The following is a 57,671-nucleotide window of genomic DNA, read 5'->3' on the forward strand; positions in this document are numbered from 1 at the left end:
ACTACCTGTCCACCTACCTCAAGATCGGCACCATCGCCGCGTTGGCACTGGGCATTGTGTTTGTCCATCCCGAGCTGCAGATGCCTGCCTTTACCCCATTCATCTTCGGTGGTGGCCCGGTCATTCCAGGTGCAGCCTTCCCCTTCCTGTTCATCACCATCGCCTGCGGCGCACTGTCTGGCTTTCACGCCATCATTGGTTCGGGCACCACACCCAAGATGATCGCCAACGAGAAGGACATTCTCTTTGTCGGTTACGGTGCCATGCTGACCGAAGGTTTCGTCGCCATCATGGCGTTGATCGCCGCCTGCGTTCTGGTGCCGGCTGACTACTTCGCGATCAACGCAGCACCCGCAGCGTTTGCCAAACTGGGTATCGCCACGGTCAACCTGCCCGAACTCGCAGCCCAGGTGGGTGAAGAGGTGCAAGGACGCCCGGGCGGCGCCGTTTCTCTGGCGGTTGGCATGGCCTACATTTTCTCGGCGGTGCCGTTCATGAAAGGCATGATGGCCTACTGGTACCACTTCGCCATCATGTTCGAAGCGGTCTTCATCCTGACCGCTGTGGATGCCGGTACCCGCGTTGGCCGTTATCTGCTGCAAGAAATGATGGGCAAGGTCTATGCACCGTTTTCCGACAACTCCTGGACGCCGGGCATCATTGTGACCAGCGCTCTGTTTACAGGCTCATGGGGCTACCTGGTCTACACCGGCGATATTTCGACGATCTGGCCGCTGTTCGGCATGGCCAACCAGCTGCTCGCCGCCACTGCGCTGATCATTGGGACAACCATGCTGATCCGTCTGGGCAAGGCCAAATATGCCTGGGTGACCGCCGTTCCGGGGCTGCTGGTGTTCCCGATCGTGATGTGGGCCGGTTACCTCAACATCACTGGCAACTACATGCCCAAACAGCTGTACCTGCTGACCACCATGTCGGGCATCCTGATGGTCTTGATCTCCATCGTTTTTGTCGCCGCTTTCGCGCGCTGGTATGAACTGCTGCAGATCGACAAACAGGTGACCGACAAGTTCGGCGACCAAGTCCTCGCCCTCGTCAGCGACTAGACCAACTAGACGTCTAGACTCGCAGAAACTGCGAGTCTGACCAGGCCAGCGCCCCCGGGGTCGCTGGCTTTTTTTTTGGTGCGGCAAGGCCATCTGCTGGCGCCACCCGCCTCCTGATGCAATAGTCGCCTTGGCACGTCGACGCCACCCTCTTGGGTTCAGTGCGCGCCAGCGACAGTCCTGGCACCTGTGGCCAGGTTGCCGATGGCGGCCTTCAATACGCTATACAAAAAGTAGCTGATAGCGCATATGCAACATGGGCTAATCACCTATTTACTAAGCAACACACCAGATACAAACGCTTGACAATAGCAGCTTACTATGGGACCTTGTTCAGCACTCCGCCGCCCAGCCACACCACCCATCCATGCTGTTACCACCCATCTCCCCGGCCCGCTCGGTCTTGCCGCTGCTGCTCTGCGCCCTGTTGTCGGCCTGTGCTGCAGTTGGCCCAAACTATGACCCGCCCGCCGCAGAACAACTCACCGTCCCCAGCCAATGGCAGGCGGCCTTACCGCATGGCGGTGATACCAAGCAGCTGTTGAGCTGGTGGACGCGACTGCAAGATGCAAGCTTGAATCGCCTGTTGCAGGCCGCCGAAGCCAGCAGCCCATCACTGCAAAAAGCCGCTGCCAATATCACCTCGGCCCGCGCCAGCGTCACCACCGCGCGTGCATCCGGCCAACCGACTTTGAGCGGCTCGGCCTCAGCCAGCCGCAACAACACCTTAGGCTCTGCCCAGACCACCACCAGCGGCGGGCTCGATGCCAGCTGGGAGATTGATCTCTTCGGCAGCGTACGCCGCTCCGCCGAGTCCGCCGACGCGCTGCTGCAAGCCCGCCAAGCCGACTGGCATGACGCACGCGTTTCGTTGGCTGCCGAAGTGGCCACCAACTACGTCACCTACCGCGCCTGCCAGTTGACGCTGCAAACCGTGCAATCCAGTGCACTCTCCAACCAGGCCACGGCGCGCATCACCCAGCGCTCTTGGCAAGCTGGCATGACGGCACGCGCCGATGCCGATTTGGCTGACGCCAGTGCCGCCAGCGCGTCCGCCAGCGCCATTGCCCAACAGGCCGAGTGCGACGTCACCATCAAATCCCTGGTCGCCCTGACCGGGCTGGCAGAACCTGCGTTGCGTCAGCTGCTGGATGTGCAGCCGCCCAAACTACCCCCTCCCGATAGCCTGGCAGTGCAAACACTGCCGGTGGATCTGCTCAGCCAGCGGCCGGATCTGGTCTCGGCTGAGCGTGCCCTGGCCGCCGCCAGCGCCAAGATAGGTGTGGCCGAGGCTGACCGTTATCCGCGCCTGTCACTGACGGGTTCGTTGTCAGGCAGTCGCACCAATGGGGTGGACACCACGCCCTGGTCTTTTGGCCCCAGCCTGTCCCTGCCGCTGCTCAATGGTGGTGCCAAACGCGCTGCCGTAGATTCCGCCCAGGCAGCTTATGACCTGGCGCTGGCCACCTACCAGCAGTCTGTGCGCACGGCTGTGCAAGAGGTTGAACAAAACCTGGTGCAGCAGACGAGCGCCGAGCGCCGCACAGCCGATGTACGCCGCAGCGCCGAAGGCTACCGCGCTTATGCCAGCGCGGTGGAAGCCAACTGGCGCGCTGGTGGCGACAGCCTGCTGAACCTGGAGGTCGCCCGGCGCAATGCCATTGCGGCCGAACAAAACCTGATTACCGTGCAGCGCGACCAGTTGCTGTACGGCATTGCCTTGTACAAAGCCGTTGGCGGTGGTTGGTCGGTATCCCTTGGAGACGTGAAGTGAAATTAGCAAAAATCAGTCTGATCGCCGCCGCTGCGTTGTTGGTCGTTGTTGGTGGTGTATGGGTGCTCACATCCGGTGCCACACCTGCTGCCACGGTGGCACCCAGCGCCAATGCCGGGTTGACCGTCAGCGCCGTCACACCCCAGCAGGTCACCTGGGGCCGCAGCCTGCAGCTGTCTGGCGGGTTGTTTGCCTGGCAAACCGCCAGCATCGCCAGCGAAGAAGCCGGTCTGCGCATCGCTGAGGTGCTGGTGGACGTCGGCAGCGTGGTCAAACGCGGCCAGTTGTTGGCACGCTTGAACGACGACACGGTGCAGGCCGACCTGCGCTCCCAGCAGGCGGCCGTGGCCCAGGCCCGCGCCAAGCTGACCCAGGCCAAGGCCGAGGCCGACCGTAGCCGGGTGGTGAAAGACAGTGGCGCCTTGTCGGAGCAGCAGGTCACCTCCTACCTGGTCGCCGAACAGACTGCCCAGGCCAGCCTGGACGCCGCCCTGGCCACGCTGGACAGCCAGCGCATCAAGCTCGCGCACACCCGCATCCTGGCGGTGGACGACGGCATCATCTCCAGCCGCAGCGCCACGCTGGGCAATGTGGTGGCCTCGGGCACTGAGCTGTTCCAGCTGGTGCGTCAGCGCCGCGTGGAATGGCGCGCCGAGGTGACAGGCCAACAAATCAGCTCCCTGAAGCCTGGCCAGACAGCCAAGATCACCCTGCCCGACGGCAGCCAGGTGGCCGGCCGCCTGCGCTTGGTCAGCCCGACGCTGGACAGCGGCACCCGCAATGGACTGGCTTATGTGGACCTGCCCGTGGGTAGCACCGCCAGAGTTGGCATGTATGTGCGCGGCGAGATCAATACGGGCCAGGCGCCAGCCCTTACCGTGCCCAGCAGCACCGTGGTGCTGCGCGACGGCAACAGCTATGTGTTTGAGAAAGACGGCACCACCAAGGTGGCGCAGCGCCAGGTGCAGACTGGGCGGCGTGTGGGTGACCAGGTGGAGATCACCAGCGGCATCGGCGCGCAGGCGCAATTGGTGCTCAGCGGTGGCGCCTTCCTGAAAGATGGTGACCCAGTGCAGTGGATCACGGCAACCAGCAACACCAGCAGCAAGTCGACCAAGGTGGCTCCATGAATATTTCAAGCTGGTCGATACGCAACCCGGTTCCGGCGATTCTGCTGTTCATCATCCTCACCGGGGCCGGGCTGTTTGGTCTGCACAAGTTAGGCATCCAGAACTTCCCCGATCTTGACGTGCCGACCATCGTGGTCTCGGCATCGTTGGAAGGCGCTGCACCGGCGCAGTTGGAAACCGAGGTGGCGCGCAAGATCGAGGACAAGCTGGCCTCCATCGCTGGGGTAGACCACGTCACCACCACCATCACCGACGGCGCGGCCAGCATCAGCGTCAGCTTTGACATCGACAAAGACAGCGAAGTGGCACTCAACGAAGTGCGCAATGCGGTGGATAGCGCACGTGCCGATCTGCCCACCGAGATGGCCGCACCGGTGGTCTCCAAGCTCACCCGCTCCAGCGGCGCGTTACTGACCTACACCGTAGCAGCCCCGCACCTGAGTGAGTCCGACCTGTCCTGGTTTGTCGACAACGACATCAGCAAAGCCCTGCTGTCGGTCAAAGGGGTGGGCAGCATCACCCGCATTGGCGGGCTGGAACGCGAGATGCATGTGACGCTGGATGCCGCACGCATGGCTGGTCTGGGCGTCACCGCCAGCAGCGTGTCCAGCCAGATCAAAGCGGTGCAGACCGACGCCTCGGGCGGGCGCGGCATCGTGGGCGGCAGCAACCAGTCGGTGCGCACGCTGGGTCGGCTGGACCAGCCCGAGCAGTTAGCGGCGCTGGCGATTCCGGTCACCACGGCGACGACCACCTCGGTCGCCACCAGTGTGCGGCTGGACCAGATTGCCACCGTGAGCGACACCTCTGAAGAGCGCTTTGCCTTTGCCGCGCTGAATGGCAAGCCGGTGGTCGGTTTCCAGGTGCTGCGCCAGATTGGCAGCAGCGAGGTCTCGGTGGCAGCGGCGGTACGCGCGGCGGTCAAGACCTTCAGCGCCAACCACCCGCAGGTGCAGATCACCGAGGTGATTGAAACCGTGACCCCGACTCAGGAAAACTACGACGGCTCGATGCATCTGCTGTACGAAGGTGCGGTGCTGGCGGTGGTGGTGGTGTGGCTGTTCCTGCGCGACTGGCGGGCCACGTTTGTGTCTGCGGTGGCACTGCCGCTGTCCATCATCCCGACCTTCATCGTGATGTACCTGCTGGACTATTCGCTGAACCTGATCACCCTGCTGAGCCTGTCGCTGGTGGTGGGGGTGCTGGTGGACGACGCCATCGTCGAGGTGGAGAACATCGTGCGCCATCTGCGCATGGGCAAGACGCCCAGGCAAGCCGCCATGGAAGCGGCTGACGAAATTGGCCTGGCGGTGGTGGCCACCACCTTCACCCTGGTGGCGGTGTTCCTGCCCACCGCCTTCATGAGCGGCATACCGGGCAAGTTCTTCCGCCAGTTCGGCATCACCTGCTCGGTGGCGGTGCTGGCATCCTTGCTGGTGGCCCGGCTGCTGACACCGATGATGGCCGCCTACATCCTCAAACCCAGCCCCGCGCACGAGGAAAAAGACGGCCCAATCATGCGCCGTTACCTGGCCATGGTGCACTGGTGCCAAACGCACCGCTCCATCACGATGCTGCTGGCAGGCTTGTTCTTCATCGGCTCGGTCAGCCTGGTGCCCTTGTTGTCGACCTCATTCATCGGTGCCTCGGACAACGCCCAGACCACCATCTCGCTGACCCTGCCGCCCGGCAGCACGCTGGACCAGACCCGCGCGGCCGCCGTACAAGCCCAGGAACTCATCAGCGGCATGCCCGAGGTGACGCAAGTTTTCACCGTCATTGGCGACACCACCAGCGATGCCAGCCGCAGCACCGTCAACGAGGCGTCGCTGACCGTCAGCCTGACACCGCGTGGGAGCCGTGCGCGCTCGCAGGCTGACATGGAAAACGCCATCCGCCAGGCGCTGCGTGCCCTGCCGGGTACCCGCGTGGGGGTGATGGGTATGGGCAATGGCCAGTCGCTCGACGTCACCCTGGCCAGCGACGATGCGGTGGCACTGAACCAGGCCACCGCCGCAGTGATCAAAGACCTGCGTACCCTGCAAGGCATCGGCAACATCACCGACAGCTCCAGCCTACAGCGGCCCGAAATCCATGTGCGGCCCGACCCGGCACGTATGGCCGAACAGGGTGTGACCACCGAGGCGCTGGCCAGCGTTGTGCGCGTCGCCACCTACGGCGACTACGCGACGAATCTGGCCAAGTTCAACCTGCCACAACGCCAGATCGCGATCCGTGTGCGTTTTGACGACAGCGTGCGCTCCAACCTGGATGCCATCGGCCAACTGCGGGTGGCCGGTCGCACTTCGGCTGTGCCGCTGGCCGCAGTTGCCGATCTGTCGCTGGGTGGCGGCCCGTCGCAAGTGGCTCGTCTGGACCGCATGCGCAACGTCACGCTCAGCATCGAGTTGGGCAACCTGAGTACCGGCGATGTCAACAAGATGGTGCAGGCCCTGCCCAGCATCAAAAACCTGCCCAGCGGCGTGCAGCAGATTGCCACGGGAGACGCGCAGCGCATGACGGAGCTATTCACCAGCTTTGGCGGTGCGATGCTGATCGGCATTTTGTGCATCTACGGGGTGCTGGTGCTGCTGTTCCACGACTTCATGCAACCGGCCACCATCCTGGCCGCCCTGCCCTTGTCGATTGGCGGGGCCTTGCTGGCGCTGCTGATCACCGGCAGTGGCTTCTCGATGTCGTCGGTGATTGGTTTGTTGATGCTGATGGGCATCGTCACCAAGAACTCGATCCTGCTGGTCGAATACGCGGTGGTGGCCTACCACCAGAAGGGCATGAGCCGTTACGACGCGCTGGTCGATGCCTGCCACAAACGGGCGCAGCCAATTTTGATGACCACCCTGGCAATGGTGGCGGGCATGCTGCCGATTGCGCTGGGTATTGGCACCGACCCCAGTTTCCGTGGGCCGATGGCGATTGTGGTGATCGGCGGGCTGCTGACCTCCACCGCGCTGAGTCTGCTGGCGATCCCGGTGGTGTTCACCTATGTGGATGATCTGCTGCTGTGGATGCGTAAACACTTGAAACGTCGGCATCACCATGCTACGTAAATCGTAGCTGCCAGCCCTTTCATAATGAGGGCTAGAGGCTGATTTCATCACATTCAATGTACCCGCAACAGCGGGCACCGATAAAGCCATCCGCCATCTCCACTGCCATACCCCTGCTCTCACCCAGCGTGGAGTGTGGGTGAATCGTTTAGCCGAAGTCCACCGCGCCCATCCCCCATCTCGGTGGTCGAGACTTCGCAGGCGGATTATTCGGTCCAGACCGTGGCGTTCAAAAAGCCTGCGGCAATAGCTTGGTTGCGCAAAATCTGAGCAAGATTGGGGGCCAGGGCTTGCAATTTTCTGTAGATGGGTGATGCCGCTGCCGTGTTGCCTTCCATCAAGTAGGTCATTGCCACCATCGCTAAGGCAGGGGGCGCGTCGGGCTGTTTTTGCAGCACAACTTCAAGCTGCTCCCGCGATTTGGCGGCCAATCTTGCGCCCATGTAACTTTGTGCCAGGAACATGCGTGCGTCGGTGGCGGCAGGCGCCAGGCTGGTTGCCTTCTCTAGTGCCTGGATGGCGCGGCCCAGGTTGCGGCTGCGCAACTGGGCTTCTCCAAGGTTGATCCAGGCGTTGGCCAAAGTGGGATCCAACCGCACGGCGGATTCCAGGGCGTCCGCAGCTTCGGGCAGTTTGCCCAGTTTGATCAGGGCGTAGCCCTTGCCGCTCCAGGCCTGGGCATTGACGGGGTCAATCTCCAGCACCCGATTTTCAGAGGCCAGGGCACCTACCAGATCACCCTTTTGGCCCAGTAACCGGGCTCTGACCAAGTGCAGGTGGATTAGTTTGGGGTCGAGTGCTTCTGCTTTTTGCAGGGTGGAGGATGCGTCATCCAGTCTGCCCGATCGGAGCAGGCTTTCCGCCCAGGACGACAGATCCGTTGCACTCAACGTCGCCATAGAGGCCAGTTTTTCGTAGGTGGCGTTGGCGCCTCGGAAGTCGTTCAATTCCATTTTCGCCTTGGCGGCGTTCCGCCAACCAACACTGTTCATGGGGTCCAACTCCGTGGCGCGCTGGGCATCTGCCATGGCCAATGCTGGCTTTTTCAGGGCCAAGCGGGTTTCAGCCCGGTTTGCATATACCACGGCGTTGTCTGGCATCAAGCCAATGGCGGTGGTGAGTGCCTCTTCGGCCTCCTCCTTGCGGTTCAAGGTTCGGTGAACCGCAGCCAGTGCATTCCATGCATGGCCAGACTGGGGCGACAAGGCCACGGCTTTGCGTGCAGCATCTTCCGCAGGCCCAGGGTGTCCCACACGCAGCTCACTCAGGGCGACGTTGACCAGCGCGTTACTTTCCTGCTCGGCAGAAACATTCTTCAACCCCGTCAAGCGAGCGTCTGCGTCTATACGGCCTGGTGCTTGGGACTGTGAAGTTTGCCGCCGTTTGGCATCTGCATCGGCGCTGTCAAGGCGCAGTGCGGTGGCCAAAGCGCGGGAGGCTTGTGCGCTGTGCCCCAACTGCTCTTCTATTTGTCCCAACAAGGTCCATGTCGCTTGGCGTTGGGGATTTTTACGGATTGCTTCTTGCGCGTGCGGCAGAGCTTGCGCCGCCTGGCCCTGTTTCCATAGGTAGCTAGCGCGGTCAAACTGGGGTAGGTCGTCCATGGGAAACGCGTTTTCGCCTTGCCGCAACGCCTGCTCGGCCTCGGTCGGTTTTCCCTGGCCGAACAAGACACGGGCAAGGGTGATCCAACCCAGCGGCTGGTGGGGGTCCAGCATCAGTGCCGCGTGCAAGCTATCAATCGCCTTGGCTGCATGGCCCAAATTTTGTTCGGCAATGCCCAGATACACCAAGGGCAGCGCAGCGCCAGGTTGGGCAGCACGCCAGGCTTGTGCATGCGTCTCCATGGCAACCCAGTCGGCAACACTCAGCAAGGTAACCGCCTCGTCGTCCCAGCGCCGTTCCGGCTCAGGAATCACCACGGCGGGTGGGCGAGGTAAGCCGTTGGCCAACAGTTCGACCACACCATCGGCGGCAACCACGTGGTTCAGGTTTTGGCCAGTACCCAAAATGGCGGTGGTAATACCCAGCAGTTGGCCTTGGCGGTCAAATAAGCCACCCCCGCTGGAGCCGGGTGAAACCGGCGCGGTAGCAATCAGCGCTGTTGGGGTGGTCTTGCTCTGCGCCATGGCAACCAAACCGCTGCCCACAGCCAAGCCGAAGCCCAACGGGTTACCGACGGAAAAAGCCGATTCACCGACGACCAGGGATGTGCTGGGCCGCAGCTTCACCGGCGAGGCTTTCAGATTCGCCACACTGAGCAGGCACAGGTCCAGATCGGCGAGTTGGCGAGTCCACACACCCGCGAATTCACCCTGTGCGGTACTTACCCGAATAGCTGCTGCTTCTTGCACCACATGACAGTTGGTGACGACCTGCTCGGGCGCGACCACCACGCCGCTGCCATGGCCGTCGCGCTTGCCTTGGGCATCCAATGTCTGCACGGTGACAACCGAGGGCGCGACCAGCGCAAAGACGCGCTGCGCGTCATCAGGCGCGTCTGCAGCCCAGGGTACGGATGCATAGAGAGCCAGCGTCATCACGAGGGATACGCGCTTCATGGTGTATTTCCCTCATATGGCAGTATGTATGCTCGGTACATGGCGTCCGCCGCGTTGGCGTCGAAGGTGCGTAACTTCTGGTAGGCGTCGCGGGCTTTCCGGTGGTCTCCAGCGATGGTGAGTGTCTCAATGAGCGCACCCCAGACCTTGGGTTGTTGTGGCTCCATCTGCAGCGATTTTTCCAATGCGGGTATCGCCTCACGCGTTTTACCCAGCGTTGCCAGCACGAAACCATGCTGGCGCCAATTCCAAGCCTGGTTCGGTGACTTTTGGGTGAGTGCTGTGGTGATCGCCAAGGCCTCCGCACCACGGCCACCATCTTTGAGGCGCACCGCCAATTGGTAGCGCCAGGCATCAGCAGCAGGGTTGGCCTGGACAGCGGACTCCAAGGCGCGAATAGCCTCAGGCATACGTTTCATGTCGGCCATGGCCGCACCGATGCCTGCCCAGGCCCAGTCCGAGGACTCCAGCTTGCGGTCCAGGCTGTTCTGGTAAGCATGAACGGCCGCTTGCGGGCTACCCAGGCGGGACAGCGTCACGCCCCGCCAATACCAGGCGATGGCGCTGTCTGCGTCTTTCGCAGGTAGTTTCTCCAGCGTGGAGTAGGCAAGGGGTGCCTGACCCGCCGCCAGATAAGCTTGTGCCAGGCTCAGACGAAGACTCAAAACGCCAGGGTACAAACCGCTCAGGCGAGACCAGATACCGATGGCTGTGGCAGCATCACCGTTCTCCTGCGCCAGCTCGGCAAGCCCACCGTAGGCCCCTAGCTGCCACGGGTCCAGCGCAATGGCGCGCTGATAAGACGTTTGGGCATCTCGGGTCAAACCGTTGGTCCGCAGTGCACGGGCCAACAACCAGTGGGCATTGCCACTTTCAGGCTGGCTCGCCACCAGCAGTCTGGCGTGTTCCAACGCTTGTGGGATGCGTCCATTGGACAACAAGGTTTCGCCCAAATCCATCCCGGTGGTCAACTGGCCAGGGTTGGATTGGAACAGTGCCGTTCTGGCGTTGAGTTCGGTGTTTATATCTTTGCGCGCACGGGCTGCTTCTGCGGTGAACCGCAGGGCATCGGGGTTGTCTGGCTGCAGGCGCAGCCAGTCGGCAGCCAGCGTGGTCAGCTCGGGCCATTTCTTTTGTTGCGACAGCGCATTGGCGGTGTCAAAGCGTTCCAACTGTGCTGCTGCCGCTACGGAGCGGCTTTTTATCGCCCCCACCCACGCCGAAACAGCGGCGAAATTGACGTTTTGCCCACTGCGATGCCGGTAGTCCAGGATGCCCAGCAACTGCCCTTGCTCATCCACCAAGGCCCCACCTTCAGAGCCTGGTGAAATAGGTGCCGTGAACTGAAGGTAGTCGCCATTGGCGAAATGCCGAATCCCGGATATCACACCTTCTGAAATACCGACCCCCAAGCCCAACGCGTTGGACACCGCATAGACCCGGCTACCAATGGCTGGGGGCTGGGTTTGCAAAGCGATGGCGCTGCCAGATACATCATCCACCTCCAGTAGGCACAGGTTGCGCTCCCGGTCACGGGCTGTGACTTTGGCGTTGAATACCGCCGCTTGCAAGGTGATGCGCACCGCTTGGTGTGTGTCCAGAACATCGCAAAGAGAGACAAAACTCTGGGCGTCAACCTGGGTAGCGCTGTAAGTGCCGGTGGTTTTTCCCGCGTCGTCCAAGACCTCCAGCGCCGCTACCGAGCGACTGGCCGTGGCAAACACAGCTTGCGGTGATACACCCCAACTCCCTGAGGCGAACAACAGCAGCCAAGCGACTGCACAAACGCGGAGGATTTCTTGAGCACGCATGGTAGACAGGGCTGGTGAAACTGTGTCTAGTGTGTCATGACAAATGCATCAGCGGATGGCAAATCCAGCTACTTGAGGCCAAATTTCCCCACAAAAAGACACCTCAAAAATGGAAAACGTCATCCGCAAAGCGCTGGACGTGACCCTGGCCAGCGCTGAGTCTGCCGACGATCCCGGTGGTGTTCACCTATGTGGATGATCTGCTGCTGTGGCTACGCAAACACCTCAAACGCAGGCACCATGTCGCTACTTAAACCGTAGCTTCTATCCCTTATGCAATAAGGGATAGAAGCTTATTTCTTATAAATGACGATTCAAGCTTGCTTGTCTAGGTGAGCTGAGTAGTTACGTTTTTTGGCCGATGCCGGTGCCACATCACAGGGCGCTGGGCGAGCCCGAGCCTCGTGTCACTCGCCACATACCGACACCACCGAGCAGGCCACAGAACGCCAGTGCCCACCAGATACCGCTTGCAGGTGCCGCATCAGATGCCCCCAGGCCCGCACCCACCGCCGCCTGCCCCACCAGCGCGGCACACCCGCCGACGCTGGACATGAAGCCATAACAGGTGCCCAGGGGGCAGTCCCGAGCATACCGTGGCAAAACGGTGGCAAACAGCGGAAAACACAGGATCGACCCCAGCGACAACAGTACCGCCAGCACCAGCATCGCCGCCAGCGGCCAGGCCACCAGCACCACAGGTGACAGGAAGGCCGTGCCCATGAGTGCCAGCCCGCAGCCCATCGCGGCAGCGTCCCCCAGGCGTGGCACCAGCCAGCGGCTCACAGGCCATTGCAAGGCGATGCCCACCACGGCGCTGAGCGTGAACACCGCACTGAGCGTGCTCTCACCCAGACCGTGCTGTTGGACAAAGGCCGGCACAGCCAGATACAGCTGGTGAAACATCACCTGGTAGGTGGCGCAGCAGCCCACAAAACGCAGCAGGCTGGGCTCTGCCAACTGCGCGAACAAAGACCTGGGCGATGCGTGTGCGGTGCCCGACGCCAACACAGCCGAAGGCCGTGGCGAGCCTTGATCGGGGGGCAGCAGCCTCCATTGCAGCCCCCCAAACCCCATAAACAAGGCTCCGGCCACACAACCGGTCAAGCGAAAGTCCACGTTCAGCAGCGCCAGGCCCACCAGTGGGCCCAGCAGCATCCCGGCTTCGCTGGCCAGGTTGTGCAAGGTAAAGGCGTAGCGCCGCTGTGACAGATCGGGGCACTGGGCGGCCAGGCTGGCCTGGGCACAGGGTGTAAACAGGGCACCCGCAAAACCGGTCAAAAAGGCGGCCAGCAAAAGCAATGGCAATGTTCCGGCCCAGCCCAGCAGGGCAAACCCCACACCGCGCAAAAAACAGCCCCAGACGATGGCCCGGCGGTAGCCCAGACGGTCTCCGAGCCAACCACCAAGCAGAAACAAGCCCTGCTGGCTGAACACACGCAGCCCCATGACCAGCCCGGTGATCCAGCCTGCCAGCCCCAGATCGGCACCCAGGTGCTGCGCCAAATAGGGCATCAGCATGTAAAAACCCAGGTTGAACGCCAGCCCGTTGGCCACCAACACGCGGGCGGCGGGACTGAGCGCGCGCCAGCGGCTCACTTCACGAGTGCCAGCAAGCTGTCGACACGCGCACCATGGCTGTAGATCCGCCCCTGCGTGGACTTCATGACCGCAGTGGCTGCGGTGCGGTTGACCGCCTCATCGACCTGGATGAGCCCAACCATGCCCATCATCAAATGGGGTGGACAGTTGTAGAAATACAGGCCTGGGTGCGCCAGCGTCACCACAAACGGCTGATCTTCCTCACTGAGCCAGGGCTTGGCACCCTCGGGAACAGCCAGGCTGCGCACAAAATGGCCGGTGCTTGTCGGCTCAAAACGCACGGTGTCGCCGGCCTGGGCGTGTACAAAGGCCGGCTCAAACACCATGGAGCCGTCTGTGCCAGCGTTGAGCATACGCACCACGTGCTCTGCGCTCCAGGCAGGCGCGGCAAAAAGGCTGCAAAGTGCCAACAAGCCACCCAGAAGTGAGCGATGCAGGCAGGGAAAGTGAACTGTGTGGGTCATATCGAAATTGAGGTCTCTGAGGCCATCAGGCGCTCACGGGTGTGGGCTGTGATGCGCGCAAGGTGCGCACGTAGGGTTGGCCGTCCTGGTCGTGGTGGACATCCACCGGGACGTGGTAGAGGTGGTGGATGAGTTCGCGGCTCAGCACCTGAGCCGGTGGGCCAAAGGCCTGCAGGCGACCGTCGCCGAGCACAATCAACTGATCGGCAAACTGCGCCGCCAGGTTCAGGTCGTGCAGCACAGCCACGCTGATCCAGCCCTGGGCGGCGGTCTGCATTTGCAGATGCTCCATCAGCTGCATCTGGTGCTTCAGATCGAGAGCGCTGACGGGTTCGTCCAGCAGCATCAGCTTGGGCTGGCGCAACAGCACTTGCGCAAACAACACCATCTGGCGCTGCCCACCGCTGAGGGTGTGCACCGGCCGGTCGGCCAGATGGGCCATGTCCAGCGCCTGCAAGGCAGCCAGCGCCGCCCCCAGATCGTCGTCTGACAGCCGCATCGACAGGCGCTGCAAGCGCCCCAGCACCACAACTTCAAGCGCGCTCAGGTCCAGGTCAAGCTGGGTGTTTTGTGGCATGTAGCCAATGCCCTGGCGCCAGCTTGGCAAGCTATGCGGCGTCATCGGTGTGCCGCGCAGGCGCACCGCTCCTTGCGTCAATGGCAACTCGCCAAACAGCGCGCGCAGCAGGCTGGTCTTGCCGGTGCCGTTGGGGCCAATGATCACATGCAGTTGCCCGGCAGACAGTTGCAGGTTCAGCCCTTCGACCAAGGTCAAGTCGCCGATGCGCAGGGTCAGGTCAGAAATATCAAGCACGGTTGCGCTTTCGGTTGCCCAGAATGAGCCAGATCATGAAAGGAACCCCGATCAGCGCCGTCACGATACCGATCGGAAACAGCGCGCCGGGCACAATGGATTTGGACAGCACCGAGGCCACCGAGAGCATCAATGCGCCACACAGCGCCGACTGCGGAATCAGGAAACGCTGGTCTTCGCCAACCTGCATGCGCGCGACGTGCGGCGACACCAGCCCGATGAAGCCAATCACACCCACAAAGCTGATGGCGGTTGCGGTCATCAGTGCAACCAATACCAGGGTTTTCAGACGAAGCCGCGTGACGTTTACACCCAGGCTACGCGCACGCGCCTCGCCCAGACGCAGGCAGGTCAGTTGCCAAGCGTCGCGGTGCAGCAGCAGCGCACACACCAGCGTCACACCCGTGGTGATCCACAGCATCGGCCAGGTGGTGCGCATGAGGCTACCAAACAGCCAGAAGATGATCTGCTGATTCAGTTCGGGCGAAGAGAGAAACTGCAGCAGCGACAAAAGCGACTGAAACAGAAACAACAGTGCAATGCCGGCCAGGATGATGGTCTGGCTGTTGACATGGCGCATCAGCGCCAAGCCGAACAACAGGCTGGCCGCCAGCATGCAGAAGACAAAGGCGCCGATGGGGATCGCCACCAGGGGCGGCAGCCCCAGGCCGCCGGTCACCAGGGCCAAAGCAGCCCCAAAACCGGCGGCAGCAGCCAACCCCAGGGTGTAAGGGCTGGCCAAGGGGTTGTCCAGCAGGGTTTGCATCTGCACTCCACCCAATCCTAAGGCCGCACCTACCACCAGCGCCATGAGCGCAATCGGCAAGCGCATGTCCATCACGATGGCGCGCGTCATCGGGTCGGCCGCCGCAGGGGACAGCAGCGTACGCGCCACATCTCCCAAGGCCAGCATGGAGGGGCCGGTGGCGACATCCAGCATCAAGCTGAACAGGCTCAGGCCCACAAACAGGGCCAACCAACGCCAGCGGAGCGTCTCGCGCCGACGCTGGCGCTGCAAGACCAGGACGCCCATATCGGGCGTGGCAGTGATATCTGTCATGGGGTGAGGTTCCGAAAGTCGGCGCCGCCGGCAAGCGGCGCGGGTCTGCCTGTCATTTCCAGCTCAACACGAAAGTGCCCTGGGGCTGGATGGGCAGGTAGTGGCGGTAGAAGTCTAGGTAGGTGGCTTCAGGATGGATGTCGGCAAACAAGGTCGGATACAAGGCCTTGGCCAGATATTGCAACTGCGACGCGTCCAGCAGGCTGCGCGTGGCGCCGTGGTAGACCCCGTACAGACGCGCATCCTGCAAGGCTGGCAGAGCACTCCAGCCCTTGCGTTGTGCAAAGCCTTGCAGACGTCGGCGCGCTTCACCCGCTGGCACCCCCATCCCCATCTGCATGGCGTCGGGGCTGCTGATACTTTCATAACCGGCGATGAACACCACCTGCGGTTTCGAGACCAGCAACTGCTCGGGGTTGATCGGCCCCCAGTCCTTGACGAACGGCGCAGCGACGTTGTCGCCACCGGCCAGATCGACCATAGCGCCCCACATGTTTTTGCCGTAGGTGTAGCTGTGTTCGGCTGGCCCTTTGTCACCGAGCTCAATGTAGACGCGCGGGCGCGGCAGCTTGGCTTTGGCGATGCGCTGCTGGATCGTCTCCACCACCTGGCGGTACTCGTCGGCAATACGTTGTGCGCGGGCCGTTTCGCCGGTGATCAGGCCCAGCACCTTCGTGCTGGCCAGGTGGCGCTCCAGGGTCTGCGCGTTGTAGTCCACCACCACTACCGGGATGCCAGCGGCCTCCAGGCGGGGGATTTCGGACGCCAAGGCCTTGAACTGCCAGTCGGCCAGAACAACCACATCGGGTTTGGTGGCCAACGCCTTTTCGAGCGAAAAGGTCTGGAACTGCACGCTGCCCACGTCGACCACGTCGCGCAGCGTGGGCCGGGCGGCGACGTACTGGTCCCACACTGCCGGGCGCGACTTGACGAACCAGCCAAGCGACAGCCCCACCAGTCGGTCGAAGGCCTTGTCACCACCCACGGCGAAGTAGTCCTCGATGTAGAAGCCAAGCAGCACCCGCTTGGCTGGCAGCTCCAGTGTGATCTTGCGGCCCAACACATCTTCAATGGTGCTGGGCACCGCCCAGGCACTGAGCGCGCCCAGTCCGAGCATTAAAGACAGCGCGAGTTTTTTCCAAAAATGCTGTGTCATTTACATCCCCAGCGCAAAGCTGCCCTTGGCCTGCACAGGCAAGTAACGGCGGTAGAAAGCCAGGTAGTTGGCCTGGGGGTCGATGTCCTTGAACAGCGTGGGGTACAGGGCCTTGGCCATGAATTGCACCATGGTGTAGTCCAGCACCGAGCGCGATGCACCCTGGTAGACCGCATACAGGCGTTTGTTCTTCACGGCCGGCAGCTCACTCCACCCAGCGCGCTGGGCAAAACCCTGCAGCCGCTGCTGCGCCTGAGCGGACTCAACGCCCTGCCCCATCAGCATCGAGCTGGGGTTCTTGGTCGACTCGGTTCCGGCAATGAACACCACCTCGGGCTGTGCGGCCAGCACTTTCTCTGGATTCATCGGGCCGTACCACTCGACAAAGGGGGCAGCGATGTTCTCGCCGCCAGCCAGCGCACCCAGCGGACCCCACATGCCCTTGCCGTAGCTGAAGCTGAATTCGGACGGCCCTTTGTTGCCAAACTCGACATAGAAGCTCGGCCGAGGCTGCTTGACGGCCGCAATACGCGACTGCACCTGATCGATGGCGGTGGTGTACTCGTCGGCAATCTTCTGCGCACGCTTCTCGTCGCCCGCAATTTTTCCCAGAAGCAGCGTGCTGGCGTGGTGGTTGGCGGGCAGCTCCATGTTGTAGTCCACCACCACCACCGGCACCCCGGCGTCTTCCATGCGTTTGACGTCCGGGCCCAGGCCCTTGTATTGCCATTCAGCCAGCACCAGCACATCGGGCTTGAGTGCCAGCACCTTCTCCACAGAGAAGGTCTGCGCCTCAACTTCGCCCACGTCGGGCAGGTTTTTGAGTGAAGGCCGGTGGGCCGTGAACAGAGACCAATTGGCAGGACGCCAGCCTTCCCAGGCCTCGCGAGACAAACCAACCACTTTGTCGAAGGCCTTTTCACCACCGATGGCCATGTAGTCCTCGAAATAGAAACCCAGCAGCACACGTTTGGCAGGCAGGTCGACACGCACGGAGCGACCGAGTACGTCTTTGATCACCTCGGGGGCCGCCTGCGCGGTTTGAATCAGACCGGCCGTCAGGCCCAAGATACACAGCCAGCGTGCGGTGGTGGCAATTCGCATGAACACTCCTTCAATAGGCCGGGCACCCCGGCGAAGGATGGCATTCTATATGCGAATGATTCGCAAAACGATTTCCAGAAGTCAGATTCAAGCAAGTTTCTGCTTTGGCCTTGCCTCAACAAAAGGTCCAGCACCAGCGATCTGGTTGTTAATGACGGACGCCAGTTTTCAATATTTTTTTATAGCAAATGACCCTTATGAAACGTGGGCTTAGCACCTATTTCCCACACAGACTCAACAACCAAGTCGTGTGCCACACTCCGTGCCAGGCGTCACTGCAGCACGGCCTGGTATGGAGCACTTTTGTAAAGAAAAAAGCCAGCCCGAAAAAGCTGGCTCCTGCTTGGCCGCAAAGCGTTCAGGCCATCGTCAGCGTGTAGATATCCTTGATGTCCAGGATGTTTTTCTTGCTGCCATCTTCGATCTGGATGTCGCCGTGGATGTAGCCACCCTGCGAGCGAAAGCCCGGCACCAGCTCGGGGCAGCCACGCTCAGTAGCGATCAGGGTCAACAGGGCGAGTGCATCGGTATCGTCAAAACGGCAATGGACATGTTTCTCGCTGGGCACAAACATGCCGCGGTGGGCATGTTGCGCCATGATCCGCTCGCCAATGCTCTTGGCCAGCGCCAGGTAGGCCGGGGCTCGCGTCGCGCGGGCGACTTCAAGCACCGCAAACAGCAGGATGGCGTCAGCCTGGCTGGCCACCAGAGGCGCCTTGGATGCAGCCGGGTCAGTGGCATGCCATTCACCCAGTCCAAAATGGTGCGCCATCGCTACCACATGCTGCCAGAGTGAGGCACGCCCGGTCATGGCCCAAGCGGTCACGGTGGACAGGAAAACAATGGTGTTGATCGGCTTGCGCTCAAAAACCCAGCCCTTTTTGCCGTAAAAACCCCGACGCGGGAACACTTGCCCGGTCAGGTCCTTGCCATCAGCAAACATCGGCTTGATCTGGTTGGTTTCTGGCACATAGGCGTAGCGCAACCAGGCATCCAGGCCGTCGACAGCCCATTGTTTGAGCTGCTCGCCCTTGGCGCCGAGCTGGCGGGCCAACGTGAGCTGGGCCAGGGTGGCGTCACCGTAGATGCCTTCCGGGCCGTTCATGGCGTCCGGGTCCATCTTGAACAGCACCCAGGCTTCCTGGGCCACATCGCCATATTCCGGGCCAAACTGGCGCTGGGCGCGATCGCCGTAGAAGGAATAGGTGAACTGTGGATGGTTCTCGTCGGTTGGCGCCTCTTCACGCTTGACCGGGCGGTTGAACTGGTAACACCCCAAGCCGGTTGCCGGGTAACGGCTGCGCACATACTGCCAGGCCAAAAACTCGGCCCAGTCGAGCGCTTTCTCCTCACCCGGCACCCGCTGGCCGAGCAAACCGGCGCCGTAGATCAGGTCATTGCCGATGTTCACAAAGGACAACCCCTTGGCTTCACGCAAGATCTCCAGATCGCGATGCATCGGCTTGTCCCAGAAGCCTTCTGCGGGCAAGGGCCGACCGTAGCTGCCGTGGCGCGTGAGTTCGAGGGTGTCCCAGTTGTCAATGTGGCAGTTCCACTCGGCCTTGATGAGTTTTGCGGTGGCCTGCGGGTCAACCTCGAACATCAGCTCGTAGAACGGGTAATGGTGCTTGATCTCATGCACCTTGTTTTTGCCTTCGGGGCCGACGGTATCGAGCGTCTTCAGGTCCAGAAAACAATGCCCACCCCAGGTCAGCAGCCCCGAAGCGTCCGCGTGGTCAAAATGCCAGCGGATCGCGTCCATCGCCGCTTGTTTGTACTTGCCATCACCGGTCAAGGTCGAGAGTGCTGACAAAGTGCGAAACAGGTTCTGCTGCGAGGCCAGGTTGGAAGGCTCCCAGTCGGTGCCTTCCATGTTGCGCCATTTGACCGGCTCACCGGTGAAGGTGTTCATGCCGTCAAAGAACAAGGGGGTGCCGTGATAAGGATCGCGGTAAGTGTTGAGGATGGTGTCAGCGTAGCGGCGGATGTAGTCAAGCATGGTATTCATGGCGGTTTTCCTGGAACTGAAATACCGACGAAACGACGGACAGGAATTTCAACCGCATTGGCTGAAGTATGGCATGGGTCTCAGGTATAGATCAGTGTGGGTAGCCGATGCTCGGGCTGGCCTAGCCTTGAAGACAACACATAGATCCAGGTCAAGTCTGAAGAATGTCGCGAGCCCGCCAAACCTCGACTAGATCAAACAAAGTGCATTCACTGCCCAAAGCGCGGCAAAAACCGCATCAAACCAACCTGTTTTGACACGCCCCGCGATTACCATCGGCGCCCCGCAAACGGCGGCAGGCCTGCTACTGTGCGCCATTTCTTAGCCTTTGATCGCCCCGCTTACCGGAGCCCCCACCACCACACTATGCACACCGAGACACCGATCCACTTCGTACCCCACGCCGCTACAACAGAAGTTACCCAGTCCGATGCCAACCCGATTGTGGGCGGCCGGGTGGAACTGCAATTGCTCACCACCCTGAAATGCAACCTCAAATGCAGCTACTGTTCGCTGGGGGTTGGCGACATGTTGGGCTCACAAGTCCATGTGGAGTACGACATTGAGCAGCTCAGCGCCTTTGTGGATCGGCACCTGAAGGGCAAGGAAATCTATGTCACCTTCTACGGCGGCGAACCCACGCTGAACAAGAAGCTGATGCTGGAGGTGATGCAGCGTTTCCCGAGCTTTCGCTTCCAGTTGCAGACCAATGCCACGCTGATCGACAACCTGCCCGAGTGGGCGCTGAACCGCCTGTCCAATGTGCTGGCCTCCATCGACGGCGGCGAATCCACCACCGACGGCTACCGTGGCAAGGGCATCTACCGCCAGGTGGTGAAAAACCTCAAAGAAGTGCGCGACCACATCGGCGGCTCGGTCACCGCCCGCGTCACCTGGGGCAACCCCGACACCTGTTTTGAGGAACTGGACCAGCTGGTGGCCGACGGTGCCCCGTTTGACTACCTGTACTGGCAGTTTGTGGCCGATGAAATGTACGCCGGTGACTCGGTGGCCAAGCGCAAAGCGGTGCTGGTGCAGCTGATCGACAAATTCTTCTCGCGCACCGATGTGCTCTACCCGCTGATCCCGCTGATGGGCATGGTGCGCAACAAGCTGTTTCCCACGCGGGCGCTGGAACTGTACGCCGGTGCCAGCCAGTGCCGCGTCTCCACCCACCTGCTCAACGTCATGCCCAACGGCGAGATTTATCCCTGCCCCGACATGATGTACGACCCAGCCATGAAGATGGGCGACATCAAAGTCAACTGGCTCAAGAAAAGCCCGCTGCAACAAGACCCGGCCATGCCCTGCCACGACTGCGAGGCTTACGCCTGGTGCCGCGGCAACTGCATGAAAAACATGCACCGGGGCTATGTGAGCAATGACCTGCCGTACCGCACCAACGTGGTCGAACCCATCTGCGAACTGATCCGTTTCATGGGCCAGGAAATCGACAAGCGCAACCCACAAGCCTGGTTCGAGCAACTCAGCCTGCCGGTGCGCAAACAAATCATGGACTGCGAGGTCTACGAGTACGTTGAGATCATGCCTTAAGGCGCGACACGTCGCGGGTGTTGGCTCGGCGTCACTAGCCTGACGAGGCCCATGGCGAACCTGCGACAGCAGATCGGCAATAAAAAAGCCGCGCAGCCCTTTTGGAATCTGCGCGGCTTGCTACTGAGTCAGTAGCGTTTTCAGATGATCAAATCACTTGTGCGCTGGCGGCACATCGGTGTAACTACCATGCGCAACCTCTGCCGTTACATTGATCAAGACGACAAGCGTAGGCGGTAGATGTAACCCAAGTCGTAAAAACGGGGGCTAAGCGTCTACCAGAACGAAATTGGCTTTGGTTTGTCCCAGTACCGCAAACGTATCCATCCATTGCACGCCAAAGTGCTGGCACACATTTGGGATGCTGAACTTGCGGCGCATTTGCAGGTTGAACTGCTCATGGGTGACCACCACGCTGTCAGGTAGCGCCATGGCCTTGGCAATGAGCCAAGGGTCTGCACCGCCTAAGAACTCTTCCAGGGCACCTGCCTTCATTAGCGCTGTTTGCGACGCCACATACGCGGCCACTTGTACGAATGCCGCTTGGGTGTCGGCATCTGATACGGGAAGAAAAAGCGCTGCATTGCGCCTGGTCCAAAGCGCAAGTTCGTCGTTGCCGAGCTTGAGTTCGTCGCCCACGGTTTTGATGCTGGCCAACACGCCTTGCCCATGGCTACGAAGAACCCAAGACCAGTAGCCGGGGCAAATGGTCATGCCGTAGTAGCGGTTTTTAGCTTCAATTAGGGTATTGGAGTCCAGCAGATAAATCATGCACCCAGCTGCTCGGCAAATTGGCGAATCTTCGCCGGTTGTACACCGAGGAGCTTGCCCGCATCACGCAATAGCAGTCGGCCACTGAGTGCCTCTGCGGTAACGGCTTTGGCGAACCGCTTGCTGTTTTTAGACTCAGCGTTGCGGTAGAAACTACCCCCTCCCTTGCTTTCGGCGTTGCGAAAGCGCTCCAACTCCGCGAAGTAAAAGTTGTTATACACCTCACGGTCTATCAAACCCAAATCCAAGGCACGGCGTGCAATGACCAACTGGCTTACATGAAAGCGTTGCGCCAGTTCTGCCAAACGGATGCGCAGATCTGGCTCGCCGCTAGCCCAGAGCTGCCGGAATACTACTGCCGGTGCCAGAAACTCACCTGCCACCGCGTTGCAAGCAACTTCCTCTTGGTGTGCATTTGCTGTTTCACCATTGGATATACCACTGGACCCAAACCAGATGTGCGCCAACTCGTGCATCAAGGTGAACAACCGGGCAGTGGGCGCATCAGCCGAATTGATGAACACGACAGGCGCCACAGCGCTGCTGATAGCAAAGCCACGGAATTCACTAACATCGAGTTTGCAGTGGGTGTTGTTGCCCACCATGCCGCTGCGCATAACTAACACGCCAGCGTTCTCTGCACCTTGAATGAGTGCTCGCTGGTAGTCGTCCCACTTGCGTTGTCCGTGCTCCAACTCCACGCCCAACACAGTACGGATATCTGCAGCAACCACTTGTGGGCTAGCGTTCAAACGGAACTTGCCAACAAAGGGCAAAGCGGCTGCGCCCTGCTCTTGTTGGTGCTCGACATACCAAGCCTGGCGCTGAAGTGCCTGTTTCACGGTCTCCTGCAGTTCGACACTTGGCCGCCCTACCGGTCGGCCTCCCACGGTGCGCAGGTCTGGCAAAAGCGGCGTTTCCACAGGAGCTTGCGGCAAGAAAAAGAAACCGAATGGCGCGTGCAGTGCTTGGGCAATGTTTTGAGCTTGCCGAAACGTAGGCAAATCGCCACCCGTTTCCCATTGCTCCAGTTGCTCGGGCTTCACACCAACGGCTATTGCTGCAGTCCCAATATCCATGCCCATGCGACCGCGTGCCCAGCGAAGCACTTCGGGGTTGATTTGGGCTTGAGGATGGGACATGAAATGATTTTAGGGGAATGCCTTGACGCAAACCAAAAACAATTAAAAAAGCCGCGCAGCCCTAACGGAATCTGCGCGGCTTGCTACCGAGTCAGTAGCGTTTTCAGGCAGTCAACTCACTTGCGCGCTGGCGGCACATCCGTGCAAGAGCCATGCGCAATCTCAGCCGCCATGCCGATGCTCTCGCCCAGTGTCGGGTGCGGGTGAATGGTTTTGCCGATGTCCACGGCGTCTGCACCCATCTCGATCGCCAGGGCGATTTCACCAATCATGTCACCGGCGTGGGTGCCAACGATTCCGCCGCCCAGGATCTTGCCGTGGCCGTGGGCTTCGGGGCTGTCGTCAAACAGCAGTTTGGTGACGCCTTCGTCGCGGCCATTGGCGATAGCGCGGCCAGACGCGTTCCACGGGAACAGGCCCTTCTTGACCTTGATGCCTTGCGCCTTGGCCTGGTCTTCGGTCAGGCCAACCCAGGCCACTTCGGGGTCTGTGTAGGCCACGCTGGGGATCACGCGGGCATTGAAGGCGGCAGCTGCCAGTTCCTTGTTGCCTTGCAATTCGCCGGCGATGACTTCTGCGGCAACATGCGCCTCGTGCACCGCCTTGTGCGCAAGCATCGGCTGGCCGACGATGTCGCCAATCGCGAAGATGTGCGGCACATTGGTGCGCATCTGGATGTTGACGTTGATGAAGCCACGATCCGTCACAGCCACGCCAGCCTTCTCGGCGTTGAGCTTTTTGCCGTTGGGGGTGCGGCCCACGGCTTGCAGAACCAGGTCGTAGGTTTGCGGCTCGGGCACTGTGATGCCGTCTTCAGCAGGGGCAAAGCTGACCTTGATGCCTTCTGGGGTTGCCTCGGCAGCGACGGTTTTTGTTTTCAACATGATGTTGTCAAACCGTGGCGCATTCATCTTTTGCCAGATCTTGACCAGATCGCGGTCAGCGCCCTGCATCAGGCCGTCCAACATTTCAACCACGTCCAGGCGGGCGCCCAGGGTGCTGTAGACGGTGCCCATTTCCAGGCCGATGATGCCGCCGCCCAGGATCAACATGCGTTTGGGGACTTCTTTGAGCGCCAGGGCGCCGGTGGAGTCGACCACACGCGGGTCTTTGGGCATAAACGGCAGGTGCACGGCCTGGCTGCCCGCAGCGATGATGGCGTTCTTGAACGCGACCACCTTCTTGCTGCCGGTTTTCTCCTGGCCGCTGCCGGTGGTTTCTTCGACTTCGAGGTGGTTGGGACCAACAAAGTTGCCGTAACCACGCACTACTGAGACCTTGCGCATCTTGGCCATGGCGGCCAACCCGCCAGTGAGTTTGCCAATCACCTTTTCCTTGTGGCCGCGCAGCTTGTCGATGTTGACCACCGGCTTGCCAAACTCCACGCCCAGGTCACCGAGGTGGCTGACCTCGTCCATCACCGCTGCCACGTGCAACAAGGCTTTGGACGGGATACAACCCACGTTCAGGCAGACGCCACCCAAGGTGGTGTAACGCTCAACCAGAATGACTTTGAGGCCCAGATCAGCCGCGCGGAAGGCGGCCGAGTAGCCACCAGGGCCACCACCGAGCACCAGCACGTCGCAGTCCAGATCGGCACTGCCCGCAAAACTGGCGGCAGCGGGTGCGGCCACAGGCGCTGCAGTCGCTACTGTTTGCGTAGCTGCTGGCCCTTGTGTTACCTGGGCTACAGGTGGATTTGGCTTGGATTCTGCGGCGGGAGCCGGTGCGGCGCCCTCGCCTGCGGCTTCCAGCGTCAGCAGCAAAGAACCCATGGCGACCTTATCGCCGAGTTTGATCTTGAGTTCTTTCACCACGCCAGCATGGCTGCTGGGGATTTCCATCGAGGCTTTGTCAGACTCGACGGTGATCAGGCTTTGGTCCGCCTTGATGCTGTCGCCGGGTTTGACCAGCAGTTCAATCACGGTGACTTCCGCGAAGTCGCCGATGTCGGGAACATGGATGTCAATGAGTGCCATGTCAGTTCCTTTACAGCAGTACGCGGCGGAAGTCGCCCAGGATCTGGGCCAGATAGACGTTGAAGCGCGCAGCAGCAGCGCCGTCGATCACGCGGTGGTCCCAGGTCAGGCTCAGCGGCAACATCAGGCGCGGCTGGAAGGCCTTGCCGTCCCAGACCGGCTCCATGGTGGAGCGGCAAACACCCAAAATCGCCACCTCAGGCGCGTTGATGATCGGGGTGAAATAACGCCCGCCAATGCCGCCCAAGGAAGAAATGGTGAAGGTGGCGCCAGACATTTCTGCCGGGCTCAGTTTGCCGTCACGCGCCTTTTTGGCCAACTCGGACATTTCCTGGCTGATCTGGAAGATGCCTTTTTTGTCGGCGTCTTTGATCACCGGCACCATCAGGCCATTGGGGGTATCTGCAGCAAAACCGATGTGGTAATACTGCTTGTAGACCACGGCGTCGCCGTCCAGACTGCTGTTGAAATCGGGGAATTTCTTGAGCGCGGCCACGCAGGCCTTGATCAGGAACGCCAGCATGGTGACCTTGACACCACTCTTCTCGTTTTCCTTGTTGGTCAGGACACGGAAGGCTTCCAGGTCGGTGATGTCGGCGTCGTCGTGGTTGGTGACGGCCGGGATCATGATCGCATTGCGCAGCAGGTTGGCGCCGCTGATCTTCTTGATGCGGCTCATCTCCTTGCGCTCGATCGGACCAAACTTGGCAAAGTCGACCTTCGGCCAGGGGATCAGGCCCAGGCCTTCGCCGCCACCAGCGGCCGCGGGTTTGGCGGCTTGTTGCGCAGCGATGGCAGCGGTTTGCACTGCGCCACTCATGACCGAGCGGGTGAAGGATTCGATGTCGGCATCGGTGATGCGGCCTTTGAGGCCCGTGCCTTTGACCTCGGCCAGCGGCACACCCAGCTCACGCGCGAACTTGCGCACGGACGGAGAGGCATGCGGCAGGCCCAGCGCCAAGGCGGTCGGGTTGTGCGCGGGCAGCGCAGGTGCTGCTGCCACGGCGGCGGGTGCTGCTACAGCAACAGGAGCTGCTGGCGCTTGTGCGACGGGCGCTGCAGGCACATTTGGCGTTGCAGCCACGGCAGCAGCCGGTGCTGCAGCGGCGGGTGCAGCAGCAGTTGTGCCTTGCAAAATCAGCAACAGGTCACCGATGTTGACGGTGTCACCGAGCTTGACCTTGAGTTCCTGCACAACACCGGCGGCGCCAGACGGGATTTCCATCGAGGCTTTGTCCGACTCGACGGTGACCAGGCTTTGCTCGAGCTTGACGCTGTCACCGACCTTGACCATGACCTCGATCACGGTCACGTCCTTGAAGTCGCCAATGTCGGGCACACGCACTTCGACCGGGCCAGCGGCAGCGGCAGCGGCTACTGGTGCAGCCGGTGTTGGGGCGACAGGTGCAGCAGCGGCCGCAGGCGCTACAGAAGCTGCAGCAGCAGGCGCTTGTTCCACGGTGGCTGGCGCCGGATTGGGCGCAGAAGCCTCACCCGCCACTTCGAGCAGCAGCACCAGCGAGCCTTGTTTGACCTTGTCGCCCAGCGCGACCTTGAGTTCCTTGACCACGCCGGCGTGGCTTGAAGGGATTTCCATGGAGGCCTTGTCGGACTCCACCGTCAGCAGGGATTGGTCCGCGCGCACCGTGTCGCCAGGTTTGACCAGCAGCTCGATCACGGTGACTTCGTCGAAGTCGCCAATGTCGGGCACTTTGATGTCCAGAATTGCCATGTTGTGTCTCCGCTCGCTCAGGCGTAAAGGGGGTTGACTTTGTTGGTATCGATGCCGTATTTGGCAATGGCTTCCACCACCTTGGCGACGGGCACCTTGCCCTCTTCACTCAATGCCTTGAGCGCCGCCACCACGATGTAGTAGCGGTTGATCTCGAAGTGTTCACGCAGCTTGCTGCGGAAATCGCTTCGGCCAAAACCGTCGGTGCCCAGCACCTTGTAGGTGCGGCCCTTCGGGATGTAGGGACGGATCTGCTCGGCATAGGCCTTGATGTAGTCGGTCGACGCCACCACCGGACCTTCGCTGCCTTGCAGCTGCTGCGCCACAAAGGACACCACGGGGGTGTCTGCCGGGTGCAGCAAGTTCTGGCGTTCGGCTTCCTGGCCATCACGCGCCAGTTCGTTGAAGCTCGGGCAGCTCCAGACGTCGGCGGTCACGCCCCAGTCCTGGGCCAGCAGCTTTTGTGCGACAAAACTCTCGCGCAGGATGGTGCCCGAACCGAGCAACTGCACACGCGGGTTGTTGGCGCCTTCGACACCGGGCTTGCACAGGTACATGCCCTTGATGATCTGCTCTTCGGTGCCTGGGGTCAGGCCCGGCATCGCGTAGTTTTCATTGAGCAGGGTCAGGTAGTAGAAGACGTTGTCTTGCTTCTCGACCATGCGTTTGAGGCCGTGGTGCAGGATCACACCAACTTCGTGCGCAAAGGTCGGGTCGTAGCTAATGCAGTTCGGAATGGTGCCCGCCAGGATGTGGCTGTGGCCGTCTTCGTGCTGCAGGCCTTCGCCGTTAAGGGTGGTGCGCCCGGAGGTACCGCCCAGCAAGAAGCCACGCGCTTGCATGTCACCCGCAGCCCAAGCCAAGTCGCCAATGCGCTGGAAGCCGAACATCGAGTAGTACACGTAGAACGGCACCATGATGCGGTTGCTGGTGGAGTAGCTGGTGGCAGCTGCAATCCAGCTGCTCATGCCGCCAGCTTCGTTGATGCCTTCCTGCAGGATCTGCCCCTTGACGTCTTCCTTGTAGTACATCACCTGGTCTTTGTCGACCGGGGTGTACTGCTGGCCCGCCGGGTTGTAGATACCAATCTGACGAAACAGGCCTTCCATACCAAAGGTGCGGGCCTCATCGACCAAGATCGGCACGACACGTGGGCCCAGCGCCTGGTCACGCAGCAGCTGGGTGAGGAAACGTACATAGGCTTGGGTCGTCGAAATTTCGCGGCCTGGTGCGGTGGGTTCCATCACCGACTTGAAGGTCTCGATGGACGGCACGGTGAAGGACTCATCGGCCTTGGTGCGGCGGTGCGGCAGGTAGCCACCAAGCGCCTGACGGCGGGCATGCAGGTACTGCATCTCGGGGGTGTCGTCGGCCGGTTTGTAGAACGGCAGGTCAGCCAGCTGGCTGTCGGGAATCGGGATATTGAAGCGGTCACGGAAGGCGCGGATGTCGTCATCACCAAGTTTTTTGGTCTGGTGCACGTTGTTCTTGCCCTCGCCAATCTTGCCCATGCCATAACCTTTGACGGTTTTGATCAGCAGCACCGTAGGCTGGCCGGTGTGGTTGACGGCCTTGTGGTAAGCCGCGTAGACCTTTTGCGGGTCGTGACCACCACGTTGCAAGCCGAAGATCTCTTGATCACTCATCTTCTCGACCATCTTTGCTGTCTCGGGCGAGCGGCCGAAGAAGTGTTTGCGCACAAACGCGCCGTCGTTGGCCTTGAAGGCCTGATAGTCGCCGTCGAGCGTGTCCATCATGACCTTGCGCAGGGCGCCATCCTTGTCGCGCGCCAGCAGCGGATCCCAGTTGCCACCCCAGATCAGTTTGATCACATTCCAGCCCGCACCGCGGAAGGTGCCTTCAAGCTCCTGGATGATCTTGCCGTTGCCACGCACCGGGCCGTCCAGACGCTGCAGGTTGCAGTTGATGACAAACACCAGGTTGTCGAGTTTTTCACGCGCGGCCAGACCAATGGCACCCAGGCTTTCGACCTCGTCCATTTCGCCGTCGCCGCAGAACACCCAGACCTTGCGCTTGCTGGTGTCGGCAATGCCACGGGCATGCAGGTACTTCAGGAAACGCGCCTGGTAAATCGCCATCAGCGGGCCCAGGCCCATCGACACCGTGGGGAACTGCCAGAACTCGGGCATCAGTTTCGGATGCGGGTAGCTCGACAGCCCCTTGCCAGCGGTTTCCTGGCGGAAGTTGAGCAACTGCTCTTCGGTCAGGCGACCTTCCAGAAAGGCGCGGGCGTACACGCCAGGGGCCACATGGCCCTGGACATACAGGCAGTCACCGCCATGGTCTTTGCTCTCGGCATGCCAGAAATGGTTGAAGCCTGCACCAAACAGGCTGGCCAGCGAGGCAAAAGAGCCGATATGGCCACCCAAATCCCCACCATCTTCAGGGTGATGGCGGTTGGCTTTGACCACCATGGCCATGGCATTCCAGCGCATGTAGGCGCGCAGGCGTTCTTCAATCTCGATGTTGCCCGGGCAGCGTTCTTCCTGGTCGGGCTCGATGGTGTTGACGTAACCGGTGTTGGCCGAAAACGGCATGTCCAGGCTGTTTTGCCGGGCGTGTTCCAGCAGTTGCTCTAATAGATAGTGCGCGCGCGCTGGGCCTTCTTTTTCAATAACGGCGCTCAGTGCGTCCATCCACTCGCGGGTTTCCTGGGCATCCGCATCAATGGCGGTACGGTTATCGGGTACTACTGACATGCATGTCTCCTGTATGGTGGCCGGGGAATGTTAGTGGGTTTGGCCGTTTTTGTCGCGAGCGGGATTCTAGGGGTATTTCAATAAATTTCAAATTGCGTAGGGTCAATTCGCATTATGAAATTTAGAATCCAATTTCAAAATCCCAAGCCCCTACACTTGGCCCCATGCCTTTGCCCCTTTCTCAGCCCAGCGACAGCCCGGATACGCTTGACCCACGCGCCAGATTACGCCGTTGGTGGAAGGGGCAAACAGCCCACCGCCAAGACCGACTGGCCATGCTGGCGCCGCTGGCCGCGGTGCTGCTGTTTTTGGCGGCCATCCTGTCAGCGTTTGCCTACCTGCGTTTTGAAGAAATCGCGCGCGAGCGCGAGGCCATCCACCGTGATGTGGAGTACTCCCAGCAACGGGTGCGCCTGCGCCTGTTGGAGCAACAAGAGCAGCTGATGCGCTTCGCCCGCGAAATGGCAGGCCGAGAGGTGTCGGAGGACAGTTTCCTCAAACGGGCTGAGGCCTTTAGCAACCAGTTTCCAGAGATTCAAAGCATGACCTGGATGGACGACGGCTTCCGGGAACGTGGCAGTTTTGACGCCAGCGGTGTGCTGGCGCGCTCTTCCAAACAAAGCGCCCAGATCCGCCGCCGTGTGGAGGAAACCGTGCAGAACTACCTGCTGGTGCGCGACGTGTTGTTGCCGGTGTATTCCACCCCGCGCAAGCAGGACAACGGCCCCACTCTGGTGCAATTGCACCTGCCACTGATCGACAAAACCCGCTTCAAGGGTGACCTGATCGTGACCTACTCGGTCGATGCGATCTTCCGCTACGGTGTGCCGTCCGAGGTCACTTCCAAATACGCCATCGCTTTTCTGGACGCCGACAGCAAGGTGCTGGCAGGTACCAGCCTGGTGGAGAAGACCCTCACCCGCAGCATCTTGCCCTGGGCCAATCCGGTCAACGCCTACCAGCTGCCGGTGTCCCCCATCGGCAATGGTTTGTCGCTGCGTGGTCAGGCCTACCGCACCTCGCTGGGGGTGATTGGCAGTGGCCTGTTCTGGCTGGTGATGGTGCTCAGTGCGGTGACGGCCTGGCTGCTGCTGGCCAATTGGCGCCACACCCGAAGGCGCATCCAGGCGCAAGAGGCACTGATCCGCGAAACCGCTTTTCGCCGGGCCATGGAGAACTCGATGCTCACCGGCATGCGCGCGCTCGACCTGCACGGGCGCATCACCTATGTGAACACCGCGTTTTGCCAGATGACGGGCTGGAGCGAGGCCGAACTGGTGAACCAGACCGCGCCCTTCCCCTATTGGCCTGAGAGTGACCACGAAGCGCTGCGGGCCAGGCTGCGCGAGGAACTCGCCGGCCTGATCCAGCCCAGCGGCATCCAGTTCCGGGTCAAACGCAAGAACGGCGAGATCTTTGAGGCGCACCTGTATGTCTCGCCGCTGATCGACGCCTTTGGCCAGCAAACCGGCTGGATGACCTCGATGACGGACATCACCGAGCCGACCCGGGTGCGTGAACAACTCGCCGCCTCGCACGAGCGTTTCACGGCGGTGCTGGAAGCCCTGGATGCCTCCATTTCGGTGGCGCCGCTGGGCAGCCATGAGCTGCTGTTTGCGAACAAGTTGTACCGCCTGTGGTTTGGCACCGAAGCCCAGGGGCACCTGCAACTGGTGGCCGAAGCCGGTGTGCCGGCGCTCAACCACAGTGACGAATCACAGGACATGGTGGACGCTTTTGCCGGCCTGCCCACCAGCCAACTCTCAGACAAGGAGGCCGAGAGTGCCGAGGTCTATCTGGGCAGCTTGGGCCGCTGGCTGGAGGTGCGCACCCGCTACCTGAGCTGGGTTGATGGTCGCCTGGCGCAGATGGTGATTGCCACCGACATCACCGCACGCCGTATGGCCGAAGAACAGGCCGAGATCCAGGCCGAACGCGCCCAGGCGTCGAGTCGTTTGATCACCATGGGCGAGATGGCCTCCAGCGTGGCACACGAGCTCAACCAGCCACTCACCGCCATCAACAACTACTGCAACGGCATGTTGTCGCGCATCAAAGGCAACCAGATCACCCAAAACGAGCTGCTCGGCGCTTTGGAGAAAACCGGCCGCCAGGCGCACCGTGCCGGGCAGATCATCCAGCGCATCCGCTCATTTGTGCGGCGCAGTGAGCCCAACCGCAGCATTGCCAATGTGAGCACTCTGGTGTCCGAAGCGGTGGAACTGGCCGAAATCGAGCTGCGTCGGCGCAACGTCAAGCTCAACCAATATGTCGCCCCCAACCTGCCCAACATCCTGGTGGACCCGATTCTGATCGAGCAGGTGCTGCTGAACCTGCTGAAAAACGCCGCCGAATCCATCGACACCGCCCAGAAGCCCACCGCACAGCGCCTGGTGAAACTGCGGGTGGCCACGGCCTGGGTCGACGACAAGCCGGTGGTTGAATTCAAGGTGTCCGACTCGGGCCAGGGCATTGCGCCGGAAGTCATGGCGCGGCTGTACGAGGCGTTCTACTCGACCAAGCCCGAAGGCATGGGCATTGGCCTGTCTTTGTGCCGTTCCATTGTGGAATCTCACCTGGGCAGAATGAAAGCGGAGAACCTCTACAATGGCGAGGCTGTCGTTGGCTGCTGTTTCACGTTCTGGATACCCAACCCGGACCCCCTCTCAGCGCCGCCCGCGAAGCGTTCTGAACAACCAGGATTTCAGGTACCGTCATGAGTTTGATCCCCAAAAAAGGCACTGTCTATGTCGTTGATGATGATGAGGCCGTGCGAGATTCCTTGCAGTGGATGTTGGAGGGCAAAGATTACCGGGTCAGGTGTTTCGACTCCGCCGAGTCCTTTCTGAGTCGCTACGACCCGCGCGAAGTGGCCTGCTTGATCATCGACATCCGCATGCCGGGCATGACCGGTCTGGAACTGCAGTCCCGTCTGATGGAAGCCCATTCCCCCCTGCCCCTCTCGTTCATCACCGGCCACGGTGATGTGCCAATGGCGGTGGACACCATGAAAAAGGGCGCAATGGACTTCATCCAGAAGCCGTTCCAGGAAGAACAGCTGGTGCCGCTGGTGGAGCGCATGCTGGAGCAGGCCAAAGGCGCTTTTGCCGAATACCAAAGCACCGCCGCACGCGACGCCCTGATGGCACGCCTGACCCTGCGCGAGTCGCAGGTGCTCGAACGCATTGTGGCGGGCCGTTTAAATAAGCAGATCGCCGACGACCTGGGCATCAGCATCAAGACGGTGGAGGCGCACCGCGCCAACATCATGGAAAAGCTCAACGCCAACACCGTGGCCGACCTGCTGAAAGTGGCCCTAGGACCCAATGCGGTCAAAGCCTGAGCCCGAACCGGCTTCTCTTTTGCTATTTTTAGAATAGCTATCAACGCCCGCCCCGTAAGGACTAGCGGGCTTTTTTTATGATGGATTTGCAATGAACACACCTGCCCCCAGCGCCCAACTCATTGACGGCGTGGCCCTGTCCAAACAATTGCGCCTGGATGTGACCGAGCGCGCCCGCGCCCTCAAGGCCCGTGGCATCACCCCCGGCCTGGCGGTGATCCTGGTCGGTGACAACCCGGCCAGCCAGGTTTATGTACGCAACAAGGTCAAGGGTTGTGAAGACTGCGGTTTTCACTCGGTGCTCGAAAAGTACGAGGCCAGCCTCAGTGAAGCCGAGTTGCTGGCCCACATTGCCCGGCTCAATGCCGACCCGGCCATCCACGGCATCCTGGTGCAGCTGCCGGTGCCCAAACACATTGACGCCAGCAAGGTGATCGAGGCGATTTCGCCCCTGAAGGATGTCGACGGTTTCCACATCGCCAGCGCCGGTGCGTTGATGACAGGCATGCCGGGTTTCTGGCCCTGCACCCCTTATGGCTGCATGAAGATGCTGGAGTCCATTGGTTACGACCTGCGTGGCAAACACGCGGTGGTGATTGGCCGCTCCAACATCGTGGGCAAACCCATGGCCATGATGCTGCTGCAGAAAAACGCCACCGTCACCATCTGCCACAGCGCCACAGCCGATCTCAAGGCAATGACACTGCAGGCCGACGTGATCGTGGCGGCGGTGGGCAAGCGCAATGTGCTGACCGCCGACATGGTCAAACCCGGCGCGGTGGTGCTCGATGTCGGCATGAACCGCAATGACGAGGGCAAGCTTTGCGGTGATGTGGATTTTGAAAGCGTGCGCCAGGTCGCAGGCTTCATTACCCCGGTACCGGGTGGTGTTGGCCCGATGACCATTACCATGTTGCTGGTCAACACCCTTGAAGCCGCCGAACGCAGCACCATCTGAACACCATGACCAATCCCCTTCTCTCTTTTGACGACCTGCCCGCGTTTGACCAGATTCGCCCGGAGCACATCGAACCGGCGCTCGAACAACTGCTGACCCAGGCCAACCAGGCGCTTGAGAGCGTCACCGCACCAGCTTTCGAGGCCAAGTGGGACAACATGGCCCGTGTGCTCGATGTGGCCACCGAGCAATTGTCACGCGCCTGGGGCGCCGTCAGCCACCTCAACAGCGTGGCCGACAGCCCCGAGTTACGCGCCGCCTTCAATGCCGCCCTGCCCAAGGTCACCGAGTTCTACACCCGCCTGGGGGCTGATGAACGCCTGTACGCCAAATACAAAGTCATTGACCCCAGCACCCTGACAGCCGAGCAGCGCCAGGCGCACAAAAACGCCTTGCGCAACTTTGTGCTCGGTGGTGCGGAGCTTCAAGGGGCAGCGCGCGAACGGTTTGCGGCCATCCAGGAGTTGCAGGCCGCAGCCAGCCAAAAATTCAGCGAAAACGCGCTCGACGCGACCGACGCCTTTGCCTACTACGCCACGCTGGACGAGCTAAACGGTGTGCCCCACGACATCGTGCAGGCCGCCCAATCGGCCGCGCAAGCAGATGGCAAAGAGGGCTACAAACTCACGCTCAAAATGCCGTGTTACCTGCCCATCATGCAGTTTGCCAAAAGCAGCGCGCTGCGTGAAAAGCTATACCGCGCCTACGTGACACGCGCCTCCAACCAGGCCGATGAGACCAGCCAGAAGTTTGACAACTCCGAGCTGATCAAGGAGTTGCTGGCGCTGCGCCTCGAAGAAGCCCAGCTGCTGGGCTACGCCAACTTTGCCACCCTCTCGGTGGTGCCCAAGATGGCTGAGTCGCCCGACAAAGTCATCCACTTCCTGCGTGACCTGGCAACACGCGCCAAGCCCTTTGCCGAACAAGACCTGGCTGACATGCGCAGCTTTGCGACGGAACAACTGGGCCTGACTGACCCGCAAGCCTGGGACTGGCCCTATGTCAGTGAAAAACTCAAGGAAGTCCGCTACGCCTTCAACGAGCAAGAAGTCAAACAGTACTTCCCGCTGCCCAAGGTGCTGGCCGGTCTGTTCCAGATTGTCGAAACCCTGTTTGAGGTGCAGATCCGCGAAGACCACGCCCCGGTCTGGCATGAAGACGTGCGCTTTTACCGCATTGAGCGCCCCGCCACACAGGCCGGTGACACAGCCAACACGCTGGTCGGCCAGTTTTACCTGGACCCGACCTCGCGCAACGGCAAACGCGGCGGCGCCTGGATGGACGACGTGCGTGCCCGCTGGTTGCGTCCCGACACCCACACCCTGCAAACCCCGGTGGCGCACCTGGTGTGCAACTTTGCCGCCAGTGTAGCTGGCCGCCCGGCCCTGCTGACACACGACGATGTCACCACCCTGTTCCACGAGTTTGGCCACGGCTTGCACCACCTGCTGACCCAGGTGAACGAGCGCGATGTGTCGGGCATCAGCGGTGTGGAGTGGGATGCGGTGGAGTTGCCCAGCCAGTTCATGGAGAACTTCTGCTGGGAGTGGGAGGTGCTCAAGAACATGACCTCGCATGTCGACACCGACGAGCCGTTGCCGCGCGCCCTGTTCGACAAGATGCTGGCGGCCAAAAACTTCCAGAGTGGTATGCAGACCCTGCGCCAGATCGAGTTCTCGCTGTTTGACATGTTGTTGCACAGCGCCCACGACCCGGCCCAGGACATCATGCCCCTGCTGCAACAGGTGCGCGATGAAGTGGCCGTGTTGCAGCCCCCGAGCTGGAGCCGCACCGCCCACACCTTCAGCCACATTTTTGCCGGTGGTTATGCGGCAGGGTATTACAGCTACAAATGGGCCGAGGTGCTCAGCGCTGATGCGTATGCCGCCTTTGAGGAAACCATGGGCGCTGAAGGCCAGCCCAGTCTGGACACCGGTCGGCGTTACCGCCAGGCGATCCTGGAGGCGGGTGGCAGCCGTCCGGCGATCGAGTCTTTCAAGGCGTTTCGTGGGCGCGAGCCGCTGCTGGACGCCTTGTTGCGGCACCAGGGCATGGTCCAAACGCGTTAAAGGAGGTCTGCAAATGGCACATCGTCAGCTTCATATTCGTGCTCTCAGAGCACGCAAGCCCTTATCCATATTGGGTGGACTGCTATGTTTTTGCACGGTTTCCGTCTTGACCCAGCCCTTGGCACAAGCGCAGACGCTCTACCGCATCGTCGGGCCGGACGGGCGCGTCACCTTTTCAGACAAACCGCCAGCCGCTGCGGCCAAAGTCACACCCCTGAGTGCAGACGGCAAAGACGCTGGCAGCGCAGCCAGCACGCTGCCTTATGAGTTGCGCCAGGTGGCCGCGAAATACCCGGTAACCCTGTTCAGCGCCAAGGAATGTATGCCCTGTGACGAGGGCCGCACCTTGCTGCGCAGCCGTGGCATCCCCTTCACGGAGAAAACCGTCGAGAGCAACGACGATGCCGAATCGCTCAAACGCCTGGCCAACACCAGCTCGGTGCCGCTGCTCACCGTGGGTGGCCAGCAAATCAAGGGTTATTCCGCGCCCGAATGGACACAGTACCTCAACGCCGCTGGTTACCCCGAGAAAAACAAGCTGCCCACCGGCTACCGTTATGCCGAGCCCAGCCCGCTGGTGGCGGCCAAACCCACGGAGTCGGCCCCCAGTGAGGCCAAGGCGCCCGAAGCACCCGCCAGAACCAGCGCACCGGCTCCCGCTGCGGCAACACGGGTGTCACCCAGCAACCCGGCGGGTATCCAGTTCTGAATTTGCATCTGCTTACAAAAGACCGTGTCAGGTTCACATAGCTGACACACGAGCCCAGGCGGCAAGCTGGACAATCAGCGGCTGTTTCAAACACATACAGACCGACCTCAGCCAACTGCCCCGCTCAGCACGCGGCGCCTTGGCATCAGTCCCCACCCCACCAGCCGTTCTGGCCACCTGATCTAACTTGAAGATGTCCATTTCACACTTTTGCCGTGCGCTGTTGTTGCTGTGGGTGCTGGTCGGCCCCGGTGTGTATGCCGCCTCTCCCCTGGATTTGCCCAGCCTGGAGTCCATGACCGACTACCGGCCCAAGATCCCCCTGCGGGTGTACACCAGCGACAACGTGCTGATTGGCGAGTTTGGCCAGGAGCGGCGGGACTTTGTTGCTATCAAAGACATACCCCTGGTGCAAAAGCAGGCGCTCTTGGCCATTGAGGACGCACGCTTCTACGAACACGGTGGAGTGGACTACAAAGGTGTGGTGCGTGCGGTGCTGGCGGACCTGAGCGGCGGGCTCAAACAAGGGGCCTCCACCATCACCATGCAGGTCGCGCGCGACTTTTACCTGACCAAGGAGAAGCTGTTCTCGCGCAAACTCACCGAGGTGATGTTGGCCTACAAGATCGAGGCGGAACTCAGCAAAGACCAGATCCTGGAGCTCTACATGAACCAGGTCTACCTGGGTCAACGCGCCTACGGTTTCAGCAGTGCAGCGCGCATCTACTTTGGCAAACCGCTCAAAGACCTGAGCCTGGCCCAGGCTGCGATGCTGGCTGGGCTGCCGCAGGCGCCGTCCAGCATCAACCCGATCACCAACCCGCAGCGTGCCAGAGCGCGCCAGCAACTGGTGCTCAAACGTATGCGTGACCTGAAGTACATCACCGAGGCGCAATATCAGGCCGCACTCAAGGAGAACATTCAGGTGCTGGCCGAAGGCCAGTCCATCAACAACCACGCCCCCTACGCCGCCGAAATGGTGCGCCAGGCGATTTTTGGCCAGTTCAAGGACGACACCTACACCCGCGGCATCAACGTCTACACCACCTTGGTCAGTGCCGACCAGGACGCCGCCTACGCCGCGGTGCGCCGCTCGGTGCTGGCCTATGACCAGCGGCGTGGTTACCGCGGCCCACAAGCCCAGATTGACCTGCCACGAGACGCCACCGAGCGTCAGAAGTTGATCGAGGCCACGCTGCAAAAGTACCCGGCCAGCGACACGCTGCTGTCTGCCGTGGTGCTGTCGGCCACACCCAAAAGTGTGCGGGCGGTCTTGGCCAACGGCAACAGCATCGAGTTGTTGCCCGAAGGTTTGCGTTTTGCGAGCAATGCCTTGAAAGACAAAGCCCCGGCGGCACTCAAGATCAAGACCGGTTCGGTGATCCGCGTCGAGCAGGACAACAAAGGCCGCTGGCGCATAAGCCAGATCCCCAATGTGGGTGCGGCCCTGGTGGCGCTGAACAACCAGACCGGTGCGATGCGCGCCCTGGTGGGTGGTTTTGACTTTTACAGCAGCGAGTTCAACCACGTCACCCAGGCCTGGCGCCAACCCGGCTCGGCGATGAAACCCTTCATCTATTCCGCCGCACTCGACAAAGGTTACACACCGGGCACCCTGGTGAACGACGCACCGTTGACACTCACCAGCGAAGAAACCGGCGGCCAGCCCTGGCAGCCGCAGAACGACGACAACCAGTTTGACGGTGCCATCACCCTGCGCACCGCGCTGGCCAAGTCCAAAAACGTGGCCGCAGTGCGTTTGCTGCGCGCCATCACACCGGCCTATGCCCACGATTTTTTGCCCCGTTTTGGCTTGGACCCCAGCAAACAGCCGGTGAACTACACGCTGGCCCTGGGGACCGGTGCGGTCACCCCCTTGCAGCTGGCCGGGGCTTATTCGGTGTTTGCCAATGGCGGCTTCCAGATCAACCCCTACCTGATCCAGAAAATCACCGACATCCGGGGCAATGTCTTGTTTGAAGCCGCCCCGGTGCTGCCCGCACAGGAAGCCAACCGTGTGCTCGATGCCCGCAACGCCTTCATCACCGACAGTTTGTTGCGCGAGGTCACCAGCTCGGGCACCGCAGCCAGCGCCTCACAAAAACTGGCGCGGCACGATCTGGCCGGCAAAACCGGCACCAGCAGTGACGCGGTGGACGGCTGGTTTGCGGGCTACAGCGGCAGCACCACCGCAGTGGCCTGGATGGGGTTTGATGAGCCGCGCAGTCTGGGAACCCATGAGTTTGGTGCCACGGTGGCCTTGCCGATGTGGATCGACTACATGCGCGTGAACCTGGCCAAACAACCCGTCAGCATGCCAGCACCTCCGGCGGGTGTGTCGATGTCACAGGGTGACTGGGTCATGGATGCGCTCTCAGACAACACGGCAACCCGCTCGATTGATCTGGACCCGCTGCAAAAACTCATCGACTTGTTCAGTTTCTGAAACCGACAAAACAGCTGCTGCGACCAATCCAGCGGCAGCCAGGTCGGGGGTACGGGGGCTCAGATACCGGCTGGCAGCGCAATCTGGTGGTCAACGCTGTAGAGGTAGTCGTTGAAGATGTGTTCTGCTGTCAACAGCTGGTATTTGCCATCCGGCCCCCGGCGCGTGGTGTCTTTCAGGCGGTAGGTGTAGTGGCCGCAGGTCCACAGCTTGAAGTTGCGCATCTGGGTGCACAAACAGGTTTTGTCCATCACCGAGATGTTTTTGCCACTGGGATTCAGCGCCAGTTCACGGTTGTACGAGGTGATATAGGCGCAGTTGCCATTGCCATCAAGCAGGTAGCCATACGACTCACAATTGGGCCGGATGCCGTCACCAATCGCCGGGGAGCCCTTGAGCATACGCATCGGGTAACCGGTAGGCGAAATGGTGTTGACCACGATGTCATCCTCGTTGGCCATGTAGTAATCCTGCTTGACATCGGCCGGCAGACCACATTCCTCGGCGACGGTGAAACGGGTGGCCACCTGCACTGCGGCTGAGCCACTTTCCAGGAAAGACACCGCATCGCTGCCGGTGAAGATGCCACCGGCTGCGATCACTGGGATGTTGAGCTCCTCATCCTTCACAAACTTGATCACCTCGGCAATGATGGTGGCCAGGTCGTACTGCGCCCAGTCCAGGCCAAAACCCAGGTGACCACCAGCCAGCGGGCCTTCGACCACCACGAAGTCGGGCTTGCGGTCCAGCCGCGCGTTTTTGCGCAAAAACAGCTGCAAGGCGCGCACGCTGGACACGATGATGCCGAGCTTGGCGTCACGGAAACGCGGGTGGTCTGCGATCAGCCCAAACGAGCCCAGATGCAGGCCAGCGCTGAGCGTGATGCCATCAATGCCCGCGTCCAGCGCGGAGGCCATACGCACCTGCAGGGTTTCGCGCGGACCGTTCATGGTCAGCTTTTCCATGCAGTTCACAAAAATCAGGCCATCACCCTTCTTGGCTTCCATGGTGGCGCCCACGTGGTTGCGCGTGGCCTCGGCCAGGATGTCCAGGTCAAATTTGACGTCGGACTTGTCGGCATTAAGGATGTTGTGTTTGTAGAGTTTGGTTTTGTCTTTGACAAAACTGGTGTCAAAACGGCGGTCAGACACATCGTTGACCATGGCATCCGAAATGTGACCAATGCCACCCAGGCGGGCGGTCTCCAGTGCCAGTTCTGCCGTCGAAATATCGACCCCCATACCACCCACCATGATCGGCACATACTCTTTTTGGCCGAATTTCAGGCGAAAGTCATCAACACGTTTCATGAAAATCCTTGAGGCAACGGGCGTCTTCAGCGAGGAAACATCCTGGCAGGCAAGCAGGGAAGAGGCCCAAAATAACAGCTGGGTGAGATAACCCAAGCGACTCCTGAATTCTACCCGCCCACCCTGGCAACTCCAGCGCCAGCCCAATACCCATGATGCGTTTATATGCTTGCCCGCTGTCATGTGAATGACACTTTGCAGCGCTTGGCATAAGACAGTTACCCAACTGTGTGATGGTCCTGAGTCACTGCGTCAAAATGGGCCATCCAGCCGCACTACCCCAAACCCATGCTCGCCACACCTACGCATTTGCCCCAGGCCCTGACGGGGGTCCAGGTCCTGAGCCTGAGCCTGAATCTGCCCGGCCCCGCCGCCCTGCAACGTTGCCGCCAGATGGGCGCACGTTGTCACAAGCTGGAGCCCCCCGCGCCACAGGCCGTCGGCAGCACCGATGTGTCGTCCAGCCTCACCGGCGACCCGATGAGCCACTACAGCCCGGCTGCCTACCGGGACTTGCATGAGGGCATCAACGTTCAGGTTGTCAACCTCAAAACCGAAGTCGGCCAGGCGGCCCTACACACCGAGCTGACGCAGGCCGATGTGCTGCTGACCTCGTTTCGCCCGAGCGCGCTGCGCAAACTGGGTCTGGACTGGGCCAGCCTGCAGCCGCGTTACCCGAAGCTGTCCGTGGTCAGCATCGTCGGTGCATCCGGTGTGAACGCCGACCTGCCGGGCCATGACCTGACCTACCTGGCCGATAACGGTCTGATCACTGGCCTGGACCTGCCAACCACCCTGTACGCCGACATGGGTGGTGCGCTGATGGCCAGCGAAGCGGTATTACAGGCCGTGCTGCTGCAGCGCCAAAGCGGCGCGGGCAGCTGGATCGAAGTGGCCTTGTCCGACGCCGCCGCCCACCTGGCCCTGCCCCGCCGCTGGGGCGCCACCCTGCCCGGCACATTGCTTGGCGGAGGCCATGCCGGATACCAGGTTTACCCCTGCCTGGACGGCCGCGTGGCCCTGGCCGCGCTGGAGCCGCACTTTGCCCAGACCCTGTGTATGGCAGCTGGCCTGCCCTGGCGCGGCCAAGCCATGATGCAAGAGGACAGCACCCGCCAGGCCATCGCCCACTTTGTCGCCGGGCTCAGCCGTGAGGCGCTGGAGACGCTGGCGGCTGAGCACGACATTCCGCTGACAACGCTCTGTTAATCAGAGCTACTCACCCTTTATTTAAAAGGGCTAGAGAATTATTTGACCAGAAATGTCGCCAGCCTGGCAAACACAAAGACCCAGCATGGCGCCCGCTCCGGGCCAGGAGACTTGGCGCCACGGTCTTCACTTGACCAGATTCACCAGGTTGCGCGCCACAAACCAGCGGCTGCCGTTGAACACGGTGACACCATCGGAGTTGACTTCTTTGTCATTGAGCCAGGCGACACTTTTGTTGCGGGGCATACGCAGGGTGTGTTCACCCTTTTTGACCACCAGCACCGGGTTCTCGGTGTCGCTGTTGTCGACATCCACCTGCGCACCCTTGGCGCCAAAAGCAGCGGCCGCATCCAGAAACAGCTTGCTGGTGGTCTGGTCCAGGTCCACACCCAGTGTCTTGGCCATGAAGCTGGCAACCTGGGTGTTGTCCACCAGGCCACCCAGCAGACGGCCACGCGGGTCGTAGTTGTACAGCACCACATCTTCACCGGTGTGGCCGTTGGTGGTGTAGCCGATCTTGGCGCGTTTGGCGACGATGGGGCCCACGGCGTAGTTCACCTCACCCTTTTTGGCCTTGAGCAGGCTCTCCACTTCGGTATCTGTCAGGTCCTCCACACCCAGCCATTCCTTGGCCAGGGCGCGGATCTCAGCACCCAGGCTGTCCACCGTGGCCTCCAGCCGGTTGGCAGGCAACAGGGCTTCGAAGCCTTCCCCGGTCACCTTGGCTTTTTTGAGCGGCTCGATAAAGCTGGTCCAGGGGGTTTTGTCGTAGGTTTTGCTGGTGGAGCGGTCACCAATCGAGATGCCGGAGTTGCCATGATCGGTCACCGCCACCACCAAGGTGTTCTTGTTGGTTTTGGCAAAGTCCAGCGCCACCTTGACCGCCCTGTCAAAAGCCAGCACGTCGCTGACGATGCCCACGGTGTCATTGGCGTGGGCGGCCCAGTCCACCTTGGAGCCTTCCACCATCAGGAAAAAACCTTTGGGCCGAGCCGACAGCACCTCAATCGCCTTGGCGGTCATCTGCGCCAGGGAGGGCTCACGCACCGGGTCGCGGTCCAGGTCATAGGACAGTGCGGTATGGGCGTCGGTCTTGCCAAACACACCCACCAGCTTGTTGCCTGCAAACTGTTGTAGCTCGGCGGTGTTGCCCACCAAGGCATAACCCCGGGCACGCAAGACGGCGGCCATGTCTTCCTTGTCCTTGCGGGACTCGGGTTTGAGGTACTTGATGCCGCCACCCAGGATGACATCGAGCTTGTTGTAGACGATTTGTTCGGTCAGGTTGTCGTAGCTGGCGCGCGACGGGTCGTGGGCGCTGAAATCGGCCGGGGTGGCGTGCATGAACTCACTGGTGCTGATGATGCCGGTGGCGCGGCCACTGAGGCGGGCGGCTTCCAGAATGGTGGCCACCGGGCGTAATTCCTCACCGGCGGCAGGCACCCGGGCGCCTGGCAAGGCATAGAGCTTGCCGGTGCTGGCGATGTTGCCGGTCTGGGATTTCCAGCCCGAGGAAATGGCCGAACCAGCCGGTGCAGAATCGGCAATGGTGCCGTCGCCATTCCAGGTGCTCATCAAGCCGCTGGCCAGCGGGTCCAGGGCCAGCGGGCTGCCCTGGTACAAACGTGCCAGCGTGGTGCCGCTGACACTCATGCCGTCAGGGATCAGGACAATGACATTGGCCAGTGTTTTGGGTGTGGCCGGGGTACTTTTGCCAGCGGCCTGTGTCGGCCCGGCGAGCGTGAGTGAGAGCAAACCCAGTGTGATGGCGCGTGAAAGAATGGTCATGGTTTTTACCTTTGTAAGCAACGGGTGACATTAGCTTAATCACGCGCTGTGACAACTTTGTGAACATCGGTTACCCCATGCGGCAGCGGCTTGGTGCGCCAGGCGCCTGACTGCCAGCGGGTCGGGCACATGGCCAGGGTCAGCCCTTTAGTGAGGAAATGCTCTGTTTATCAGAGCTATTAGCCCTTGTAAATAAAGGGCTAGAGACCAATTTTCCTTGGAAGGATAACTTCTGGCCGAGACCGATCACTCCTCGGTGCGCATCCGGCTGGTGACCCAGCAGGCCAGCGCAATCAGCAAAATGGCGCCAGCCTCGTACAGCAGCACAATCGGGTCGGAGTCTTTGCCCTGCAACACAATCAAGCGGCTCAGCGCGGTCATCGCAATGAACAGGGGCAAGATGATCAGGTTGCGCTGGCGCACATAAAACGCGCCGAGCATGCCCAACACCTCGGCGTAGATGAACATCAACAACAGATCTTGCAAGGCCACCCGGCGGTTTTCGATCAGCACCCAGATCTCCTGGCCCATCGCAACCACGGTGAAGCAGGCGATCAAGGCCAGGAAAATTTTCTCAACCGCATCGATCAAACGTTTGATGCTCATGGTTCTCCCATCACGTCGGTTGTCAGAACGGGGCGGTGCCTGTGGCACAGCATGCAGATGTCCCTCACCGCCCAGCGGCTTGGGATCACATTATTGAAGCAAGCAACAAAACCTCAAGACCTGTAGCGCATTCTCAGCGCAGCGCCCGCGCGTGGTGTGCCAGATGGTCGGCCATAAAGCTGACGATGAAGTAATAACCATGGTCATACCCCGCATGGCGACGTAGCGTGAGCGGCTGGCCGACACGGGCGCAGGCGGCCTCAAACAACTCGGGGTGCAATTGTTCTGCCAGGAATTTGTCGGCCAGTCCCTGGTCGATCAGGATGCCACCGGGAAAAGGCGCAGCAGCCATGCCGCTCATCAGGGCGCTGGCATCGTATCTGGCCCAGGTGGTCTGGTCCGCCCCAAGGTAGTGGCCCAACGCTTTGTGCCCCCACGGGCATTGGCTGGCTGCACAGATCGGCGCAAAGGCAGACAGCGACTTGAAGCGGCCCGGGTGTCTGAGCGCCAAGGTCAAGGCGCCGTGCCCGCCCATGGAGTGGCCGGTAATGCCCAGACGCCGACAGTCCAGCGGCAAGCTCTGGCCCAGCAGGGGCAGCAGCTCGTGCATCAGGTAACTTTCCATGCGCCAGTATTTGGCCCATGGGGCTTGTGTGGCATCCAGGTAAAAGCCGGCACCCACGCCAAAGTCCCAGGCATCGGCCTCACCCGCCACACCGGCGCCGCGTGGGCTGGTGTCGGGCGCGATCAAGGCCAGGCCCAGTTCAGCCGCCAGACGCTGGGCACCGGCTTTGACCATGAAGGTTTCTTCGGTGCAGGTCAGGCCGGCCAGGTACAACACGGCGGGCACCGGGCCGTAGGCCGCCTGCGGTGGCAGGTAGACCGAGAGCTTCATGGGCAGGCCGATTTCGCTGGATGCGTGCTGGTAAAAGCGCTGCAGACCATCAAAGCAGCTGTGCTCACTGAGCAATTGCAGGGGAGATGGGTTCATTAGGTATAAAAAGTATAGCTATTGGCGCTTGATGGATAAGGGGTGGAGGCCAATTTGATCAATAAATCACGACGCCACGGATGGACTCGCCGCTTTTCATCAGCTCAAAACCTTTGTTGATGTCTTTGAGCGGCATGGTGTGGGTGATCAGGTCGTCGATGTTGATCTTGCCTTCCATGTACCAGTCGACAATTTTGGGCACATCGGTGCGGCCACGGGCGCCGCCAAAAGCCGAGCCCTCCCATTTGCGCCCGGTCACCAGCTGGAACGGACGCGTGCTGATTTCGGCCCCGGCTTCGGCCACACCAATGATGATGCTGCGGCCCCAGCCCTTGTGGGTGCACTCCAGCGCCTGGCGCATCACCTGGGTGTTGCCAATGCACTCAAAGCTGTAGTCGGCGCCGCCGTCGGTGAGCTGCACGATGCTGTCCACCACGTTGGCAACTTCCTTGGGGTTGATGAAATGGGTCATGCCGAATTTGCGCGCCATTTCCTGGCGGGCCGGGTTGATGTCCACACCAATGATCTTGTCGGCACCGACCATCTTGGCACCCTGGATCACGTTCAGGCCAATGCCGCCCAGACCAAACACCACGACGTTGGCGCCCGCTTCCACCTTGGCGGTGAAGATCACCGCGCCAATGCCGGTGGTGACGCCACAGCCGATGTAGCAGACCTTGTCGAACGGCGCGTCTTCACGGATTTTGGCCAGGCTGATTTCGGGGGCGACGGTGTAGTTGCTGAAGGTGGATGTGCCCATGTAGTGAAAGATCGGCTGACCGTCCAGGCTGAAACGGCTGGTCGCGTCGGGCATCAGGCCCTTGCCCTGCGTGCCACGAATCAGCTGGCACAAATTGGTTTTGCGCGAGAGGCAAAACTTGCACTGGCGGCATTCGGGGGTGTAGAGCGGGATAACGTGGTCGCCTTTTTTGAGCGTGGTCACGCCCGGGCCGACATCCACCACAATGCCCGCGCCTTCATGGCCCAGGATGGCCGGAAAGATGCCTTCGGGGTCGGCGCCGCTCAAGGTGTAGTAATCGGTGTGGCAGATGCCGGTGGCTTTGATTTCGACCAGCACTTCGCCGAACTTGGGGCCTTGCAGGTCAACGGTTTCAATGGTCAGAGGCTGGCCTGCTTTCCAGGCGACGGCGGCTTGTGTTTTCATGGGGGGGACTCTTGGTGGTTGAGCAGAATCAGACAGCGCCTGAGCGTAGCGGAATGTCCGGCCCGGCGTCGGGATGGGGGCATCGTGCCAGGCACGTGGATACCTGACGACCCGGCCCGGCAACTGGCCCAGCGCATCCTTGTTGAAGCCGTCCGCAGAGGACGGTGCGCAAGGATCCGAGGTTGCAGATGCTCTTTTAAAAAGAGCTATACACCCTTGCAATCAAAGGGCTAGAGGCTGATTTGTTGCACAAGGGGGTGTGAGAGCCGCGTCAGGCTGTCTTGTAGAGCAACGCCACCGCCCGCGCTTCCATCGCGTGCCCCAGCCCGACCGGCCCCATTTTTTCAGCGGTCTTGGCCTTGACATTCACCTGGTCGGGCTGCAGCCCCAAGGTCTGCGCGATGTGGGCGCGCATGGCAGGAATGTGTGGCATCAGCTTGGGCGCCTGGGCGATCACGGTGCTGTCGATGTTGCCAATCTCAAAGCCTTTGGCCCGCACCCGGCGCGCCGCCTCGGCCAGCAGCACACTGGAATCCGCGCCCTTGAAGGCCGCGTCGGTATCGGGAAAATGCGTGCCAATGTCACCCAGAGCGGCAGCGCCCAAGAGCGCATCGGTGATCGCGTGCAACAGTGCATCCGCGTCCGAGTGGCCCCACAAACCGAGGTGAAACGGCACCTCCACCCCACCCAGGATCAGTTTGCGCCCAGCCACCAGGGCATGGGTGTCCCAGCCTTCGCCAATTCTGAAATTCATTGTGTTGACCTTGTTTGTGTATCAAGTGCGCGCCACCGCGCCCAGTCAGGCAACCTGACCAACGCGCGACAACAGCACCGCTTGTGCCAGCGCAAAGTCTTCCGGGTAGGTCACCTTGAAGTTCTGGGCGCTGCCGGGCACCAGCTTGGGGGCCAGCCCCATGGCTTCGATCGCGCTCGATTCGTCGGTGACCGCGTCCCCCGCCAGCTCCAGCGCTTCGAGCAGGCTACCAATGCGGAACATCTGCGGTGTTTGCGCCAGCCATTTGTCAACGCGTGGCAAGGTGCTGGCAACCCGGCCAGCTTGGCCAGATTTGAGTGTGTCGGGCAGCGGCAGGGCAAGTAGACCACCCACTTCGTCGCTCAGGCAAGCATCGAGCAACTGGTTGATCTGCGCCGGGGTGATCAGGCAGCGTGCCGCATCGTGCACCAGCACCCAGTCGTGTGGAACTGCACCCTCGGCCAGCAGCGCATTCAAACCATTAAATACGCTTGAAGCCCTTGTAGAACCTCCGCAAGACGCTATTAAAAAAGATGAATCCTTCCACTGCGGTGTCTGAAAAAACGCATCATCTGAAGACACCACCACCAGCGTCTGGTCAATACGCGGCACCTCGGCAAACGCCGCCAGGGTGTGCATCACCATCGGTTGGCCCGCCAGCACCTGGTACTGTTTGGGGCCGGCGGCGCCCGCACGTGAGCCGTTGCCAGCACAGGGAATCAGGGCCCAGCAGCGTGGCGTGGTGCTGGGTGTAAGGGTGATATCGGTGAGTTCAGTCATGGTGTGGGCTGCATTCTAGAATCCGTGACAACACACCCTGCCAATCTTTGCGCAGGGTTTTGGCGTTTCTACCTGACACACTTTCGCATGGAATTACCCAAACTCAACCCCGGCAAGCGCTACACCCTGCCCCGCCCCACCGGTTCGGCCGACGCGCTGTTGCTGGCCCAACTGGCCCTACGCGACAAGGCCAGTGGCAAGGTGACAGCCATCGTCACCGCAGATGCACCCGACGCCCAGCGCCTGATCGACGAGATGGCGTTTTTTGCGCCCGAGCTGCGTTGTGTGTTGTTCCCGGACTGGGAGACGCTGCCGTTTGACACTTTTTCACCGCACCAGGACCTGATCAGTGAGCGCCTGGCCACCTTGTGGCGCATCAGCCAGCACGACAAGGACACCGGCGCCGATGTGGTGGTGGTACCTGCTACCACCGCGCTGTACCGCTTGGCGCCACCGAGTTTTCTGGCGGGCACCACCTTTCACTTCAAGGTCAAACAAAAGCTCAACGAATCCAAACTCAAGGCGCAGCTCACCCTGGCCGGGTACAGCCATGTGACGCAGGTCGTCAGCCCCGGTGAATACGCGGTGCGCGGCGGCTTGATCGACTTGTTCCCGATGGGCAGCCCGGTGCCGTTCCGGGTGGATTTGTTTGACGATGAGATCGATTCCATTCGCACCTTTGACCCCGACAGCCAGCGCAGCCTGTACCCGGTGCCCGAGGTGCGTCTCTTGCCCGGGCGCGAGTTCCCGATGGATGACGATGCGCGCGCACGGTTTCGCAGCCGCTGGCGTGAGCTGCTCGAAGGCGACCCCACCCGCAGCCGCATCTACAAAGACATTGGCAACGGGGTCGCCACTGCGGGCATCGAGTATTACCTGCCGCTGTTTTTTGAGGAAACGGCGACCGTATTCGACTACCTGGGTGACGCAGCTACCGTGGTGTTGCATGGCGACCTAGAGCCCGCGTTTGCCCATTTCTGGCAAGACACCCGTGAACGTTACCGCCTGGTGCAAGGTGACCCGGAACACCCTGTCTTGCCGCCCGACGCGCTGTTCCTGAGCGCTGAGCAGTTTTACGGCCGGGTCAACCAGCATGCGCAGCTGTCCATCAAAGCCCGCCCTCACCCTAGCCCTCTCCCTGGGGGAGAGGGAACTGATGCACCAAACGCCCTGGTTTTGCCCCCTCTCCCCCCGGGAGAGGGCGGGGGTGAGGGGCAGTCGCCTTATGCCGAATTTGAAGCCTTGCCCCCCATGACCGTGGTGCGGGGCGCCGAAGACCCCTTGGCCCGCCTCAAAAGCCACATCCGCAACACCCAGCAACGGGTGCTGGTGCTGGCCGAGAGTGAGGGCCGACGCGCCAGCTTGCTGGACTTTTTGCATGCCAGCAGCTTTGACCCGCCAGCCTTTGACTCGCTGCAGGAGTTCCTGGCCAGCGACGAGAAAATCGGCATCGCCACCAGCAGCCTGGCCACCGGTTTCAGCTGGCTGGAAACGGGTGTGGACTTTGTGACTGAGACCGAACTGTTTGCCGCCAGCCCAACCACCCGCAAACGCAAAAAACAGGAGCAGGTCAGCGATGTGGAGGCGCTGATCAAGGACCTGAGTGAACTCAAGGTGGGTGACCCGGTGGTGCACAGCGCCCACGGCATTGGCCGTTACCGGGGCCTGATCAACTTGGACCTGGGTAACAAATTACCAAATGGCGATGCGGAGATACAAGAGTTTCTTCATCTGGAGTATGCCGACAAGGCAACCCTTTATGTGCCGGTGAGCCAGCTGCAACTGATCAGCCGTTACACCGGGGTCAGCCCGGATGAAGCGCCGTTGCACAAACTCGGCAGCGGCCAATGGGACAAAGCCAAACGCCGCGCCGCCGAGCAGGTGCGCGACAGTGCCGCCGAGTTGCTCAACATCTATGCCCGCCGCGCCGCACGCGAGGGCCATGCCTTCCGCTACAGTCCGAACGACTACGAGACCTTTGCCAATGACTTTGGTTTTGAAGAAACCGCCGACCAGAAAGCCGCCATCCATGCGGTGATCCAGGACATGATCAGCCCGCGCCCGATGGACCGGCTGGTGTGCGGCGATGTGGGCTTTGGCAAGACCGAAGTGGCACTGCGCGCCGCCTTCATTGCCATCACCGGTGGCAAACAGGTGGCCTTTCTGGCGCCCACCACCTTGCTGGCCGAACAGCATTACCAGACGCTGGTGGACCGGTTTGCCAAATGGCCGGTGAAGGTGGCCGAAATGAGCCGCTTTCGATCTGGCAAGGAAATCACCGCCGCGCTCAAAGGTGTGGCCGACGGCACCATCGACATCGTGGTCGGCACCCACAAGCTGCTGAGCGAATCGACCAAGTTCAAGGACCTGGGCCTGCTGATCATCGACGAGGAACACCGTTTTGGCGTGCGCCACAAGGAGCAGATGAAGGCCCTGCGCGCCGAGGTGGATGTGCTCACCCTCACCGCCACGCCGATCCCGCGTACTCTGGGCATGGCACTGGAAGGCTTGCGTGATTTGAGTGTGATCGCCACCGCGCCACAACGTCGGCTAGCCATCAAAACCTTTGTACGCACCGAAGGTAATGGCGTGATCCGTGAGGCAGTGCTGCGTGAACTCAAGCGGGGTGGCCAGGTGTACTTCCTGCACAACGAGGTCGAGACGATTGAGAACCGCCGCGCCAAACTCGAAGAGTTGCTGCCCGAGGCACGTATCAGCGTGGCCCACGGCCAGATGCCCGAGCGCCAGCTGGAGTCGGTGATGCGCGACTTTGTGGCGCAACGCAGCAATGTGTTGTTGTGCTCCACCATCATCGAGACCGGCATCGACGTGCCCACCGCCAACACCATCGTGATGGCCCGCGCCGACAAGTTTGGCCTGGCCCAGTTGCACCAGTTGCGTGGCCGGGTTGGCCGTAGCCACCACCAGGCCTACGCGTATCTGATGGTGCCCGATCTGGAAGGCCTGACCAAACAGGCCCAACAACGCCTGGACGCGATCCAGGCCATGGAAGAACTCGGCAGCGGCTTTTACCTGGCCATGCATGATCTGGAAATCCGCGGTGCCGGCGAGGTGCTCGGCGAAAACCAGAGTGGCAACATGCTCGAAGTGGGTTTTCAGCTCTACAACGAGATGCTGAGCGAGGCGGTGCGTTGCCTCAAGGCCGGTATCGAGCCCGACCTGCTCAACCCGCTGAATGTGGCTACCGACATCAATTTACACGCCCCGGCGCTGTTGCCAGACGACTATTGTGGCGACGTGCACCTGCGCCTGTCGTTCTACAAAAAGTTGGCCACCGCCAAAACCACAAACCAGATTGACGGCCTGCTCGAGGAAATCATCGACCGCTTTGGCAAACTCCCCGCCCAGGCACAAACCCTGATCGACGTGCATCGGCTGCGGGTGCTGAGCCAGCCCTATGGTGTGACCAAGGTAGACGCCGCACCCGGTGTGATCAGCATCACCTTCAAGAAAAACCCACCGATTGACCCGATGAAAATCATCGCCCTGATCCAGAAAAACAAACACATCAAACTGGCAGGCAACGAAAAATTGCGCATAGAACGCGAACTGCCCGAGGCCAAAGACCGAGCCCAGATGGTGCGTGACATTCTCAAAAACCTGGGGCAACCGCTGGCGCAGGAGAAAGCCACTGCGTGAGTGGTAGCCACCAAAACACTGCGCCCCTGGGTTTGAAGCCAGGGGCGCAGTCTCTGAACACAACAAAGAAGCTCTAGCCCGCCGCGATCTTGGCGCGAATGTGCGCCAGCGCTTCCTCCACCTGGTCCACCAGGATCAGGCACAAATCGCCCTCACCCAGCTTGTCCATGGCGGTATCAATCGCCAGAAACTCGCCGGTAATCTCCTGCACCAAGCGCGTGCGGGCGGCGCCGTTGAGGCCTTCACGCAGCAGCGCAATCACCTCACCGTCAGCGCGGCCGCGTTGACACTGGTCCTGATACAGCACCACCTCATCAAACGCCTCTCCCAGGATCTGGGTCTGCTGGCGGATGTCTTCGTCACGCCGGTCGCCGGCACCACTGATCACCACCGAGCGGTGTTTTGCCGGCAAAGCTTGCACTGCCTGCACCAGTGCCAACATGGCGTCGGGGTTGTGGCCGTAATCGGCAATCACGGTGGCACCGCGATACTCAAACAGGTTAAAACGGCCCAAAGCGTTGTCACTGTCGTTCATAAAACTGGCCAAGCCAGTGCGAATCACCTCCCAATCCAGACCCAGGCCCCAGGCCGAGGCCACCGCCGCCATGACGTTTTCAACTTGAAAACCGATGCTGCCATTGAGGGTGATGGGTACCCCGGACAGGGCCAGCTTGTGCTGCACCTCGTCCTGGCAAGCCACCAGACAGCCGTCTTCCACAAACACCGCCCGGTTGCCCTGTGCCAGATGGGTGGCCATCACCGGGTGATGCCGGTCGGCGGCAAAAAAGGTGACCGAACCGGAACAGTGTTTGGCCATGCCCGCCACAATCGGGTCAGCCGCATTCAGCACCGCCACACCGTTGGGGCAGATGTTTTGCACAATCACCCGTTTGAGTACCGCTAGGTCTTCCACCGTGGTGATGTAGTTCAGACCCAGATGGTCACCACTGCCCACATTGGTCACCACCGCCACGTCGCAGCGGTCAAAAGCCAAGCCCTCGCGCAGCATGCCTCCCCGCGCTGTCTCCAGCACGGCCGCATCCACATCGGGGTGAGCCAGCACATTGCGAGCGCTTTTGGGGCCGCTGCAGTCACCGGTGTCGATACGCTGACCGGCAATAAATACCCCATCGGTGTTGGTCATGCCCACACGCAGGCCACTTTGGGTTAGCAGATGCGAGATCAGGCGCACGGTGGTGGTTTTGCCATTGGTGCCGGTCACCGCCACCAGCGGGATCCGACCATTGTCATGGGGACCAAACATGTGGTTGATGACCGCCTCGCCAACCGGGCGGCCTTTGCCAAACGAGGGCGACACATGCATGCGCAAACCCGGTGCGGCATTGACCTCCACCACACCACCGCCTTTTTCCTCCAGGCTGTGGTGGATGCTCTCAGTCATCATGTCCACACCACAAATGTCCAGCCCCACCATCTGCGCTGCCGCCACAGCGCGCGCAGCGACTTGTGGATGGACATCGTCGGTGACATCGGTCGCAGAGCCACCGGTGGACAGGTTGGCATTGCGCCGCAACACAACACGTTGCCCGTTGGTCGGCACCGAGTCCGCCTGCAGGCCCTGCCCGGCCAGGCACGCCAGGGCAATGTCGTCAAAACGGATTTTGGTCAGCGAGGTGGCGTGGCCTGAACCACGGCGCGGGTCCTTGTTGACCTCGTCCACCAGCGCCCGCACGCTGTGGACACCGTCACCCACCACATGGGGGGCTTCGCGTCGGGCCGCAGCCACCAGTTTGTCACCCACCACCAGCAGGCGGAAGTCATGACCCGGCAAAAACTTTTCCACCAGAATTTTGCGGCTGAACTCGGCAGCCGTCTGGTAGGCGGCCAGCAACTGGTCTTTGGATGAGATGTTGACGGTGACCCCTTTGCCCTGGTTGCCGTCTTTGGGCTTGACCACCACCGGCAGGCCAATCTCCAGCGCGGCGGTCCAGGCGTCATCGGCGCAGCCCACCTCGCGCCCCTGCGGCACCGGCACACCCGCTGCATGCAAGAGTTTCTTGGTGAGTTGTTTGTCCTGCGCAATGGCCTCGGCAATGGCGCTGGTGCGGTCCACCTCGGCGGCCTGAATGCGGCGCTGCCGACTGCCCCAGCCAAACATGATCATGCTGCCCTCGGTCATGCGCCGAAACGGGATCTGCCTGGCCACCGCCGCATCCACAATGGTGCCGGTGCTGGGGCCCAGGCGCACGTCTTCATCGAGTTCACGCAGCTTCGCCAAGGCCTGTTGTAAATCAAAAAACCGATCTTCCAGCACCGCCAGACACAGGTCCTGCGCCAGCTCCAGCGCCAGCCGCCCCACCTCTTCCTGGGTGTATTCCACAATGACCTGGAACACACCGGTCTCCAGCGTCTGCGTGGTGCGCCGGTAAGTCACCGGGCAACCGGCCTGGGCCTGCAAACCAAGTGCGGCCACCCCCAGCACATGGGCCAGGCTCAGTGGGCTGTCCTGTCCGCCCGCCTGCACCACACCAATGGCCGGAAAACAGGCATGGAGTCGGGCGTCAAAACCGGGGTCTGCGGTCACCGTGCATTCGGCAGGGGTGCAGCTGACCACCACCTCAATGGCGGTGCGATGCGTCCAAAGGTTGGGGCCGCGAAGGGCTCGGATGCGGGATAACTTCATGGCTCAATGTGTTTTTTTGGTGGGAGTCAACCCGAAGGTGCGCAAACCGGCACCGATCAATTCTGCGGTGATGCCCAGCGCCCAGGCGGCAGCAGTGGCAGCCAACACCGCACCCGGCAAAGCCTGGATGTCGGCACCCAACGCATTCAGTGCAATACGCGCCACTGTCGTCTGGCCTTTGGCCAGCACCAGCTGACCACCATCGACAAACACCACCGCCTCACCTCGGTCGCGGTGCGCGGTGAGCACCTCCGAGGCTGGGTTGAGGGAGTAAAAAATGACCTTGCCGTCGCACAAAGCAGCCAGGTCCACCACTTGGGCATCGTCCGCGTTGAGCACCGCCGTGCCGTGTGACAGGATCACATCGACCTGGGTGCGCACGACGTTGAACAGTTTGTCCTGGTCATCAATGTAGAACTCAGCCAGTGCAGCCAGGTCACCGATGTCGGTCACCACACCCACATCACATCGGTCGTAGGCCAAGCCTTCACTGAGGATGCGGTGGCTGTTGTGTTCAAAGACGGCGGTGTCCAGAGAACGGTTGATCAGCAGGTTCTGACCAGCGTCCCAGCTCGTGCTGTCATCCGCATGGACACGGCGCGCGCCCAGATAAAAACCGTCATGACAGGCCAGGCCCACCTTGTGGCCCTTGTTGTGCAGCAGCCAGGCAATCAAACGCGCCACGGGGGTGGCATGGTTGCGGCCAGTGACACCGACCACCGAGATGCGACCCAGCTTGTCGGTGTTGTGTGCCACACCAAACAAATGGTCCATGATGGCGGCACCAATCGGGCGAGGCTGGCCACTGGCCGGTTTCAGATGGGCCAGCAAGCCCGGGCTGGCATTGACCTCGATCACCGCGCCGCGTTGCTCGGACAGGGGGCGTGAGGCATCCTCCAGCACCATGTCCACACCGGCAATATCGAGCCCGACCACGCGCGCAGCCAAGGCCGCCACAGCAGCGACGCTGGGATGCACATCGTCTGTCACATCAAAGGCCACATTGCCGTTGCGTTGAATCAGCACCTTGACGCCCGCAGCAGGCACCGAGTAGGCGGTAAAGCCCTGGCGTTCGAGCTCCAGAATGATCTCGCCAGACTCATGCGGCTTGACTACACCGAGGGGGAAGTCTTCTGTTTCACCACGCCGTGGGTCGGTGTTGAGCTGCTGGTTCACCAGGGTCAGGATGTTGGAGACGCCGTCACCGGTGACCCAGGCGGTTTCACCACGCGCGACGGCCACCACACGCCGCCCCACCACCAGCAAACGGTGTTCATTGCCAGGAATGAACTGCTCCACAATCACCTTGCTCTCGCCCCGTTGCAGCGCCAGCACAAAAGCGGTCTCAACATCTGCTGGCGTGCTCAGGTCCAGCGAGACCCCACGCCCATGGTTGCCGTTGTAAGGTTTCACCGCCACCGGCAAACCCACATCCTGGGCGGCCTCCCAGGCTTCTTGCACGGTAGTGACCACCCGGCCTTCGGGCACCGGCACACCACTGCACTGCAGCAAGGATTTGGTCATGTCTTTGTCACTGGCAATTTCTTCGGCGATGGCCGAGGTCTGGTCAGTCTCAGCGGTCCAGATGCGCCGTTGGGCAGCACCAAACCCAAGCTGCACCAGATTGCCTTCGTTGAGCCGCAGGTGGGGGATGCCCCGGTCGGTGGCCGCATCAACAATGTGTGAGGTGCTGGGCCCAAGGCAATGCCTGTCCACCAGTTCACGCAGCTGGGTCAGCACCGCAGCCAGGTCAAACGGGGTGTCATGAATAGCGGCATGGACCAGCTCCAGCCCACTGGCCAGCGCCGCGCGTCCCACCAGCTCCTGCCGGGTGCGAAACGCCATCTTGTAGATGCCACGTTGCGAGGTTTGCCGGGTTTTGCCAAAACCGGTGCGCATGCCAGCCAGGTTTTGCAACTCCAGCACCACATGCTCCAGAATATGCCCAGCCCAGGTACCCTCACGCAGCCGCTGCAGGAATCCGCCGGGTTCACCAATGCCGCAGCGGTGCACCGCAAGCCCGGGCAGCCAAGTCGTCAAACGCTCATAAAATCCTGGCAGCGTGTTGGAGGGGTAGTCTTCCAGATCGCCAAGATCAATCCAGGCTTCAATGACGGGACGGTAGGTCCAGATGTTGGGGCCCCTCAGGTGGGTTACCCGAAGCAATTGCATGGTCTTCGTCGTCATGAATTTTTAAAGGTGTTCATTTAAGCAACAGCCCCGAATTTTCAGTTCATTTGGTCCCCTGCCATCATCCGCAAGGTACAAAAGTTACAAATATTTGTAACAAACCACCCTGCCAAGACTATCCTCAGGCCGTTCACAGGCCTCAAACCGACGCGATCCGGCCTTGGGTGGCCATACCGCTAACCTCTGTTTCCCATGACCCACGACCCCTCTTTTTCTGAACTTTCTGCACAAAACATACCGGCGGGTTGGCGGGCCGATGTGTCGGCGCAACTTCAAAGCGGCGAGGCCATTCTGGCCGAACTGGTCTTTGACCTGGACCACCAGTTGCATTTTGTCCAAGGCCTGGTGCTGGTGACCAACCGCCGGGTGCTGAGCCGCGCGCCCGATGCCAGCTGGTCTGCCTGGGTCTACCAGCCCGGCCTAGCGATGCACCTGTATGACCACGCCGGTGTCGGTCATCTGGAGTTGCTCGACAGCCAGGGCCGCCTGGCCCACTGGTGTTTTACCCTGGCGTGTAACCTGCATGCGATCCGCGTTGTTGACCAGTTCCAGATCCACCAGACCAGTTGTGTCAGCGGCGAGCCACCGGTGCTGCCCGAAGGCCATGTCTGCCCAAGCTGCAAAGCGCCGCTGGCGCCCGACCAGGACGAATGCCCGATTTGCACCAAGGTGATCCACACCCCACCTTCGACCTGGACCTTGTTCAGGTTATGGCGTTTTGCCAAACCCTACCGGGGCCAGTTGCTCGCCGGTCTGGTGCTGACCCTGCTGGGCACCGCCGCCAGCCTGGTGCCGCCTTACCTGGCGATGCCGCTGATGGACGAGGTGCTGATCCCGTTCCAGAACGGCCAACACATCGAACCCATGGTGGTGGCAGGTTATCTGGCCGGGTTGTTTGGCGCCGCCTTGCTGGCCTGGGGCCTGTCCTGGGCCAAGACCTACATCCTGGCGCTGGTATCCGAACGGATTGGTGCAGATTTGCGCACCACCACCTACGACCACCTGCTGCGCATGTCGCTGGAATACTTTGGTGGCAAACGCACGGGCGACCTGATGTCGCGTATTGGCAGCGAGAGTGACCGCATCTGTGTGTTCTTGTCATTACATCTGTTGGACTTTGCCTCGGATGTGCTGATGCTGGTCATGACGGCGGTGATCCTGATCTCGATCAACCCCTGGCTGGCCCTGGTCACCCTGGTGCCGCTGCCTTTTATTGTGTGGATGATCCGCTCGGTGCGCTTTCGCTTACAAACCGGTTTTGAGAAGATTGACCGGGTCTGGTCGGCGGTGACCAGTGTGCTGGCCGACACCATTCCGGGTGTGCGGGTGGTCAAGGCTTTTGCCCAGGAAGACCGCGAATCGGCCCGTTTTCGCGAGGCCAACAAACAAAACCTGGCGGTGAACGACCGCATCAACAAAATCTGGTCGGTGTTTGCACCCAGCATCTCGCTGATGACCGAACTGGGCCTGCTGGTGGTGTGGGGTTTTGGCATCTGGCTGGTGTCCCAGTCCGAGATCACCGTCGGTGTGCT

37 protein-coding genes (2 of these 37 cut by a window edge) are annotated in these 57,671 nt (G+C 61.0%); 14 read left to right on the plus strand and 23 right to left on the minus strand.

Features of this window, described 5'->3' with window-relative positions; genetic code table 11:
• The 4 genes from FDG13_RS09605 to FDG13_RS09620 all read left to right on the plus strand — a co-directional run.
• Positions 1-1,067, plus strand: the 3' portion of a protein-coding gene (locus FDG13_RS09605) for a carbon starvation protein A (protein ID WP_180127084.1). It extends 745 nt beyond the left edge of the window; only the last 1,067 of its 1,812 coding nucleotides appear in the window; its start codon lies off the left edge, out of view; it ends in the stop codon at positions 1,065-1,067.
• 367 nt (positions 1,068-1,434) lie between these two features.
• Positions 1,435-2,841, plus strand: coding sequence for an efflux transporter outer membrane subunit (locus tag FDG13_RS09610; protein WP_180127086.1), 1,407 nt, complete (start codon positions 1,435-1,437; stop codon positions 2,839-2,841).
• Positions 2,838-3,971 carry an efflux RND transporter periplasmic adaptor subunit gene (locus tag FDG13_RS09615; protein WP_370528200.1) on the plus strand — a complete coding sequence of 378 codons (1,134 nt, stop codon included), beginning with the start codon at positions 2,838-2,840 and terminating at the stop codon, positions 3,969-3,971. Before FDG13_RS09610 ends, FDG13_RS09615 begins: the two co-directional genes overlap by 4 nt.
• Positions 3,968-7,039: an efflux RND transporter permease subunit gene (locus FDG13_RS09620; protein ID WP_180127088.1), complete on the plus strand. Its 3,072-nt coding sequence runs from the start codon at positions 3,968-3,970 to the stop codon at positions 7,037-7,039. The genes FDG13_RS09615 and FDG13_RS09620 overlap by 4 nt, the downstream gene beginning before the upstream one ends.
• Positions 7,040-7,245: 206 nt before the next feature.
• Here the strand turns inward: FDG13_RS09620 and FDG13_RS09625 are convergent, their stop codons facing one another.
• From FDG13_RS09625 to FDG13_RS09665, 9 genes are all read right to left on the minus strand, one after another.
• Complete coding sequence (locus FDG13_RS09625) at positions 7,246-9,600, minus strand: serine protease (RefSeq protein ID WP_180127090.1); 2,355 nt, start codon at positions 9,598-9,600, stop codon at positions 7,246-7,248.
• Positions 9,597-11,411, minus strand: a complete 1,815-nt coding sequence (locus FDG13_RS09630; RefSeq protein ID WP_180127092.1) for a serine protease — start codon at positions 11,409-11,411, stop codon at positions 9,597-9,599. The genes FDG13_RS09625 and FDG13_RS09630 overlap by 4 nt, the downstream gene beginning before the upstream one ends.
• Before the next feature lie 375 nt (positions 11,412-11,786).
• On the minus strand, positions 11,787-13,010 hold the full coding sequence (locus FDG13_RS09635; RefSeq protein ID WP_218942682.1) for an MFS transporter: 1,224 nt from the start codon (positions 13,008-13,010) through the stop codon (positions 11,787-11,789).
• Complete coding sequence (locus FDG13_RS09640; protein WP_180127095.1) at positions 13,007-13,477, minus strand: plastocyanin/azurin family copper-binding protein; 471 nt, start codon at positions 13,475-13,477, stop codon at positions 13,007-13,009. The genes FDG13_RS09635 and FDG13_RS09640 overlap by 4 nt, the downstream gene beginning before the upstream one ends.
• A gap of 25 nt (positions 13,478-13,502) precedes the next feature.
• On the minus strand, positions 13,503-14,291 hold the full coding sequence (locus FDG13_RS09645) for an ABC transporter ATP-binding protein (RefSeq protein ID WP_180127097.1): 789 nt from the start codon (positions 14,289-14,291) through the stop codon (positions 13,503-13,505).
• The gene (locus tag FDG13_RS09650; protein ID WP_218942683.1) at positions 14,284-15,351 is read right to left on the minus strand and encodes an iron ABC transporter permease; all 1,068 of its coding nucleotides are present in this window, start codon (positions 15,349-15,351) and stop codon (positions 14,284-14,286) included. The genes FDG13_RS09645 and FDG13_RS09650 overlap by 8 nt, the downstream gene beginning before the upstream one ends.
• 52 nt (positions 15,352-15,403) lie before the next feature.
• Positions 15,404-16,507 carry an ABC transporter substrate-binding protein gene (locus FDG13_RS09655; RefSeq protein WP_180127099.1) on the minus strand — a complete coding sequence of 368 codons (1,104 nt, stop codon included), beginning with the start codon at positions 16,505-16,507 and terminating at the stop codon, positions 15,404-15,406.
• Entirely contained in the window at positions 16,508-17,611 is a 1,104-nt protein-coding gene (locus tag FDG13_RS09660) for an ABC transporter substrate-binding protein (protein WP_180127101.1), read from the minus strand. It lies immediately after the preceding gene.
• A gap of 358 nt (positions 17,612-17,969) precedes the next feature.
• On the minus strand, positions 17,970-19,619 hold the full coding sequence (locus FDG13_RS09665; RefSeq protein ID WP_180127103.1) for a pectate lyase: 1,650 nt from the start codon (positions 19,617-19,619) through the stop codon (positions 17,970-17,972).
• Positions 19,620-19,985: 366 nt separating this feature from the next.
• Between FDG13_RS09665 and FDG13_RS09670 the strand changes: the two genes are divergently transcribed.
• Positions 19,986-21,173: a radical SAM/SPASM domain-containing protein gene (locus FDG13_RS09670; protein ID WP_180127105.1), complete on the plus strand. Its 1,188-nt coding sequence runs from the start codon at positions 19,986-19,988 to the stop codon at positions 21,171-21,173.
• Between the two features lie 267 nt (positions 21,174-21,440).
• On the opposite strand, the gene FDG13_RS09675 is transcribed toward FDG13_RS09670, so the two are convergent.
• From FDG13_RS09675 to aceE, 5 genes are all read right to left on the minus strand, one after another.
• Positions 21,441-21,944, minus strand: coding sequence for a DUF4411 family protein (locus FDG13_RS09675; protein WP_180127107.1), 504 nt, complete (start codon positions 21,942-21,944; stop codon positions 21,441-21,443).
• Positions 21,941-23,086, minus strand: coding sequence for an XRE family transcriptional regulator (locus FDG13_RS09680; protein ID WP_180127109.1), 1,146 nt, complete (start codon positions 23,084-23,086; stop codon positions 21,941-21,943). Before FDG13_RS09680 ends, FDG13_RS09675 begins: the two co-directional genes overlap by 4 nt.
• A 116-nt stretch (positions 23,087-23,202) precedes the next feature.
• Positions 23,203-25,065: a dihydrolipoyl dehydrogenase gene (gene lpdA / locus FDG13_RS09685; protein ID WP_180127111.1), complete on the minus strand. Its 1,863-nt coding sequence runs from the start codon at positions 25,063-25,065 to the stop codon at positions 23,203-23,205.
• A gap of 10 nt (positions 25,066-25,075) precedes the next feature.
• Positions 25,076-26,797 (minus strand): dihydrolipoyllysine-residue acetyltransferase, encoded by a 1,722-nt coding sequence (aceF, locus tag FDG13_RS09690; protein ID WP_180127113.1) that lies wholly within the window; start codon positions 26,795-26,797, stop codon positions 25,076-25,078.
• A gap of 17 nt (positions 26,798-26,814) precedes the next feature.
• On the minus strand, positions 26,815-29,517 hold the full coding sequence (aceE, locus tag FDG13_RS09695; RefSeq protein ID WP_180127115.1) for a pyruvate dehydrogenase (acetyl-transferring), homodimeric type: 2,703 nt from the start codon (positions 29,515-29,517) through the stop codon (positions 26,815-26,817).
• Positions 29,518-29,681: 164 nt separating this feature from the next.
• Between aceE and FDG13_RS09700 the strand changes: the two genes are divergently transcribed.
• From FDG13_RS09700 to FDG13_RS09725, 6 genes are all read left to right on the plus strand, one after another.
• Entirely contained in the window at positions 29,682-32,237 is a 2,556-nt protein-coding gene (locus tag FDG13_RS09700) for a PAS domain-containing sensor histidine kinase (protein WP_218942684.1), read from the plus strand.
• Positions 32,234-32,860 carry a response regulator transcription factor gene (locus tag FDG13_RS09705; protein ID WP_078365703.1) on the plus strand — a complete coding sequence of 209 codons (627 nt, stop codon included), beginning with the start codon at positions 32,234-32,236 and terminating at the stop codon, positions 32,858-32,860. The genes FDG13_RS09700 and FDG13_RS09705 overlap by 4 nt, the downstream gene beginning before the upstream one ends.
• Before the next feature lie 91 nt (positions 32,861-32,951).
• Positions 32,952-33,818, plus strand: a complete 867-nt coding sequence (gene folD / locus FDG13_RS09710; RefSeq protein ID WP_180127117.1) for a bifunctional methylenetetrahydrofolate dehydrogenase/methenyltetrahydrofolate cyclohydrolase FolD — start codon at positions 32,952-32,954, stop codon at positions 33,816-33,818.
• Between the two features lie 5 nt (positions 33,819-33,823).
• Positions 33,824-35,887, plus strand: coding sequence for a M3 family metallopeptidase (locus tag FDG13_RS09715; protein WP_180127119.1), 2,064 nt, complete (start codon positions 33,824-33,826; stop codon positions 35,885-35,887).
• 106 nt (positions 35,888-35,993) lie between these two features.
• Positions 35,994-36,596, plus strand: coding sequence for a glutaredoxin family protein (locus FDG13_RS09720; protein ID WP_255435182.1), 603 nt, complete (start codon positions 35,994-35,996; stop codon positions 36,594-36,596).
• Positions 36,597-36,789: 193 nt separating this feature from the next.
• Complete coding sequence (locus FDG13_RS09725; protein ID WP_180127123.1) at positions 36,790-39,042, plus strand: penicillin-binding protein 1A; 2,253 nt, start codon at positions 36,790-36,792, stop codon at positions 39,040-39,042.
• 59 nt (positions 39,043-39,101) lie between these two features.
• On the opposite strand, the gene FDG13_RS09730 is transcribed toward FDG13_RS09725, so the two are convergent.
• A complete protein-coding gene (locus FDG13_RS09730) occupies positions 39,102-40,352 on the minus strand; it encodes a nitronate monooxygenase (protein ID WP_180127125.1) in 1,251 nt (416 codons plus the stop codon).
• Positions 40,353-40,640: 288 nt separating this feature from the next.
• Between FDG13_RS09730 and FDG13_RS09735 the strand changes: the two genes are divergently transcribed.
• Complete coding sequence (locus FDG13_RS09735) at positions 40,641-41,561, plus strand: CoA transferase (RefSeq protein ID WP_180127127.1); 921 nt, start codon at positions 40,641-40,643, stop codon at positions 41,559-41,561.
• A 126-nt stretch (positions 41,562-41,687) separates the two neighbouring features.
• Here FDG13_RS09735 and FDG13_RS09740 read toward each other — a convergent pair whose 3' ends face one another.
• From FDG13_RS09740 to ispD, 6 genes are all read right to left on the minus strand, one after another.
• The gene (locus tag FDG13_RS09740; RefSeq protein ID WP_180127129.1) at positions 41,688-43,349 is read right to left on the minus strand and encodes an alkaline phosphatase; all 1,662 of its coding nucleotides are present in this window, start codon (positions 43,347-43,349) and stop codon (positions 41,688-41,690) included.
• Positions 43,350-43,595: 246 nt separating this feature from the next.
• A complete protein-coding gene (locus FDG13_RS09745; protein WP_180127131.1) occupies positions 43,596-43,955 on the minus strand; it encodes a phosphate-starvation-inducible protein PsiE in 360 nt (119 codons plus the stop codon).
• A 133-nt stretch (positions 43,956-44,088) separates the two neighbouring features.
• On the minus strand, positions 44,089-44,946 hold the full coding sequence (gene fghA, locus FDG13_RS09750; RefSeq protein WP_304621511.1) for an S-formylglutathione hydrolase: 858 nt from the start codon (positions 44,944-44,946) through the stop codon (positions 44,089-44,091).
• Between the two features lie 58 nt (positions 44,947-45,004).
• Positions 45,005-46,111, minus strand: coding sequence for an S-(hydroxymethyl)glutathione dehydrogenase/class III alcohol dehydrogenase (locus FDG13_RS09755; RefSeq protein WP_180127133.1), 1,107 nt, complete (start codon positions 46,109-46,111; stop codon positions 45,005-45,007).
• A gap of 271 nt (positions 46,112-46,382) precedes the next feature.
• Complete coding sequence (ispF, locus tag FDG13_RS21090; RefSeq protein WP_255435183.1) at positions 46,383-46,865, minus strand: 2-C-methyl-D-erythritol 2,4-cyclodiphosphate synthase; 483 nt, start codon at positions 46,863-46,865, stop codon at positions 46,383-46,385.
• A gap of 45 nt (positions 46,866-46,910) precedes the next feature.
• On the minus strand, positions 46,911-47,645 hold the full coding sequence (gene ispD / locus FDG13_RS21095; protein WP_255435184.1) for a 2-C-methyl-D-erythritol 4-phosphate cytidylyltransferase: 735 nt from the start codon (positions 47,643-47,645) through the stop codon (positions 46,911-46,913).
• Between the two features lie 87 nt (positions 47,646-47,732).
• On the opposite strand from ispD, the gene mfd reads away from it, so the two are divergent.
• Positions 47,733-51,305, plus strand: a complete 3,573-nt coding sequence (mfd, locus tag FDG13_RS09765) for a transcription-repair coupling factor (protein WP_180127135.1) — start codon at positions 47,733-47,735, stop codon at positions 51,303-51,305.
• A gap of 73 nt (positions 51,306-51,378) precedes the next feature.
• Here the strand turns inward: mfd and cphA (FDG13_RS09770) are convergent, their stop codons facing one another.
• Together cphA (FDG13_RS09770) and cphA (FDG13_RS09775) are read right to left on the minus strand one after the other, a co-directional pair.
• Positions 51,379-53,949, minus strand: coding sequence for a cyanophycin synthetase (gene cphA / locus FDG13_RS09770; protein ID WP_180127137.1), 2,571 nt, complete (start codon positions 53,947-53,949; stop codon positions 51,379-51,381).
• 3 nt (positions 53,950-53,952) lie between these two features.
• Positions 53,953-56,136 carry a cyanophycin synthetase gene (gene cphA / locus FDG13_RS09775; RefSeq protein WP_180127139.1) on the minus strand — a complete coding sequence of 728 codons (2,184 nt, stop codon included), beginning with the start codon at positions 56,134-56,136 and terminating at the stop codon, positions 53,953-53,955.
• Positions 56,137-56,331: 195 nt separating this feature from the next.
• Between cphA (FDG13_RS09775) and FDG13_RS09780 the strand changes: the two genes are divergently transcribed.
• Positions 56,332-57,671: the 5' portion of an ABC transporter ATP-binding protein gene (locus FDG13_RS09780; protein WP_180127141.1), read on the plus strand. It continues 955 nt past the right edge of the window; 1,340 of the gene's 2,295 nt are visible here — the first part of the coding sequence; the start codon lies at positions 56,332-56,334; its stop codon lies off the right edge, out of view.

The organism is Rhodoferax sp. BLA1 (assembly GCF_013416775.1).
GTDB lineage: Bacteria > Pseudomonadota > Gammaproteobacteria > Burkholderiales > Burkholderiaceae_C > Rhodoferax.

Coding starts and splice junctions, on each gene's coding strand:
- FDG13_RS09610 (WP_180127086.1), top strand. CDS start 1,435: ATGCTGTTACCACCCATCTCCCCGGCCCGCTCGGTCTTGCCGCTGCTG.
- FDG13_RS09620 (WP_180127088.1), top strand. CDS start 3,968: ATGAATATTTCAAGCTGGTCGATACGCAACCCGGTTCCGGCGATTCTG.
- FDG13_RS09625 (WP_180127090.1), bottom strand. CDS start 9,600: ATGAAGCGCGTATCCCTCGTGATGACGCTGGCTCTCTATGCATCCGTA.
- FDG13_RS09630 (WP_180127092.1), bottom strand. CDS start 11,411: ATGCGTGCTCAAGAAATCCTCCGCGTTTGTGCAGTCGCTTGGCTGCTG.
- FDG13_RS09640 (WP_180127095.1), bottom strand. CDS start 13,477: ATGACCCACACAGTTCACTTTCCCTGCCTGCATCGCTCACTTCTGGGT.
- FDG13_RS09650 (WP_218942683.1), bottom strand. CDS start 15,351: ATGACAGATATCACTGCCACGCCCGATATGGGCGTCCTGGTCTTGCAG.
- FDG13_RS09655 (WP_180127099.1), bottom strand. CDS start 16,507: ATGACACAGCATTTTTGGAAAAAACTCGCGCTGTCTTTAATGCTCGGA.
- FDG13_RS09660 (WP_180127101.1), bottom strand. CDS start 17,611: ATGCGAATTGCCACCACCGCACGCTGGCTGTGTATCTTGGGCCTGACG.
- FDG13_RS09665 (WP_180127103.1), bottom strand. CDS start 19,619: ATGAATACCATGCTTGACTACATCCGCCGCTACGCTGACACCATCCTC.
- FDG13_RS09670 (WP_180127105.1), top strand. CDS start 19,986: ATGCACACCGAGACACCGATCCACTTCGTACCCCACGCCGCTACAACA.
- FDG13_RS09675 (WP_180127107.1), bottom strand. CDS start 21,944: ATGATTTATCTGCTGGACTCCAATACCCTAATTGAAGCTAAAAACCGC.
- FDG13_RS09680 (WP_180127109.1), bottom strand. CDS start 23,086: ATGTCCCATCCTCAAGCCCAAATCAACCCCGAAGTGCTTCGCTGGGCA.
- lpdA (WP_180127111.1), bottom strand. CDS start 25,065: ATGGCACTCATTGACATCCATGTTCCCGACATCGGCGACTTCGCGGAA.
- aceF (WP_180127113.1), bottom strand. CDS start 26,797: ATGGCAATTCTGGACATCAAAGTGCCCGACATTGGCGACTTCGACGAA.
- aceE (WP_180127115.1), bottom strand. CDS start 29,517: ATGTCAGTAGTACCCGATAACCGTACCGCCATTGATGCGGATGCCCAG.
- FDG13_RS09700 (WP_218942684.1), top strand. CDS start 29,682: ATGCCTTTGCCCCTTTCTCAGCCCAGCGACAGCCCGGATACGCTTGAC.
- FDG13_RS09705 (WP_078365703.1), top strand. CDS start 32,234: ATGAGTTTGATCCCCAAAAAAGGCACTGTCTATGTCGTTGATGATGAT.
- folD (WP_180127117.1), top strand. CDS start 32,952: ATGAACACACCTGCCCCCAGCGCCCAACTCATTGACGGCGTGGCCCTG.
- FDG13_RS09715 (WP_180127119.1), top strand. CDS start 33,824: ATGACCAATCCCCTTCTCTCTTTTGACGACCTGCCCGCGTTTGACCAG.
- FDG13_RS09725 (WP_180127123.1), top strand. CDS start 36,790: ATGTCCATTTCACACTTTTGCCGTGCGCTGTTGTTGCTGTGGGTGCTG.
- FDG13_RS09730 (WP_180127125.1), bottom strand. CDS start 40,352: ATGAAACGTGTTGATGACTTTCGCCTGAAATTCGGCCAAAAAGAGTAT.
- FDG13_RS09735 (WP_180127127.1), top strand. CDS start 40,641: ATGCTCGCCACACCTACGCATTTGCCCCAGGCCCTGACGGGGGTCCAG.
- FDG13_RS09740 (WP_180127129.1), bottom strand. CDS start 43,349: ATGACCATTCTTTCACGCGCCATCACACTGGGTTTGCTCTCACTCACG.
- FDG13_RS09745 (WP_180127131.1), bottom strand. CDS start 43,955: ATGAGCATCAAACGTTTGATCGATGCGGTTGAGAAAATTTTCCTGGCC.
- fghA (WP_304621511.1), bottom strand. CDS start 44,946: ATGAACCCATCTCCCCTGCAATTGCTCAGTGAGCACAGCTGCTTTGAT.
- FDG13_RS09755 (WP_180127133.1), bottom strand. CDS start 46,111: ATGAAAACACAAGCCGCCGTCGCCTGGAAAGCAGGCCAGCCTCTGACC.
- ispF (WP_255435183.1), bottom strand. CDS start 46,865: ATGAATTTCAGAATTGGCGAAGGCTGGGACACCCATGCCCTGGTGGCT.
- ispD (WP_255435184.1), bottom strand. CDS start 47,645: ATGACTGAACTCACCGATATCACCCTTACACCCAGCACCACGCCACGC.
- mfd (WP_180127135.1), top strand. CDS start 47,733: ATGGAATTACCCAAACTCAACCCCGGCAAGCGCTACACCCTGCCCCGC.
- cphA (WP_180127137.1), bottom strand. CDS start 53,949: ATGAAGTTATCCCGCATCCGAGCCCTTCGCGGCCCCAACCTTTGGACG.
- cphA (WP_180127139.1), bottom strand. CDS start 56,136: ATGACGACGAAGACCATGCAATTGCTTCGGGTAACCCACCTGAGGGGC.